The organism is Rhizobium tropici CIAT 899, assembly GCF_000330885.1.
Taxonomy (GTDB): Bacteria; Pseudomonadota; Alphaproteobacteria; order Rhizobiales; family Rhizobiaceae; genus Rhizobium; species Rhizobium tropici.
Map to the genome: position 1 here is coordinate 397628 of NC_020059.1, position 53459 is coordinate 451086.

Annotated in this window: 60 protein-coding genes and 2 pseudogenes (1 of these 62 cut by a window edge); 26 read left to right on the forward strand and 36 right to left on the reverse strand. The window is 61.5% G+C overall.

Annotation, left to right across the window (positions count from 1 at the left end):
- The 3 genes in view from RTCIAT899_RS01905 to RTCIAT899_RS01915 are tightly spaced (at most 12 nt apart) and all read right to left on the reverse strand, a layout consistent with a single transcriptional unit that may run on beyond the window.
- Positions 1–204: the 5' portion of an SDR family oxidoreductase gene (locus tag RTCIAT899_RS01905; protein WP_015338532.1), read on the reverse strand. The gene continues 669 nt to the left of window position 1, outside the view; 204 of the gene's 873 nt are visible here — the first part of the coding sequence; its start codon is at positions 202–204; its stop codon lies off the left edge, out of view.
- Positions 204–1361: a tRNA epoxyqueuosine(34) reductase QueG gene (gene queG / locus RTCIAT899_RS01910; RefSeq protein WP_015338533.1), complete on the reverse strand. Its 1158-nt coding sequence runs from the start codon at positions 1359–1361 to the stop codon at positions 204–206. Before queG ends, RTCIAT899_RS01905 begins: the two co-directional genes overlap by 1 nt.
- Before the next feature lie 12 nt (positions 1362–1373).
- Positions 1374–2066: a glutathione S-transferase family protein gene (locus RTCIAT899_RS01915; RefSeq protein ID WP_015338534.1), complete on the reverse strand. Its 693-nt coding sequence runs from the start codon at positions 2064–2066 to the stop codon at positions 1374–1376.
- A 151-nt stretch (positions 2067–2217) separates the two neighbouring features.
- On the opposite strand from RTCIAT899_RS01915, the gene RTCIAT899_RS01920 reads away from it, so the two are divergent.
- A complete protein-coding gene (locus RTCIAT899_RS01920) occupies positions 2218–3015 on the forward strand; it encodes an undecaprenyl-diphosphate phosphatase (RefSeq protein ID WP_015338535.1) in 798 nt (265 codons plus the stop codon).
- 68 nt (positions 3016–3083) lie between these two features.
- Here RTCIAT899_RS01920 and RTCIAT899_RS33730 read toward each other — a convergent pair whose 3' ends face one another.
- From RTCIAT899_RS33730 to dnaN, 7 genes are all read right to left on the reverse strand, one after another.
- A complete protein-coding gene (locus RTCIAT899_RS33730) occupies positions 3084–3248 on the reverse strand; it encodes a hypothetical protein (protein WP_015338536.1) in 165 nt (54 codons plus the stop codon).
- Positions 3249–3539: 291 nt separating this feature from the next.
- Positions 3540–4520 (reverse strand): complex I NDUFA9 subunit family protein, encoded by a 981-nt coding sequence (locus tag RTCIAT899_RS01930; protein ID WP_015338537.1) that lies wholly within the window; start codon positions 4518–4520, stop codon positions 3540–3542.
- Positions 4521–4632: 112 nt separating this feature from the next.
- Entirely contained in the window at positions 4633–4920 is a 288-nt protein-coding gene (locus RTCIAT899_RS01935; protein WP_015338538.1) for a DUF1330 domain-containing protein, read from the reverse strand.
- 27 nt (positions 4921–4947) lie between these two features.
- On the reverse strand, positions 4948–5640 hold the full coding sequence (pyrF, locus tag RTCIAT899_RS01940) for an orotidine-5'-phosphate decarboxylase (protein WP_015338539.1): 693 nt from the start codon (positions 5638–5640) through the stop codon (positions 4948–4950).
- A gap of 1 nt (position 5641) precedes the next feature.
- Complete coding sequence (locus RTCIAT899_RS01945; RefSeq protein ID WP_015338540.1) at positions 5642–6229, reverse strand: histidine phosphatase family protein; 588 nt, start codon at positions 6227–6229, stop codon at positions 5642–5644.
- Between the two features lie 19 nt (positions 6230–6248).
- The gene (gene pmtA, locus RTCIAT899_RS01950; protein ID WP_015338541.1) at positions 6249–6842 is read right to left on the reverse strand and encodes a phospholipid N-methyltransferase PmtA; all 594 of its coding nucleotides are present in this window, start codon (positions 6840–6842) and stop codon (positions 6249–6251) included.
- A 160-nt stretch (positions 6843–7002) separates the two neighbouring features.
- A complete protein-coding gene (gene dnaN, locus RTCIAT899_RS01955; RefSeq protein WP_041677784.1) occupies positions 7003–8121 on the reverse strand; it encodes a DNA polymerase III subunit beta in 1119 nt (372 codons plus the stop codon).
- A gap of 252 nt (positions 8122–8373) precedes the next feature.
- On the opposite strand from dnaN, the gene rsmI reads away from it, so the two are divergent.
- The 6 genes from rsmI to RTCIAT899_RS01985 all read left to right on the forward strand — a co-directional run bounded on the left by rsmI (position 8374) and on the right by RTCIAT899_RS01985 (position 14134).
- The gene (gene rsmI / locus RTCIAT899_RS01960; protein WP_015338543.1) at positions 8374–9282 is read left to right on the forward strand and encodes a 16S rRNA (cytidine(1402)-2'-O)-methyltransferase; all 909 of its coding nucleotides are present in this window, start codon (positions 8374–8376) and stop codon (positions 9280–9282) included.
- Positions 9275–9655 carry a YraN family protein gene (locus RTCIAT899_RS01965; RefSeq protein WP_015338544.1) on the forward strand — a complete coding sequence of 127 codons (381 nt, stop codon included), beginning with the start codon at positions 9275–9277 and terminating at the stop codon, positions 9653–9655. Before rsmI ends, RTCIAT899_RS01965 begins: the two co-directional genes overlap by 8 nt.
- A gap of 102 nt (positions 9656–9757) precedes the next feature.
- Positions 9758–10753 carry an exonuclease/endonuclease/phosphatase family protein gene (locus RTCIAT899_RS01970; RefSeq protein WP_041677786.1) on the forward strand — a complete coding sequence of 332 codons (996 nt, stop codon included), beginning with the start codon at positions 9758–9760 and terminating at the stop codon, positions 10751–10753.
- A gap of 96 nt (positions 10754–10849) precedes the next feature.
- On the forward strand, positions 10850–11353 hold the full coding sequence (locus tag RTCIAT899_RS01975) for a cupin domain-containing protein (protein WP_184461866.1): 504 nt from the start codon (positions 10850–10852) through the stop codon (positions 11351–11353).
- Between the two features lie 108 nt (positions 11354–11461).
- On the forward strand, positions 11462–12409 hold the full coding sequence (gene gshB, locus RTCIAT899_RS01980; RefSeq protein ID WP_015338547.1) for a glutathione synthase: 948 nt from the start codon (positions 11462–11464) through the stop codon (positions 12407–12409).
- Positions 12410–12601: 192 nt separating this feature from the next.
- The gene (locus RTCIAT899_RS01985) at positions 12602–14134 is read left to right on the forward strand and encodes a YifB family Mg chelatase-like AAA ATPase (protein WP_015338548.1); all 1533 of its coding nucleotides are present in this window, start codon (positions 12602–12604) and stop codon (positions 14132–14134) included.
- Between the two features lie 97 nt (positions 14135–14231).
- Here the strand turns inward: RTCIAT899_RS01985 and cysK are convergent, their stop codons facing one another.
- Together cysK and RTCIAT899_RS32950 are read right to left on the reverse strand one after the other, a co-directional pair.
- Positions 14232–15200, reverse strand: a complete 969-nt coding sequence (gene cysK, locus RTCIAT899_RS01990) for a cysteine synthase A (RefSeq protein ID WP_015338549.1) — start codon at positions 15198–15200, stop codon at positions 14232–14234.
- Positions 15201–15360: 160 nt separating this feature from the next.
- A pseudogene (locus tag RTCIAT899_RS32950) lies at positions 15361–15447 on the reverse strand (LysE family translocator); the annotation flags it as partial.
- Between the two features lie 129 nt (positions 15448–15576).
- Here RTCIAT899_RS32950 and RTCIAT899_RS01995 point away from each other — a divergent pair.
- Genes RTCIAT899_RS01995 through RTCIAT899_RS02005 form a run of 3 tightly spaced genes read left to right on the forward strand, consistent with a single transcriptional unit; the run spans position 15577 to position 17417 of the window.
- Entirely contained in the window at positions 15577–16134 is a 558-nt protein-coding gene (locus tag RTCIAT899_RS01995; protein WP_015338550.1) for a cysteine hydrolase family protein, read from the forward strand.
- Positions 16135–16158: 24 nt separating this feature from the next.
- Positions 16159–16791 carry a LysE family translocator gene (locus tag RTCIAT899_RS02000; protein ID WP_015338551.1) on the forward strand — a complete coding sequence of 211 codons (633 nt, stop codon included), beginning with the start codon at positions 16159–16161 and terminating at the stop codon, positions 16789–16791.
- Positions 16791–17417 (forward strand): hypothetical protein, encoded by a 627-nt coding sequence (locus RTCIAT899_RS02005; protein ID WP_015338552.1) that lies wholly within the window; start codon positions 16791–16793, stop codon positions 17415–17417. Before RTCIAT899_RS02000 ends, RTCIAT899_RS02005 begins: the two co-directional genes overlap by 1 nt.
- Before the next feature lie 2 nt (positions 17418–17419).
- Here RTCIAT899_RS02005 and RTCIAT899_RS02010 read toward each other — a convergent pair whose 3' ends face one another.
- Positions 17420–17722 carry an NIPSNAP family protein gene (locus tag RTCIAT899_RS02010; protein WP_015338553.1) on the reverse strand — a complete coding sequence of 101 codons (303 nt, stop codon included), beginning with the start codon at positions 17720–17722 and terminating at the stop codon, positions 17420–17422.
- Positions 17719–18633, reverse strand: coding sequence for a DMT family transporter (locus tag RTCIAT899_RS02015; RefSeq protein ID WP_015338554.1), 915 nt, complete (start codon positions 18631–18633; stop codon positions 17719–17721). Before RTCIAT899_RS02015 ends, RTCIAT899_RS02010 begins: the two co-directional genes overlap by 4 nt.
- Before the next feature lie 108 nt (positions 18634–18741).
- Here RTCIAT899_RS02015 and RTCIAT899_RS02020 point away from each other — a divergent pair, with 108 nt between their 5' ends.
- Positions 18742–19233: an Lrp/AsnC family transcriptional regulator gene (locus RTCIAT899_RS02020; RefSeq protein WP_015338555.1), complete on the forward strand. Its 492-nt coding sequence runs from the start codon at positions 18742–18744 to the stop codon at positions 19231–19233.
- On the opposite strand, the gene RTCIAT899_RS02025 is transcribed toward RTCIAT899_RS02020, so the two are convergent.
- Positions 19205–20071 carry a GNAT family N-acetyltransferase gene (locus RTCIAT899_RS02025; RefSeq protein ID WP_015338556.1) on the reverse strand — a complete coding sequence of 289 codons (867 nt, stop codon included), beginning with the start codon at positions 20069–20071 and terminating at the stop codon, positions 19205–19207. The two genes, RTCIAT899_RS02020 and RTCIAT899_RS02025, sit on opposite strands and share 29 nt — an antisense overlap.
- 26 nt (positions 20072–20097) lie before the next feature.
- Positions 20098–20568, reverse strand: coding sequence for a dUTP diphosphatase (gene dut / locus RTCIAT899_RS02030; RefSeq protein WP_015338557.1), 471 nt, complete (start codon positions 20566–20568; stop codon positions 20098–20100).
- Between the two features lie 91 nt (positions 20569–20659).
- Between dut and RTCIAT899_RS02035 the strand changes: the two genes are divergently transcribed.
- A complete protein-coding gene (locus RTCIAT899_RS02035) occupies positions 20660–22243 on the forward strand; it encodes a peptide chain release factor 3 (protein ID WP_015338558.1) in 1584 nt (527 codons plus the stop codon).
- A 47-nt stretch (positions 22244–22290) separates the two neighbouring features.
- On the opposite strand, the gene RTCIAT899_RS02040 is transcribed toward RTCIAT899_RS02035, so the two are convergent.
- Together RTCIAT899_RS02040 and RTCIAT899_RS02045 are read right to left on the reverse strand one after the other, a co-directional pair.
- On the reverse strand, positions 22291–23121 hold the full coding sequence (locus tag RTCIAT899_RS02040; protein ID WP_015338559.1) for a helix-turn-helix domain-containing protein: 831 nt from the start codon (positions 23119–23121) through the stop codon (positions 22291–22293).
- Between the two features lie 68 nt (positions 23122–23189).
- Positions 23190–23582, reverse strand: coding sequence for a nuclear transport factor 2 family protein (locus RTCIAT899_RS02045; RefSeq protein ID WP_015338560.1), 393 nt, complete (start codon positions 23580–23582; stop codon positions 23190–23192).
- Between the two features lie 301 nt (positions 23583–23883).
- Between RTCIAT899_RS02045 and RTCIAT899_RS02050 the strand changes: the two genes are divergently transcribed.
- Both RTCIAT899_RS02050 and tsaA read left to right on the forward strand, forming a co-directional pair.
- Complete coding sequence (locus RTCIAT899_RS02050; protein ID WP_015338561.1) at positions 23884–24909, forward strand: iron ABC transporter substrate-binding protein; 1026 nt, start codon at positions 23884–23886, stop codon at positions 24907–24909.
- A 22-nt stretch (positions 24910–24931) separates the two neighbouring features.
- Complete coding sequence (tsaA, locus tag RTCIAT899_RS02055; protein WP_015338562.1) at positions 24932–25462, forward strand: tRNA (N6-threonylcarbamoyladenosine(37)-N6)-methyltransferase TrmO; 531 nt, start codon at positions 24932–24934, stop codon at positions 25460–25462.
- 52 nt (positions 25463–25514) lie between these two features.
- Here the strand turns inward: tsaA and betC are convergent, their stop codons facing one another.
- Together betC and RTCIAT899_RS34380 are read right to left on the reverse strand one after the other, a co-directional pair.
- Positions 25515–27029: a choline-sulfatase gene (betC, locus tag RTCIAT899_RS02060; RefSeq protein WP_015338563.1), complete on the reverse strand. Its 1515-nt coding sequence runs from the start codon at positions 27027–27029 to the stop codon at positions 25515–25517.
- 20 nt (positions 27030–27049) lie between these two features.
- Positions 27050–27181 (reverse strand): hypothetical protein, encoded by a 132-nt coding sequence (locus RTCIAT899_RS34380; protein ID WP_280117187.1) that lies wholly within the window; start codon positions 27179–27181, stop codon positions 27050–27052.
- Positions 27182–27280: 99 nt separating this feature from the next.
- Between RTCIAT899_RS34380 and RTCIAT899_RS02065 the strand changes: the two genes are divergently transcribed.
- On the forward strand, positions 27281–28183 hold the full coding sequence (locus RTCIAT899_RS02065) for a choline sulfate utilization transcriptional regulator (RefSeq protein ID WP_015338564.1): 903 nt from the start codon (positions 27281–27283) through the stop codon (positions 28181–28183).
- Positions 28184–28193: 10 nt separating this feature from the next.
- Here the strand turns inward: RTCIAT899_RS02065 and otsA are convergent, their stop codons facing one another.
- Both otsA and otsB read right to left on the reverse strand, forming a co-directional pair.
- Positions 28194–29570, reverse strand: a complete 1377-nt coding sequence (gene otsA, locus RTCIAT899_RS02070) for an alpha,alpha-trehalose-phosphate synthase (UDP-forming) (RefSeq protein WP_015338565.1) — start codon at positions 29568–29570, stop codon at positions 28194–28196.
- Positions 29571–29617: 47 nt separating this feature from the next.
- Positions 29618–30412 carry a trehalose-phosphatase gene (gene otsB / locus RTCIAT899_RS02075; RefSeq protein ID WP_015338566.1) on the reverse strand — a complete coding sequence of 265 codons (795 nt, stop codon included), beginning with the start codon at positions 30410–30412 and terminating at the stop codon, positions 29618–29620.
- Between the two features lie 550 nt (positions 30413–30962).
- Between otsB and RTCIAT899_RS02080 the strand changes: the two genes are divergently transcribed.
- Positions 30963–31778 carry a class II glutamine amidotransferase gene (locus RTCIAT899_RS02080; protein ID WP_015338567.1) on the forward strand — a complete coding sequence of 272 codons (816 nt, stop codon included), beginning with the start codon at positions 30963–30965 and terminating at the stop codon, positions 31776–31778.
- Here RTCIAT899_RS02080 and coaBC read toward each other — a convergent pair.
- Positions 31765–32976 (reverse strand): bifunctional phosphopantothenoylcysteine decarboxylase/phosphopantothenate--cysteine ligase CoaBC, encoded by a 1212-nt coding sequence (gene coaBC, locus RTCIAT899_RS02085; protein ID WP_015338568.1) that lies wholly within the window; start codon positions 32974–32976, stop codon positions 31765–31767. The genes RTCIAT899_RS02080 and coaBC overlap by 14 nt on opposite strands.
- Positions 32977–33212: 236 nt before the next feature.
- Here coaBC and RTCIAT899_RS02090 point away from each other — a divergent pair, with 236 nt between their 5' ends.
- Positions 33213–33659, forward strand: coding sequence for a nuclear transport factor 2 family protein (locus tag RTCIAT899_RS02090; RefSeq protein ID WP_184461879.1), 447 nt, complete (start codon positions 33213–33215; stop codon positions 33657–33659).
- A gap of 91 nt (positions 33660–33750) precedes the next feature.
- Here the strand turns inward: RTCIAT899_RS02090 and RTCIAT899_RS02095 are convergent, their stop codons facing one another.
- Entirely contained in the window at positions 33751–34515 is a 765-nt protein-coding gene (locus RTCIAT899_RS02095) for an SDR family oxidoreductase (RefSeq protein WP_015338570.1), read from the reverse strand.
- Between the two features lie 119 nt (positions 34516–34634).
- On the opposite strand from RTCIAT899_RS02095, the gene RTCIAT899_RS02100 reads away from it, so the two are divergent.
- A complete protein-coding gene (locus tag RTCIAT899_RS02100; protein WP_015338571.1) occupies positions 34635–35591 on the forward strand; it encodes a LysR family transcriptional regulator in 957 nt (318 codons plus the stop codon).
- On the opposite strand, the gene RTCIAT899_RS02105 is transcribed toward RTCIAT899_RS02100, so the two are convergent.
- Positions 35592–36467 (reverse strand): LysR family transcriptional regulator, encoded by an 876-nt coding sequence (locus tag RTCIAT899_RS02105; RefSeq protein WP_015338572.1) that lies wholly within the window; start codon positions 36465–36467, stop codon positions 35592–35594.
- 98 nt (positions 36468–36565) lie between these two features.
- Here RTCIAT899_RS02105 and RTCIAT899_RS02110 point away from each other — a divergent pair, with 98 nt between their 5' ends.
- The 5 genes from RTCIAT899_RS02110 (at position 36566) to RTCIAT899_RS02130 (ending at position 39559) form a co-directional block, all read left to right on the forward strand.
- Positions 36566–37849 (forward strand): MFS transporter, encoded by a 1284-nt coding sequence (locus tag RTCIAT899_RS02110; RefSeq protein WP_041677179.1) that lies wholly within the window; start codon positions 36566–36568, stop codon positions 37847–37849.
- A gap of 15 nt (positions 37850–37864) precedes the next feature.
- A complete protein-coding gene (locus tag RTCIAT899_RS02115) occupies positions 37865–38251 on the forward strand; it encodes a VOC family protein (protein ID WP_015338574.1) in 387 nt (128 codons plus the stop codon).
- Positions 38252–38341: 90 nt separating this feature from the next.
- Positions 38342–38683: an ArsR/SmtB family transcription factor gene (locus tag RTCIAT899_RS02120; RefSeq protein ID WP_015338575.1), complete on the forward strand. Its 342-nt coding sequence runs from the start codon at positions 38342–38344 to the stop codon at positions 38681–38683.
- The gene (locus tag RTCIAT899_RS02125) at positions 38667–39155 is read left to right on the forward strand and encodes an SRPBCC family protein (protein ID WP_015338576.1); all 489 of its coding nucleotides are present in this window, start codon (positions 38667–38669) and stop codon (positions 39153–39155) included. The genes RTCIAT899_RS02120 and RTCIAT899_RS02125 overlap by 17 nt, the downstream gene beginning before the upstream one ends.
- Positions 39155–39559: a GFA family protein gene (locus RTCIAT899_RS02130; protein ID WP_041677181.1), complete on the forward strand. Its 405-nt coding sequence runs from the start codon at positions 39155–39157 to the stop codon at positions 39557–39559. Before RTCIAT899_RS02125 ends, RTCIAT899_RS02130 begins: the two co-directional genes overlap by 1 nt.
- Here the strand turns inward: RTCIAT899_RS02130 and RTCIAT899_RS02135 are convergent.
- From RTCIAT899_RS02135 to ubiE, 11 genes and pseudogenes are all read right to left on the reverse strand, one after another.
- Entirely contained in the window at positions 39556–39960 is a 405-nt protein-coding gene (locus RTCIAT899_RS02135) for a type II toxin-antitoxin system VapC family toxin (RefSeq protein WP_015338578.1), read from the reverse strand. The two genes, RTCIAT899_RS02130 and RTCIAT899_RS02135, sit on opposite strands and share 4 nt — an antisense overlap.
- Complete coding sequence (locus RTCIAT899_RS02140; protein ID WP_015338579.1) at positions 39957–40199, reverse strand: AbrB/MazE/SpoVT family DNA-binding domain-containing protein; 243 nt, start codon at positions 40197–40199, stop codon at positions 39957–39959. Before RTCIAT899_RS02140 ends, RTCIAT899_RS02135 begins: the two co-directional genes overlap by 4 nt.
- A 65-nt stretch (positions 40200–40264) precedes the next feature.
- Positions 40265–40939 (reverse strand): spermidine synthase, encoded by a 675-nt coding sequence (locus RTCIAT899_RS02145; protein ID WP_015338580.1) that lies wholly within the window; start codon positions 40937–40939, stop codon positions 40265–40267.
- Between the two features lie 71 nt (positions 40940–41010).
- On the reverse strand, positions 41011–42672 hold the full coding sequence (locus tag RTCIAT899_RS02150; RefSeq protein WP_015338581.1) for a urocanate hydratase: 1662 nt from the start codon (positions 42670–42672) through the stop codon (positions 41011–41013).
- A 42-nt stretch (positions 42673–42714) separates the two neighbouring features.
- Positions 42715–43043, reverse strand: a pseudogene (locus tag RTCIAT899_RS33995) (TfoX/Sxy family protein).
- 18 nt (positions 43044–43061) lie between these two features.
- Positions 43062–44162, reverse strand: a complete 1101-nt coding sequence (locus RTCIAT899_RS02155) for a DUF917 domain-containing protein (RefSeq protein WP_015338582.1) — start codon at positions 44160–44162, stop codon at positions 43062–43064.
- 3 nt (positions 44163–44165) lie between these two features.
- Positions 44166–45440 carry a Zn-dependent hydrolase gene (locus RTCIAT899_RS02160; RefSeq protein WP_015338583.1) on the reverse strand — a complete coding sequence of 425 codons (1275 nt, stop codon included), beginning with the start codon at positions 45438–45440 and terminating at the stop codon, positions 44166–44168.
- On the reverse strand, positions 45440–46822 hold the full coding sequence (locus RTCIAT899_RS02165; protein WP_015338584.1) for a dihydroorotase: 1383 nt from the start codon (positions 46820–46822) through the stop codon (positions 45440–45442). The genes RTCIAT899_RS02160 and RTCIAT899_RS02165 overlap by 1 nt, the downstream gene beginning before the upstream one ends.
- An 18-nt stretch (positions 46823–46840) precedes the next feature.
- Positions 46841–48424 (reverse strand): aromatic amino acid lyase, encoded by a 1584-nt coding sequence (locus RTCIAT899_RS02170; protein ID WP_015338585.1) that lies wholly within the window; start codon positions 48422–48424, stop codon positions 46841–46843.
- A 209-nt stretch (positions 48425–48633) separates the two neighbouring features.
- Positions 48634–50208 carry a 2-polyprenylphenol 6-hydroxylase gene (ubiB, locus tag RTCIAT899_RS02175; protein ID WP_015338586.1) on the reverse strand — a complete coding sequence of 525 codons (1575 nt, stop codon included), beginning with the start codon at positions 50206–50208 and terminating at the stop codon, positions 48634–48636.
- 62 nt (positions 50209–50270) lie between these two features.
- Positions 50271–51047, reverse strand: a complete 777-nt coding sequence (gene ubiE, locus RTCIAT899_RS02180) for a bifunctional demethylmenaquinone methyltransferase/2-methoxy-6-polyprenyl-1,4-benzoquinol methylase UbiE (protein WP_015338587.1) — start codon at positions 51045–51047, stop codon at positions 50271–50273.
- Positions 51048–51189: 142 nt separating this feature from the next.
- On the opposite strand from ubiE, the gene mutM reads away from it, so the two are divergent.
- The 3 genes from mutM (at position 51190) to rpsT (ending at position 53357) form a co-directional block, all read left to right on the forward strand.
- A complete protein-coding gene (gene mutM / locus RTCIAT899_RS02185) occupies positions 51190–52080 on the forward strand; it encodes a bifunctional DNA-formamidopyrimidine glycosylase/DNA-(apurinic or apyrimidinic site) lyase (protein WP_015338588.1) in 891 nt (296 codons plus the stop codon).
- A 34-nt stretch (positions 52081–52114) separates the two neighbouring features.
- Complete coding sequence (locus tag RTCIAT899_RS02190; RefSeq protein ID WP_015338589.1) at positions 52115–52888, forward strand: enoyl-CoA hydratase; 774 nt, start codon at positions 52115–52117, stop codon at positions 52886–52888.
- A gap of 193 nt (positions 52889–53081) precedes the next feature.
- Positions 53082–53357, forward strand: coding sequence for a 30S ribosomal protein S20 (rpsT, locus tag RTCIAT899_RS02195; RefSeq protein WP_015338590.1), 276 nt, complete (start codon positions 53082–53084; stop codon positions 53355–53357).
- The last annotated feature ends 102 nt before the right edge of the window (positions 53358–53459 follow it).

The following is a 53459-nucleotide window of genomic DNA, read 5'->3' on the forward strand; positions in this document are numbered from 1 at the left end:
CAGATGCGTTGCCGTTTGCATCGCATCGGCCAGAGCCGGGTCGAGTGTCTCGCCGTCGAAGACGAAGGCCTCGATGCCTTCCTTCGTCAGCTGTTCGGCCTTGTCGGCGGAGCGGGTCGTGCCGGTGATGCGAACGCCGGAGCCGGCGAAGGCCTTGGCGATGGCCGTTCCGGAATAGCCGCAGCCGAAAATCATCACATGCATCACGATACCCCTGCCAGTTTCCATTCGGCGCGGACTTCTTCGTCCGCCTCGTCATGTCTTTGTGCCGCAAACGCATGGAATTCGCCAGCCGTCATCAGTCGCGATAGCGCCCAGACCGCCATGCCGCGCACGACTGGCGAGGGGTCTCCGGCCAATTCGCAGCATCTCTCTATCAGAGAGCGTTCGCTGGAATTACCGGCCGCGATGAGTACATTGCGGATGAACCGGTCGCGGCCGATGCGCTTGACCGGCGAGCCGCTGAAGAATGTGCGGAAGGTCGCATCGTCCAGATCAAGCAGAAAGGCGATCGACGGTTCCTTGAGATCCTCCCGCGCCACCAGCTTCATCTCCGAAGCGCTGCTGGCGAATTTGTTCCAGGGGCAGGCGGCAAGACAGTCATCGCAGCCATAGATGCGATTGCCGATCAACGGCCGCAGCTGCGGGGCGATCGGCCCCTTGTGTTCTATGGTCAGATAGGAAATGCAGCGGCGCGCATCGAGCTGGTAGGGGGCAGGGAAGGCCGATGTCGGGCAGACGTCGAGACAGGCCCGGCAGGAGCCGCAATGGTCGACCTCGGGCTCGTCCGGCTCGAGATCGGCCGTGGTGAACATCGAGCCGAGAAAGAGCCAAGAGCCAAAGGCGCGGCTGACGAGATTGGTGTGCTTGCCTTGCCAGCCGAGACCGGCCGCACCCGCCAGCGGCTTCTCCATGACTGGTGCTGTATCGACGAAGACCTTGACGTCCTCCTTCGAGTGCGCGGCGAAGCGCGTGGCGATCTCTTTCAGCCGCCCCTTGATGACATCGTGATAATCGCGGTTTCTGGCATAAACCGAGATCGCCGCCTTGTCCTGCTTTTCGAGAATGCCGCGCGGATCTTCCTCGGGCCCGTAATTCAGGCCGAAGACTACGATGGAGCGGGTCTCGCTCCAGAGCACGCGCGGATCGCCCCGGCGGTCGCGGGTCTCTTCCATCCAGCCCATGGTGCCGTGATAACCCTTGTCGAGAAACTGGCCGAGCCGCACGGCCGCTTCGGGAATGGCGTCCGGCCTGGTAATGCGACAGAGATCGAAACCATGGGCACGCGCTTCCTCTCGCAAGAAAGCCGTCAGTGTGTTTCTGCGCTTGTCAGCTTTTTCCGCTTCGCGATCACCGGGCATATCGAGCCCTCGTCAGAAATCCAGATCGGCATAGTGCGAAACTGGTGTGACTCCACGCACGCGCTCCGCCAGGATCGGCCGGAAGGATGGGCGCGACTTCAGCCGCTGATACCATTCTTTGGCAACAGGCGATTCCGTCCAGTCGATCTCGCCCAGATAGTCTAGCACGGAAACCGAGGCTGCGGCGGCGAGATCGGCGTAGCTCAGGCGCTCACCGGCCAGCCACTGCCGCGAACCTGCAAGCCAGGACAGATACTTCATATGCTGGCGGATATTGCCGCGCGCCATGCGCATGACCTTGGAATCGGGCGCGCCGCCACCCTGTTCGGCGGTCATCTGCAGCTTGAAGACGCGCTCGCGCGTCAGCGGCCGCGTCACATCCTGCTCCATCTTCTGCATGAACCATTCCGTCAGCCGGCGGATTTCGGCGCGCTGGAACGGATCTTCGGCCAGAAGCCGGCGGTCGCGCTTCAGAACGCCATGCGTCTCGTCGAGATATTCGGAAATGACCGAGGCGCCGCAGAGCGCCCGCATGCTGTCATCGACATAGACAGGCAGGGTGCCGGCGGGGTTCAGTGCCAGGAAATCGCGTCGCTTTTCCCAGGTCTGTTCCTCGATCAGCTCCGTCTGATAGCCATATTCCGTCAGGATCAGACGAACGAACCGGGAGGAAGATGACATTGGGTGATGATACAGCGTCGGCATTGGTACTCGGGTGTTTCTGATTGATGCTACGGAAGTCTTTTGGGTCGCGATTCTGCGGCCCTAGTCATTTGTCATCGGTTGAAGCTATAGGATCTTGGCCTAGTTTGCACAAGCGAATCGGGCCGCCCTGCCGTTAGACAAAGGACACGATATGGCTGAACAAATTATTATCGCGTTGGTTTTAGGCCTTGTGGAGGGGCTTACGGAGTTCATTCCGGTCTCCTCCACGGGCCATCTGATATTGCTTGGACATTTTCTCGGCTTCAAGTCGGCCGGTACTTTTGAAGTTTTGATCCAGCTCGGCGCGATTCTCGCCATTCTGCTTGTCTATTTCAATCGTCTCGTCCAGATCGCCAAGGCGCTGCCTGTCAGCGTCAAGGCTCGTCACTTCGTTCTGGCCGTCCTCTTCGGCTTTCTGCCCGCTGCCGTCATCGGCGCACTGGCGCATGATTTCATCAAGACGGTGCTGTTCGATTCGCCGAAGGTCATCTGTATCTCGCTGATCCTCGGCGGCATCGTCTTGCTCGTCATCGACAGGATCGAGTTCAAGCCGAAATACACCAGCGCCTATGAATTTTCCTGGCCGATGGCGGTCAAGATCGGCTTCTTCCAGTGCCTGGCGATGATTCCGGGAACGTCGCGCTCCGGTTCCACCATCGTCGGCGCTCTGCTGCTCGGCGCCGACAAGCGTTCTGCCGCTGAATTTTCCTTCTTCCTCGCCATGCCGACGATGGTCGGCGCTTTCACGCTGGATTTGTGGAAGAGCCGCCATGATCTCAGCTTCGCCGATGGTCAACTGATCGTCATCGGCTTCTTCATGGCCTTCATCTCGGCGTTGCTCGTCGTGCGCGCGCTGCTCGACTTCGTATCCCGCCGGGGTTACGCCCCCTTCGCATGGTGGCGTATTGCCGTCGGCACGATCGGTCTCATCGGTCTCTATTTCGGCTGAGACCGCTTGTTCGTGCTGATATCCTGGAAAAATGAAGGCCGGTCAAAACCGGCCTTTTTCATGCCCGATCAGTTTCGGGAGGACGTGTCGATGGAACCCGTCGTGCAAGGGTCGACGCCGTAGGTCGGCGCACATTCGCCCTTGATCGAGGCGATGCTGCCGCGGGCCACGAAGGAGCCTGCGAGAATCACCAGTGCCGCGCACGCAAACAAAAGCGCGATAGACTTACCCATCGAAGAATGCCTTTCCGCAGAAGTGTGAAGCGCGCCACGGACCGGTTCATTGTCCAAGCCTGGGACGCGCGGCTGTGTTAGTCAGTGAGATGAGCAATAGCAATAAATGTTCATATTAAATTTGACGTTAATGCTACTATTTCCGCACTGCGTCTTTTGAGCAACGCTGAGCTGTGAATGACGCTGCTCTGCCAGGCGTCCTAAAGTACGATTCTGTCTTCGCGGGGCAATAAAAAACGCCGCTCGGCAAAGCCGGGCGGCGCGTGAATTTCGTGGGAATGCGCCGAATCGTCAGGCGGCTTTGCCCGAGCCGGTAAACTGGCCCTGCGGGCGGTAACGCACCAGATAGGACGGCAGCACGGAGACAAGCAATGTCGGGAGCAGGCCGATGCCCTTCAGGGTGCGTCCTTCCGCTTCCGCCTGCTTCGAAACGACGTTGTCGCTCTTCAGCAGCGTTACCTGGTCGGCGGTGATCGGCGGCTTGATGAGCGGCACCAGCGACGCGACCGAGCCGATCAGCGAAGCCAGGCCGAAGGGGATGGAGACGAAGGACTTTTTGCGATTGATGACGGCAAGCGTCGTCTCGAGACATTCGCGGAAGGACAGAACTTCCGGACCGCCGAGCTCATAGGTCGTGCCGGCCTTCAGCTTGCCGTCGACGCTGCGAGCGACGGTTTCCGCAATGTCCTGAACATAGACCGGCTGGAACTTGGTCTTGCCGCCGCCGATCAGCGGCAGGAACGGCGCCGTGCGCGACATGTCGGCAAACTTGTTGAAGAACTCGTCTTCCGGTCCGAACACGATCGAAGGGCGTAGGATGATTGCATCCGGCTTGATCGACAGAATAGCCGCTTCGGCGCGAGCCTTGGTGCGGGCATAGGCCGAAGGCGAATTGGCATCGGCACTGAGGGAGGAAATATGCGTCAGCGAGGCGCCCGCGCCGCGGGCGGCTTCCGCAATCGCCTTGGCGCCGAATTCCTGCACGGCGTCGAACGTGTTACGGCCGCTTTCGGCAAGGATGCCGACGCAGTTGACGACATGCTGCGCGCCTTCGACTGCACGGTCGATCGAGTTGCGGTAGCGCACATTGGCCTGAACGATCGAAATCTGGCCGAGATTGCCAAGCGGCTGCAGGAAACCGGCAAGATCGGGACGGCGAACGGCGACACGGATGCGATAGCCGCGCTTGGCAAGCGCACGCACGACGTGCCGCCCGATGAAACCTGATCCTCCGAACACGGTGACGAGCGGCGGGAGGTTGGACAGGGTCATGGCAGGCTCCTCGAAAGGCTTTGATTGGGCTTATCTGGTTTCGTCTTAGCCGATCCGCGCGCCGAGGTGAAGTGCTATCGCGCTGCATTGCAGCGTCGGCATTTCAAGGGGTTTAAACCCCTTCGACGACGACCATTTCGGCATCTGCCACCTGCTGCCGGATTTTGGCAGCGATCTGGTATTCCGGCGAATTGTAGCAATCGACGGCATGCTGCAGCGACGGAAACTCGATGACGACGTTGCGGCCGCGTGCCTGTCCCTCAAGCGGCGTAAACGCACCGCCGCGGGCAAGGAAATTCGCGCCGTATTTCTCGAAGGCGGGCTTCGCGGCGGCGACATAATCCTTGTAGCGCTCGGGGTCGCGGACATCCACGCGCGCGATCCAATATCCCTTTGCCATATCTACCTCCCTGATGGTTCTGTAATCTTAGCGCGCGGCGTCCATCTCGGCGAGGATGGCGCGGGCGGCCTCCTTCGGATCGGCCGCCTTGACGATCGGCCGTGCGACGACGAGATGGCTGGAGCCGGCCTTGATGGCAGCGGCAGGCGTCATCACTCGCTTCTGGTCGCCCTTGTCGCTGCCGGCCGGGCGGATGCCGGGGGTCACCAGCGCCATGTCAGGGCCGATGATCTTGCGGACGGCGGCGGATTCCTCCGCCGAGCAGACGATGCCGCCCATGCCCGCGAGATGCGCCTGTTCGGCCCGGCGCAGCACCAGCGTATGCGGATCATATTCATAGCCGGCGGCGATGAGATCGCCTTCGTCCATCGAGGTCAGCACGGTGACGCCCAGCAGGCAGAGGTCCGACCCTTTGGCCGCCGCGACGGCCGCCTTCATCGCTTTCGGATAGGCGTGCAGCGTCAGCATCGACATGCCCATCTTGACGATATTCTCCACGCCGGAGGCCACCGTATTGTCGATGTCGAGCAGCTTCATGTCGAGGAAGATCTTCTTGCCGCTGGCGGCGAGATCGCGGGCGAATTCCAGGCCGCCGGCAAAGGCGAGCTGATAGCCGATCTTGTAATAGAGGATGTCATCGCCGAGGGCGCCGACCACTTTTTCGGCCTCCTGAAGGTTTGGAACATCCAGTCCAACGATCAAGCGGTCGCGTGCGGTCATATCAAGCCCATCCCATCCAGTCTTCCATGGGTGTCCAGTCGCATGAGACGGCGCGCTTCGCAAGATCGAAACAGAAAAGATTGCCGCCACCCGGTGGCTGATCGCCTTGCCGCGCGATCGGCTTCCCCTCCAGATGGCATTTCAGCAGCGTGCCGACGCCGCCGTGGCCGACGAAGGCGATCGGCACTTTCGGATCGTGGCGCGCAAGAACGGTCTCGACATTGGAGACGATTCTCGCCTGCGCATCAATGGCGCGCTCCCAGCCCTTGAAGCTCTCATGTGGGTTCGCAAAGAACCAGTCCGCCGCCTTCTCGAACTCCGGCGGCGCCAGAAAGCCGGTGGCGCTGCGGTCGTTTTCGTGCATGGCCTCGATGATGTCGATCGGTGCGCCGCTTGCGGCTGCCAAAGCCTCGGCCGTTTCGATCGCCTTTCGCTCGCCGCTGGAGATGATGAGGCCAAGCTTGCCAGCCCAGGACCGGCTCGCCGCCAGTCGCGCCCGCTCGGCCCCAATGTCGGACAAGCCCCATTGCGGCACCGGCACAGTCGGGTCGATCCGCACCTGTGGGTGCGTAACATAAAGAGCGTACATGGATTTCTCAGCGATTGTCTCAGCCGCGGCTATAGACCCAGAGCTGGGCCGGCGGAATGTTGCGAACGATGAAGTCGTAATGGCGGATATGGTATCGATCCGGCTTGGCGATGATCGGCGAGACCGGGCCGTAGGAGATCTGAACCACCGGCCGGCCGGGCGGGATGCGATCCAGCAGGCTCTCGAGAAGCGCGACGCGCGCCTTCATCGGGAAGTTGAGAAGGGGAATGCCCGAGACGACGGAATCGAAGGTCTGGCCGCGCAGCACGCCTAGCGTCTTATCGAGATCGAAGGCGTCCCCATTGATGAAGTTGACCCCGGGGTAACGGCGGACGAGATGATTGTAGAAATCGGTGGAATATTCGATGGCAACGAGATTTTGTGGCTCGACGCCGCGTCCGAGGATCGCCTTGGTGATCGCTCCGGTTCCCGGCCCAAGCTCCAGCACGGGCAGACCTGATTGCGTGTTGATGACACCAGCCATCTTGCGGGCCGTGATCGATGAGGTGGGCACGATCGACCCCACGGTCTTAGGCCCCTGCATCATGCCCTTGAAGAAACGAATCTCCTCGTCGAATTTCTTGCCCAGCCGTTCCTTGAGACGCAGCGCCATGCTCTCCCCCCATCAGATGTTACCGTCGCGACTTACATATTGCTTCTCTAGGATCTTGCAACCGAATGACGCAATAACAAGAGAAAATGTCGCAATCGACAAAAGACCAAATAAAAGCGCCCTTGCGTAACTTAAACGCATGAAGGGCGCTTTGGTTTCGCTACACGCGCATCGGCATCAGCACATAAAGCGCGTCGTCGCCGGCCGTGTCGCGAATGAGCGTCGGCGAGCCGGCATCGGCCAGCAGGAATATGGCCGCATCGCCGGAAAGCTGTGCGGTGATGTCGAGCAGGTACTTGGCGTTGAAGCCGATTTCCATCGGGTCCATCTCATAGCCGACGGCAACTTCTTCCGTCGCACTTCCAGAATCCGGATTGTTGACGGTCAGCAGCAGTTGGCCGTCGGACAGTGCCAGCTTCACGGCGCGGCCACGCTCCGAAGAAATCGTTGACACGCGGTCGACGGCCTGGGCAAAGGTCTCGCAATCGACCCGCATTTCCTTGTCGTTGTTGGCGGGAATGACGCGCTGATAGTCCGGAAAAGTACCGTCGATCAGCTTCGAGGTCATGACGATCGAGCCGATCGTCAGGCGGATCTTGGCGTCGGAGACTTCGACGGTGACCATCGCGTCCGGTGTATCCACGAGCTTCTGCAGTTCTCCCACAGTCTTGCGTGGGATGATGATCCCAGGCATCCCTTCGGAGCCGGAAGGCGCACTGACATCGGCGCGCGCCAGGCGATGGCCGTCGGTGGCGACAGCGCGGAGCTTCAGGTCGCCGCCGCTTTCGATCGTGTGAAAGAAGATGCCATTGAGGTAGTAACGCGTCTCCTCGGTGGAGATCGCAAACTGCGTGCGGTCGATCAGCATCTTCAGATCGGACGCCTTCAGCTTGAAGGAATGGCTGAAGCTGCCGGCAGTGAGATCGGGGAAATCGGATTCCGGCAGGCACTGCAGCGAGAATTTCGAGCGACCGGAGGTGACCGTCATCGAGCTGCCGTCGGGGTTGGTGGCAAGAAGCACTTCCGATCCGTCGGACAGCTTACGCACGATGTCGTAGAGCAGGTGCGCGGGAACCGTGGTGGCGCCGGCCTGTTCGACATTGGCGGGCGTCGCCTCGGTGATTTCGAGATCGAGGTCGGTCGCCTTCATGTCAAGGTTCGTGCCGTCGGCTTTGAGCAGCACGTTGGACAGGATCGGGATCGTGTTGCGACGCTCGACCACGCGATGCACGTGGTTCAGCGACTTCAGGAGGTTCGACCGCTCTATTGTAATACGCATGGATGCTACCGCTTTCGACCGTGACTTGCCGGGCGGCCCGAGGCGCCCGAGCGACATGTTTTCGGACAAGGCCCGAAAGATTGGACAGGCAACTTGGCAGACTTCTCCATCCGAATGCAAGAGGCATAGGCGATTTGTCGGGCGCCAATTCGCCATTTCGTCGGCAATGCTCCACAGGAATTGCACCGCTCTTGCCGTCCGTGCGTGCCTCGCCCATAAAGGCTGCTTATTCCAAGTGAATTCAGGACCGGCATGAACGAAGAGCAATCAGGCGGCGGGACACGCAGTTTCCGCCTGCATAACAATCAGATCCCGGCCCGCCCCCTTGAACCGGCGCTCTATCTCGTCGCGACGCCGATCGGCAATCTCGGCGATATCACTTTGCGGGCGCTGGAGACGCTGGCCGGTGCCGATGTGCTGGCCTGCGAGGATACGCGTGTCACCCGTGTCCTGCTCGACCGCTATGGCATTCAGAACAAGCCGTATGCCTATCACGAATACAATGCCGATGAGGCAGGCCCCCGGCTGCTGCAGGCTCTGGAAGCTGGCCGATCGGTGGCGCTGGTATCGGATGCCGGCACGCCGCTCGTTTCCGACCCCGGCTACCGTCTTGCGGTGCAGGCGATCGAGGCGGGATACAAGGTCGTTCCCATTCCCGGCGCATCGGCGCCGCTTGCCGCGCTCGTTGGCTCTGGTCTTCCCAACGACGCCTTCTTCTTTGCCGGTTTCCTACCTGCAAAGGACAAGGGCCGGCGCGATCGTCTGGCCGAGCTTGCGAGCGTCCCCGCGACCCTGATCTTCTTTGAATCGCCGCATCGCATCGCCGCCACGCTTGCCGCCGCCGCCGATGTGCTTGGCGGCGAGCGCGCCGGCGCCGTTTGCCGCGAGCTGACGAAGACCTTCGAGGAATTTCGCCGCGGCACACTATCCGAACTCGCAGCATTCTATGATGCCGTTGACAATGTAAAAGGCGAGATCGTCTGGCTCGTCGGCCCGCCGGCGGAAAACGTCGCGGCGGAGGCCGATGTCGATGCCATCCTCGCCGATCTCTCCGGGACCATGCCGACCGCCAAGGCGGCAACGGAGGCTGCGCGCTTGACCGGCTTGCCGCGCAAGGAGCTTTACCAGCGCCTGCTCGACATGAAGGAGCGCCATGGCTGATACGAAGCCCGGGTCCGGCGAGAAGCTGAAGCGGCAAAAGGCATGGCGGCGCGGCCATGTGGCCGAATATCTCGCCGCCGCCTTCCTGATGCTGAAGGGCTATCGCATCCTGGCGATCCGCCATCGCACCAAGCTCGGCGAAATCGATATCGTCGCCCGCAAAGGTGATCTCGCTATCTTCGTGGAGGTCAAATCCAGACGCGGCGCGCAGGAGGCGATCGACGCCGTTTCCTTCTCGTCGCAAAACCGCATCCGTGCTGCGAGCGATCTCTGGCTCGCGCGGCAACCGGATTTTGCCCGTCTCTCGCAACGCTACGACATCGTCGCCATGCTCCCCGGCCGCTGGCCGCAGCATTTTCCGGATGCGTTTTGAGCGCGGCGTTACAGGACCGTCACAAAATCAGCCTATTGCCGGGCGACCAGCGCTCGCGGCTTTTTCGCCGGCGCACATGAACTCATTTCGACAGGCTTGATCATGATCCGCTACACCGTCTCCGCATTCACCGTTCCTTCGCAGGAGGAGCGAAAGAGCTTTGTCTCTCTAGAAAAAACTCCGGCCGTTCATGCCGAGAAGCTCGCATCGCTCGTCTGCCTGAATACGGTGCGCATCGGCGGGACGGGTACCACGACCGAGGCTCTGTTCTTCCCCTTTACCGTCGCGGCCTGGAATCTCGAACGCTGCCTCTTTCCCGAGGAAAGTGCGGCCAAGCTGCGGGAAACCGGCGCGCCGCTGGTGCTGCTGTCGGAAATGGATCTGGGCATGGCCCGCACCGAGCAGCGCGACCCGACCGCGATCATCGCCGGCGAACTCGGCATGAAACATGCCTATGGTGTCGAGTTTCTCGAACTCAGTCTTGGCTCGGAAATCGAGCGCTCCTACTGCCGCGACGATTTCAACGAGAAGGGCTTTCACGGCAATGCCCTGATGGCCTCCGTTGCCCTGAAGGATGCTTTCATGATCCGTCTGCCCGGCGAGGCCGTCTGGTTCAACGATAGCAACGAGCAGCCGCGCATCGGCGATCGCTGCGCCGTCGGCGCCATCGTCGAGACAGAGGCGGGTCCCATGGTCGCGGTTTCCGTTCACCTCGAAAGTGTTGCGACCGCGGCCTATCGGGAGCGGCAGTTGGCGGCATTGATCGATGAGGTCGAAGCTTTAGCGCCGGGCCTGCCGATCCTGATCGGCGGCGATCTCAATACCGGCAATCATACTGGCGGCGATTACGCGACCGATACGCTGTTCGCCATGGCCGAGGGCCGCGGCTTTGAATGCCATGGCGGCCCGCTCGATCAAACGAGCACGCGCCCGAGCCTGATCACCCGTTTCCCCGATCGTGCCATGAAGCTCGACTGGTTCATCACCCGCGGCTTGAAGATCGGTGAAAGCCATCTTGTTTCTTCCCTCAATGAAGAGGGCAAGCCGCTCTCCGACCACGATATGGTCGTTTGCACAATCGAAGGTTTTTCCGCCTGATCGCTGCAATCGTTAAAATGCACTGGGTTTCATGAACCGCGCCGTTACCGCTTCCATGCGATGAGATCGCAGACGCGCATGGAATTGGGGGATTGCATGGTCTTGAAACTGATGTTGGCGAGCATGGCGGCCTTTGCCGCGCGTGCCGTCCCGGCCGTGGTCGCGCTGCCGCGGTCGAAAAGCTTCGTGGCTGGCGCCAGCAATGAAATGGAAATGAAGCCGGCGCCGATCGAGCCGTCCTGGATCCTGGCGGGCGATCCCGTCGCCCGCATCGCCGAGCATTCGCGCGGGCAGGACGATGCAGCCATGACCGCGCTGTGGGATTGTACGGCCGGCGAGTTCCGCTGGTATTTCGGCTGGGACGAAACCGTGATGATCCTCGAAGGCGAGGTGCATATTACCACGGAAGACGGCGTTGAGCGGACGCTCAGCGCCGGCGATGTCGCCTATTTTGCCGGCGGCACCTGGGCGACATGGCGCATCGATCGCTACCTGCGCAAGGTTGCCTTTCTGCGCAAGCCGTTCCCGAAGCCTTTGACCATGGCTTACCGCCTGCGCAACTTCGTTCGGCAGGGCGGCACACAGGGTCTTGCCGCCTGAGTGCGGCAAGCCTGTCGAGCAAACCTCCGGCGGAAGCCATTGAATAGCCGTTGCGTTTGCATGCGGGCCGACCTACATCTGTCCGCAAATCCGAGCGAGGGCTGACTTATGGCTGGTATCAAGAATGTTGCGGTCCAGATGGACCATGTGAAGAGCATCAACATTGCGGGTGATTCCACCTTTGCCATGAGCCTCGAGGCGCAGAACCGCGGCTACAAGCTCTTCCACTATACGCCGGAGCGGCTGAGCATGCGCGATGGCAAGGTCTATGCCTCCGTCGAGCCGATGATCCTGCGCGACGTCAAGGGCGATCACTTCGAGCTCGGCGAGCCGGAGCGCGTCGATCTCTCGACAATGGACGTGGTGCTGCTGCGCCAGGACCCGCCTTTCGACATGGCCTATATCACTTCGACGCATCTGCTCGAGCGCATCCACCCGAAGACGCTCGTCGTCAATGACCCGGCCTGGGTCCGCAATTCGCCGGAAAAGATCTTCGTCACCGAATTTGCCGATCTCATGCCGAAGACGCTGATCACCCGCGATCCGGCTGAAATCCGCCGCTTCCGCGATGAGATGGGCGACATCATTCTGAAGCCGCTCTACGGCAATGGCGGCGCCGGCGTCTTTCATTCGACCCGCGACGACCGCAATCTCTCGTCTCTTCTCGAAATGTTCGGCCAGCTCTTCCGCGAGCCGTTCATCGCCCAGCAATATCTGCCCGACGTGCGCAAGGGCGACAAGCGCATCATCCTTGTCGATGGCGAGGCCGTCGGCGCGATCAACCGCGTGCCGGCCGAACATGACGCCCGCTCCAACATGCATGTCGGCGGCCGCGCCGAAGCCACGGAGCTGACGGCGCGCGAACAGGAAATCTGCAAGCGCATCGGACCGGCCCTGAAGGAGCGCGGCTTCCTGCTCGTCGGCATCGATGTCATCGGCGACTATATGACCGAGATCAACGTGACGTCGCCGACCGGCATCCGCGAAGTCAAGCGTTTCGGCGGCGCTGATATCGCCAGCCTGCTCTGGGATGCGATCGAAGCCAAGCGGGCCTGATCGGCAGTTGCTCCCACGCTTTCAGCTGAACGATCATAGTCACCCAGGCATATCGATGATTTCGACGTGCTTGGTGAAGTTTTTGTTCGTTTATTGTTCTTGTTTCATTCTTTTTCTTATGCCAGATTGCAACCCGAAGTTTGCTGATCGGGGCACGTAACGGCAAACGGGTTCGGCGACAGGGGATAGGGCATGGTAGCGCGCGTCAGTACGGTGGCGTTTCAGGGCATCGAGGGTGTACCCGTCGAAGTGCAGGTGATGATCGCACCCGGCAAGGTGCTGATGCACATCGTCGGCCTGCCCGATAAGGCCGTGGCCGAGAGCCGGGAGCGGGTTCAGGCGGCGTTGCACGCCTCCGGCCTCGCGCTGCCGCCGAAGAAAGTAACCGTCAATCTCGCCCCGGCGGATCTGCCCAAGGAGGGCAGCCACTTCGATCTTGCGATCGCGCTCGGTCTGATGGCAGCGCTCGGCGCGATCCCAGCCGATGCCCTGTCCTCCTACACTGTCATCGGCGAACTCAATCTCGACGGCACGATCGCACCCGTTGCCGGTGCTCTTCCCGCAGCAATTGCCGCCAATGCCATGGGCAAGGGGCTGATCTGCCCTGCAGAAAGCGGGCCGGAAGCCGCCTGGGCCGGCAAGGAGATCGATATTCTGGCGCCACGCAGCCTGATCGCGCTCGCCAATCATTTTCGCGGCACGCAGGTCCTCTCGCGGCCAGAGCCCTCCATTCGCGCCAGCGCTGCCAATCTGCCCGATCTTGCCGATATCAAGGGGCAGGAAAGCGCCAAGCGGGCCCTGGAAGTGGCCGCCGCCGGCGGGCACAATCTACTTTTCGTCGGGCCTCCCGGCTCCGGCAAATCCATGCTCGCCTCCCGCCTGCCGTCGATCCTGCCACCCCTGTCGACGAACGAGCTGCTGGAGGTGTCGATGATCCATTCGATCGCCGGCCAGCTTTCCGGCGGCAAACTCTCCGACCGGCGGCCCTATCGCGCGCCGCATCACTCCGCCACCATGGCCGCCCTTGTTGGTGGTGGCTTTCGCGCCCGGCCGGGTGAAGTCTCGCTCGCCCATCACGGCATTCTTTTCCTCGATGAGCTGCCGGAGTTTTCGCCGCAGGCGCTCGATGCGTTGCGCCAGCCGCTGGAAACCGGCGAATGCGTCATTGCGAGAGCAAATCACCGGGTTTCCTATCCGGCCGGCATCCAGCTCGTGGCGGCGATGAACCCGTGCCGCTGCGGCATGGCTGGGGAACCGGGCCACACCTGCGCCCGTGGGCCGCGCTGCGCTTCAGATTATCAGGGCCGCATTTCCGGTCCATTGCTCGATCGCATCGATATCCGCATCGATGTGCCGGCAGTCTCCGCCGCCGACCTCATCCGGCCGACATCAGCGGAAAGCAGCGCCGATGTCGCGCTCCGTGTCGCCCGCGCCCGCGAACGGCAGGGGGAACGCTTCGAACGAGCCGGCATGAAGGATGTCAGCACCAACGCCCGCTGCTCGACCGCGATGATCGAAACCATTGCCGAGCCGGATGCCGCTGGCCTGCAATTGCTGCGCGACGCGGCCGAGAAGATGAAATTCTCCGCCCGCGGCTATCATCGCATTCTCAAGGTCGCGCGCACGCTTGCCGATCTCGACGATAAACCGACCGTCGGGCGCATCCACCTCGCCGAAGCCATCTCCTATCGCATCGCTGGAGAGCGGCTGGCCGCGCATGCCTGAAAATTCGATGCTCAGCTGTCGCCCGGTCACATCCGCCCGCTCAAAATGAAAAAGGGGTGCCGCAGCACCCCTTTCCCAATCAGTTGCTGCCGTTAGTTCAGCCCCCCAGACCCTCGAACAGCGCCGTCGACAGATAGCGTTCGGCGAAGGAGGGGATGATGACGACGATGGTCTTGCCTTCGTTTTCCGGGCGCTGGCCGACCTTGATAGCCGCCGTCAGAGCCGCGCCTGAGGAAATGCCGACCGGCACGCCTTCAAGCTTGGCGACGAGCCGCGCCTGCTGGAATGCCTCGTCGTTGCTGACGGTCACCACCTCGTCATAGACATGCGTATCGAGAACCTTCGGTGCGAAGCCGGCGCCGATGCCTTGGATCTTGTGCGGGCCGGGATTGCCGCCGGAAAGAACGGGCGAATCCGCCGGCTCGACGGCAATGACCTTGATGTCGGGCTTGCGGGCCTTCAGCACCTGGCCGACGCCGGTGATCGTGCCGCCGGTGCCGATACCGGAAACGAAGATATCGACCTTGCCTTCGGTGTCGTTCCAGATTTCCTCGGCCGTCGTCTTGCGATGGATTTCCGGGTTGGCGGGATTTTCGAACTGCTGCGGAATGATCGCATCCGGCAGCGATGCGGCCAGCTCTTCGGCCTTGGCGATCGCGCCCTTCATGCCCTTCGGTCCCTCGGTCAGCACCAGCTCGGCGCCGAGCAGCGCCAGCATCTTGCGGCGCTCGATCGACATGGTCTCCGGCATGGTGAGGATAAGGCGATAACCCTTGGCGGCGGCGGCAAAGGCGAGCGCAATACCCGTATTGCCCGAAGTCGGCTCGATCAGCACGGACCGGCCAGGAGCGATCTTGCCCTGGGCTTCCAGGCTCTCGATCATGGCGACGCCGATGCGGTCCTTCACCGAAGCGATGGGATTGAAGAACTCGAGCTTTGCCAAGATGTTGGCCTTGACGCCCTTCTCCTTCGCCAGCTTGTCGAGGCGCACGATCGGCGTATCGCCGATGGTCTCGGTGATCGAGGCGTAGACGCGGCCGCGGCCGGGTTTGCGGGTGTCGGACATGGGTAGCTCTCCCTACATTGGATTTATGAAATGACAATAGGATCAAACGCGCGCGGAAACCAGAGTGCGCACCCGTTCCTTGCGTGAAGCACGTGAGAAAAGAATCTCCCAATGGCCTTCTCCGAGGATGTTTTTTTCAGGCGGCGCGCGCTGCGATGAAGGCGGCGGTGGCGGTGAGGCCCGGGCCGGGAATGGCCGCGGCGATAAAGAGCGCGCCGCAATAGGCAAGCAGGGCCGCGAGCGTCATGAAGCTTTCCTCCTGGGATGGTATCGGCTCTATTGCACTACCTTTGCGTTTTCAAGCGATTGCGCCGATGCAGCGAACATATTACCTAGGTGTTAACGGCCCATCGTAACTGCTTTGCCCAAGGATATCATGTCTTCCGCATTGCTCTTGATCGATCTCCAGAATTCCATCCTGACTGGCCTCGGCACGCCGGAGCGTCAGCCTGAAATCGATGCCGCGCTGGAGACAGTCGTTGCGAAGCTCGCAGCGTTGAAACACAGCGCCCGCGCCGCCGGTATCCCGGCCTTCATCGTCCAGCATGACGGCGGTCCGACCCATCGCCTGGCCAAGCGCAGCGAAGGCTGGCAGCTGCGCCGGGAGATCGCGCCGGAAGCCGGCGATGTCGTCGTGCACAAGACGAGCTGCGATTCCTTCTTCGAGACGGATCTGGAGGCACGGCTCAAGGGCCGTGGCGTTAGTCGCCTCATCGTTGGCGGCTGCATGACGCAGTTCTGCGTGGATACGACTGTGCGGCGCGCCGTTTCGCTGGGCTTCGACGTCTCACTGATATCAGACGGACACACCACGGCGGATATGGGCAAACTGAGTTTCGAAGAGATTGTCACCCATCACAATATGCTGCTTGACGGTTTCGATGCCGGGCCGCATGAAATCAAGCTGGTCGCATCCACCGAAATCTCTTTCTGAAGCCCTTTCTCCGCCGGAGCCTCCATGCCGCATCTGACCAGCATGATCACCTTTGCCCTGATCGCTCTCGGCATGGTGCTGACACCCGGGCCGAACATGATCTATCTGGTGTCGCGCTCGATCTCGCAGGGGCCAGCGGCAGGATTGATCTCCCTTGGCGGTGTCGCCTGCGGCTTTCTCTTCTACATGTTCTCGGCTGCGCTCGGCATTACCGCCTTTGTCTTTGCCGTTCCTTTCGCCTACGATGCGCTGCGGCTGGCGGGTGCGGCCTATCTTGGATGGCTCGCCTGGAATGCGCTGAAGCCCGGCGGCCGCTCGGCCTTCCAGGTGCGCGAGTTGCCGAAGGACAGCACCCGCCGGCTTTTTACGATGGGGCTGGTGACGAGCCTGCTGAACCCGAAGGTCGCGATCCTCTATTTGTCGCTGCTGCCGCAGTTCATCGATCCCGCCGCCGGCAGCGTCTTTACTCAATCCATTGTTCTCGGCTTCGCGCAGATCGTTATCAGCGTAACATTCAATGCCATCTTCGCGCTGAGTGCCGGCTGGATCGCGATGTTTCTTACTCAGCGCCCATCCTTCGCCCTGGTGCAGCGCTGGCTGATGGGCACGGTGCTCGCCGGGCTCGCGGTGCGCATGGCTTTCGAGGCACAGCGTTGATGCGGAGCGTTTCGCTGCCGCTCGCCGCCGGCCTTCTGGTGCTCGCATCGCACTGGAGCGCTGCTTCGGCGGCGGAGAGGGGAACGCAGACGATCGTCTTCATGCGCCATGGTGAAAAGCCCGAAGCGGGTCTTGGCCAATTGAGCTGCCAGGGCCTCAATCGGGCGCTGGCTTTACCGCCGGTGCTGACAAAACTCTTCGGCAAGCCAGCGGCGATCTTTGCGCCTGATCCATCGAAGCGAAAGGAAGATTCCGGGACTTCCTACGATTATATCCGGCCGCTCGCGACCATCGAGCCGACGGCAATCGCCCTTGGAATGCCTGTCGATACGAGCTTCGGCTATGAGGATATCGACGATTTGAAAGCCGAACTGAAGAAGCCTGCCTATGCCGGCAAGCTGATCTTCGTCGCCTGGGAGCACAAGCAGATTGTCGATCTCGCGCGCCAGCTGATGAGCGAGAATGGCGGCGATGAAAAAGCGGTGCCGAAATGGCATGGCAAGGATTTCGACAGCCTCTATGTGCTTCGCATCGGCGGGGCCAAGGCCGGATCAGGCGCGACCTTCGAGAAGGTGTCCGAGGGCCTTGATGGTCGCCCGGATGTCTGTCCGAATCCGGCTAAATAGTCTTAGAATACCGGCCGCATGAAGCTGCGCTCGTAGCTGATGATACAGCGCGTTTCCTCGCCATACGCAAGGGCGGCCTGGCATTCCGCATCTTCAGGTATTTTCAGCCGATATTCCTCATAGGCGGCAAGGCTCGGGAAGCTGAAAAGCGCCAAGGCGATGTTATTGGCACCTTCATGCGGCATGAAATAGCCGTGATGCGTACCGCCCAGCCGGTTGACAAGCGGGATCCAGAGCTTGGCGTAATGCTCGAACTGGGCAAGCTTATAGGGATCGATGACATAATGCAGGTAGCAGGTGATCATTCGGCGGCCCCCTTCGAAAGATGCTGATTTCTATTCCAGGGCAGGGGGAGCGTCCAGCCGAGATTCATGCCCGCAGCAGCCGCGAGAATGATGACTGCGCCGAGGATCTGCGCCGGGCCAAGCACATGGCCGAAGGCGAAGCGATCGACGATGATGGCGGCGATTGGATAGACGAAGGAGAGTGCCCCGGTCAGGTGAGTCGGCAGCTTCTGGATGGCGCCATAGAGGAGCACATACATCAACCCGGTATGCACAATGCCCATGGTGACGAGGATCGACCATCCCCCGATATCCTGGGGTGCGGCGGAAAAATTGGTAAAGGGTGCCAGCATCAGGATGCCGGTGGAGACCTGGATCAGCGCGATCAGATGCGGCGGCGTGCCTTTCAGCCATTTGGCGGCGATTGCTGCCAGCGCATAGAAGAAGGCTGCGCCCAGCGAAAGCAGGATGCCGATCGCATAGCTTCCCGAACCGGCGGCTTCGACCGGCTTGCCTTCGACGATCACGACCATGCCGGCGAAGGCGAGGCCTAACCAGAAGAGTTTGGTGAACGTGATCCGTTCGCCGAGGAACAATGCGCCGAGACCCAGCAGCATGAAAGGCTGCGTATTATAAACGGTGGTGGCGATGGAAATGGAGGCGTGGGAATAGGCCGCAAAGAGCAGCAGCCAGTTAAGCACGATGGCGATCCCGCCACCGACGGCGATGGAAAATGTCTTGAGATTGAGGATGCCTGGGCGCAGCAGGCCCATGGCGCCGCAGATAACGAGCAGCGTCAGCGCGCCGAAGAAGCAGCGCCAGAAGACGACACCGGTCACGGCCTGCCCGGACATCAAGACGAACCAGCCGATCGTGCCTGAAATCAGCATGGCCGCCGTCATTTCCACCGTGCCGCGTTTAATCTCGTTCATTGCCTTGGCTCCCGTCTATTTATGCCAATCATATTGCGGCACAAGAGCGAGTGATATAGGTTTAGTAAGGTAAATTAGCCAAGATACCTAAATAAATGAGGTTGAGTGATGAGCGTTCCTAATGCGAGCCTTGGTCTCGATGAGATCGATCAGCGGATGCTGGAGGCGCTGGCGCGCAATGCCCGCATATCGCTGAAGGAACTGGCGGAAGCGGCCAGCCTGTCCTCGCCGAGTGCGGCGGAACGTCTGCGCCGGCTGGAGGAACGCGGTGTCATCTCGGCCTTCACCGTGGATATTGCGCCGGAGGCGATCGGCTATCCCCTGCAGGCGATCGTCCGCATCCGGCCTCTGCCCGGCCAGTTGCACGTCGTCGAGCGGATCATTCAGCAGACGCCGGAATTCATCGAGTGCGACAAGGTCACCGGCGACGATTGCTTTATCGGTCGGCTGGTGGTGCGCTCGATGGGTGAACTCGATGGTATATTGGATAAGATCACCGAGCGGGCCGAGACGAACACGTCGATGATCAAGGCGACGCCGGTCAAGCGCCGCCTGCCACCGCTTACCGGCTCTAGAATTCCGCCATCGGCGAAAGCATGAGCGGCCCGACAATATCGGCCGCCGCTTTGCCGCGCACCATCAACATGGTGTAGCCCTCATAAGGCTCAAGCGATATCTCGCAATCCAGGCGGTCCGGAGAAAAGCAGATCTCGATGCGCTCGGGTTCGATATCGAGCGCTGAGACGATGGTCGCCAGCGAGGGGATGGCAGTTCCCACAATGTCGAGAAGCCAGAAAGTCGCGCCGTCGAACGTCCATGCAACGACCGTGTCATCCCCAAGCGCCGTCAGGCGGATCGCGGAGTTGCAGCAGGCGTTCAGCAGAAACATCTCCATCTGCCTGACAACGGCAAAGCGGGCGGAGACAGGTTGGCGGTTTTGCAACAGCGTCTTGATGAGGCGCAGATCGTCAGGCGCATCCAGGGAGAGCTGCCGGGCTGTCAAACCAGATTTCTGAAGCTTCGGCGTCTGCGCAACGAAGATATGCTGCGGCAGGATGCGAAAGCCATACCGCTCATAGAGAGCCGGCTTGTCGGTGAGCAGAAGATCGAGCTCGTAGCCTTCGGCGGCGGTTCGGTCAAAGGCGCGCTGCATGAGGTCGCGATAGAGGCCGCGTTTGCGCCATTCCGGCCGGACCGCGCCGGATTGATAGCCCGCCGCCTTGACGACCCTGCCATTGATGATCATCGGCATGGAGAAGGCGCTGAAATTGGCGACGCAGCGGCCATCGGCATCGAAATAGCCGAACGGCATGCTTGTCCGGTCCGGGCCGCCAAATTGGCCCAGGAGGCTGACATCGATCGAAAACGTGTCCTGCAGCAGATCGACAAGCGCATTCCAGGCGGCGGGATCGTCGAAATAGCCCTGCCGAAGCGTCAATCCGTGGTCTCGTGCTAGTTCGGACATCACACGCCGGTCGAGCCGAAGCCGCCGGCGCCGCGTGCGGTTTCGCTGATCTCGGAAATCTCGGCGACGCGCACTTGCGTCACCGGCGCGATCACCATCTGGGCGATGCGCATGCCGCGCGTGATCTCGAAGGGCTCATCACCGAGGTTGGCCAAAATCACCTTCACTTCGCCACGATAGTCGCTGTCGACTGTGCCGGGGGAGTTCAGGCAGGTGATGCCGTTCTTGAAGGCAAGGCCGGAGCGCGGGCGGATCTGCGCCTCGAAGCCATCCGGAACTTCGAAGATGAAGCCGGTGGGAACCAGCGCCCGCTTGCCGGGCGCAATCGTCAGCGTCGCGCCTTCTTCGACGGCGGCGCGCAGGTCCATGCCGGCTGCACCCTTGGTCTCATAGGCGGGCAACTCCAGGCCTTCGCCATGCGGCAGGCGGATGAGCTTCAAGGTCGGGCTGATATCGGTGTGAATGGTCATGCGGCATTAGTTTGCGCGCGAAGGCCGGAGGTCAATTGCATTTAGGCCTTTGAGTCGCTAGATACGGCGCCAATTCACAGGATTCACACGCATGGCCGAAAGTCTCGCCGAGGCGGTCTCCCGCCGCCGCACATTCGCTATTATCGCTCACCCGGACGCGGGCAAGACGACGCTCACCGAAAAGCTGCTGCTGTTCGGCGGCGCCATTCAGCTTGCCGGCGAAGTCAAGGCCAAGAAGGATCGCATGCAGACGCGCTCCGACTGGATGAAGATCGAGCGCGAACGCGGCATCTCGGTCGTGACTTCGGTCATGACCTTCGAATATGAAGGCAACGTCTTCAACATTCTCGATACGCCCGGCCACGAAGACTTCGCCGACGACACCTATCGCACGCTGACGGCGGTCGATGCCGCGGTCATGGTCATCGACGCCGCCAAGGGTATCGAGCCGCGGACGCTGAAGCTGTTCGAAGTCTGCCGCATGCGCGACATCCCGATCATCACCTTCATCAACAAGATGGACCGCGAAAGCCGCGATCCTTTCGAAATTCTCGATGAAGTCGAAGAGAAGCTGGCGCTCGATACGGCTCCGATCACCTGGCCGATCGGCCGCTCCAAGACCTTCTGCGGCTCCTATCATATTGCCGACAACACCGTGCGCGGTTCCGATACCGAGGTCGAGGCGACGAAGGTGAACGGCCCGCAGGCAGTCGCCGACCGGCTGCCGGAAAACGAGCGCCAGGCCTTTATCGATGAGACGGAACTGGCGATCGAGGCTTGCCGCCCCTTCGACCGGGAATCCTTCCTCGAAGGCCATATGACGCCGGTCTTCTTCGGCTCGGCGCTGCGCAACTTCGGCGTGCGCGACCTCATCAACGCGCTCGGCGAATTCGCGCCGCCGCCGCGCGATCAGGTCGCCGATATCAGGACGGTTCACGCCACCGACGACAAGATGACGGCCTTCGTCTTCAAGATCCAGGCCAACATGGACCCGAACCATCGTGACCGCATTGCCTTTGCGCGTATCTGCTCCGGCAAGCTGGAGCGCGGCATGAAGGCGCGGCTGTCGCGCACCGGCAAGCAGCTTGGCCTGACCGCGCCGCAATTCTTCTTCGCCTCGCAGCGCCAGCTCGCCGACACCGCCTATGCCGGCGACGTCGTCGGCATTCCGAACCACGGGACGCTGCGCATCGGCGATACGCTGACCGAAGGCGAATCCCTCGTCTTCCAGGGTGTGCCCAACTTCTCGCCGGAAATCCTGCGCCGTGTTCGTCTGGAAGACGCGATGAAGGCGAAGAAGCTCAAGGAAGCGCTGCAGCAGATGGCCGAAGAAGGCGTCGTGCAGCTCTTCTCGCCGGAAGATGGCTCTCCCGCCATCGTCGGCGTCGTCGGCGCCCTGCAGCTCGACGTCTTGAAGGAGCGGCTGATGGCCGAATACGGCCTGCCGGTTTCCTTCGAAATGTCGCGCTTCTCGGTGTGCCGCTGGATCTCGGCGGACCAACCCGCCGATCTCGAAAAATTCGTCACCCAGCGCCGCGGCGATATCGCCCGCGATCTCGATGGCGATCCGGTCTTCCTCGCCCAGGACGGCTTCTCGCTGCGCTACGAGGCGGAACGTTATCCGGCTATCAAGATGGTCGCGATCAAGGAATATCACGCCGTCAAGGCGGCGTGATCCGGGAGACCTTGCGGCCACGGGCGCTCCGCCTGTGGCTCATAGGGTTACTTCCCCGCGGTGGTATTCATCAGTTCCGCGTAGCGCGCCTCCGTGGCGTCATCCAGCGGAAACATGCATTCGACCCGCAGCTCCTGGGTCGTGATCATCTGCGGCGTTCCGACCGTCGTCACCAGCGAGAAAAATCGCAGGACATGTCCGTCTTTCGCGAAGGAGAGGGGGATGATCGGTGCGTTCTGTATTGCCGGTGATCGCTGCCATTCGGCATTCACGTCGGGATAGGCGAGCAGGCCGTCAATAAGCTCCTTCGTTTGTGCATCGATGACGCGGCCAACCGATTCGCGGAAGACTCGTCCTAAAAGGCTTTCGGCCGTCTTCTGCCAATCCGGAATGAAGGGCCGCATGCCCAAGGGATCGAACATGAGATGCAGGAGATTGCGCGGTTTCGGACGTGCGGCCATATCGGTGAACTTGCCGAAGAAGTGAAGCGTTGCATCATTGGCCATCAGCACATTCCAGTAGCGATCCATCACGACGGCCGGGAATGGCTCATGCTGACGCAGCATGCGTTTCAGCGCATTGGTGACGCCCTGCATTTCCTGATCGTCAAAACTTCCTTCCGAATAGATCGGTGCATAGCCGGCGGCGAGCAGCAGTGTGTTGCGTTCGCGGAACGGAACGTCCAGGGCGTCTGCGAGACGCAGGACATTCTGGCGACCGGGCGTGCTTCTGCCGCTTTCGATAAAGCTGATCTGGCGCTGCGAAATGCCGGTGTCGAGCGAAAGCTCAAGCTGGCTCTTCCCGCGCGTGTCGCGCCATGCGCGCAGCTGCGGTCCCAGCTCGTTCGGCAATCTCAGTTCGGCGCGAAGGGAACTCATCCCGTAAAGCCTCGCTTCGTTGGTTTGGTATGGCGGGGCTGCGTTTGGCAACCCCGCCACCTCAGTTCTTATGAGAAGGCAACAGGTCCGACCGAACCGTACCAGTGGCGCACTTTCGTCGGGTCTGCCTCGTCCATGTAGAAAAAGTGCGTCATGACCGGTTTGACCACCGCCTGCGTGCGGTCGTTGGGCGTCATGGTCACCGTTCCGCGGAACACCTTGAGCGGCCCGGCGTCCCAATATTCGGTGACATCATGCAATGCCGTGAAACCGGTGTCGATGAAGGCGCGCAAGTTCCGGCGAATGGTGTCGCGCCCCTTCCAGTCGGCAATGCCGAGATTGCATGTGGCGTCCTCCGCGAGGCAATCAAAGCCTTCGCCGAAGGTCTTGTCGTCGATTTCGCGCCAGAAGGCGAGCAGCCATTGCGGGGCTTCTGTCTTGGTGAATGACATGGTCGTCATGGAATTCTCCTGGGCCTGCCGTTGGAGTGACGCCGTGGCCATCGACGTCGTCCCGGAAGGCTCTCTTTCGTTGAAGGGCTGAAAAGCTCTTCCTGCAAGAAGATGGTCGTTAGATACCCCGAGACGGATGCCGCTCTCAATTACATCAGATGTAATGAAGACCGGCCGATTGCGTCTCATGCTGATCCGATCGGTTCGGATGCGTTTCATTTTGGAATACTGCCATCGCGATGTTCCATCCGATATAGCGCTATGCCATAGTGCCGCCCCGAGGTCCCCTCGATCAGAATGAGCAGCTTTCATGATGAGATTTCTTGCGGTTCTTGCTCTGGCCTTCGTCGGCCTGATGCCAGTCGCAGCTGAGGCGCGAATCATTACCGATGCGGCCGGACGCACGGTGTCCGTGCCTGATAAGATTAACCGCATTCTGGTGGCCGGGCCGCCAGCCGCCGTCCTGGTCTATGTGCTGGCGCCGGAGAAGCTGGTGGGCTGGGTGCATGCGCCTGATGATGCCGCCAAGGCCTACTTGATGCCGTCGGTGCGGTCGCTGCCGACAGTTGGCCGTTTGACCGGCAAGGATGGCGCGATCAGTTCGCAGGCGGTCATCGACGCCAAGCCTGATATCATCCTCGATGCCGGCACGGTCGATCCCACCTACAAGGCGCTGGCCGACAAGGTGCAGTCCGACACGCATATTCCCTATGTCCTTATCGACGGCAGCTTCGCCCGCACCGCCGATACGCTGCGCGATGTCGGCGCCCTGATCGACGTCGAGGACCGTGCCAACAAGCTGGCCGATTATGCCGATACGGCGATCAAGGACCTGAACGAAAAGCTCGCGACATTGCCGAACGACCCGCGCCCGCGCGTCTATTATGGCCGAGGTGCCGATGGCCTGGAAACCGGGCTTTCCGGCTCGATCAATCTCGAAATCCTCGATGCCGTCGGCACGATGAATGTCGCTGCGGCTGCCGGCAAGGGTGGCTTGACCAAGGTGACGCCGCCGCAGGTCGCCGGATGGAACCCGGATATCATCATCGCCGAGAACCCTGACTTTGCAGCCTCGGTGAAAAGCGATCCGCAATGGGCCGGGATCAAGGCGGTCAAGGACGGCAAGGTCTTCGTGCCGCCCTCATTGCCTTTCGGCTGGTTCGATTCCCCGCCAGGCATCAACCGGCTGCTCGGCGTGCGCTGGATGGAGAAGCTCATTTATCCGAAGCTCTTCCGCAGCGATTTTTCCGACGATGTGAAGCAATTCTACAAGCTGTTCTATCAGGTCGATCTGACCAGCGATCAGTTGGCGGCGCTGTTGAGAGGCGTGAAGTAGGCTCTGAGGTCTAGGAGGCATCATGGTTCGGGAAAACGAAATTCGTGAAAACGAAGTGGCCGTCGAGCCGCCCGCAGCCGCGGATGCCGGCCTTACCTTCATCGGCCGCATTTCAACGCCCTGGACATCGCGCATGGAAACGCCGCGTCAGGGCCGGCATGATGGCCCCATTTGCCGGATCGAGATCTTCGAGCCCTGGGTGGCGGCGCTGCGAGGCGTGGAAGCCTTCGAGCGGCTGGAGGTTCTCTATTGGCTGGATCGTTCGCGCCGGGACCTCGTGCTGCAAAGCCCGGCCAACAGCGGCAAGATACACGGCACCTTTTCGCTGCGCTCGCCGGTGCGGCCCAACCCAATCGGCACATCCATTGTCAAGCTGGAAGCGGTCGAGGGGGCCGTGCTGCTGGTGCGCGGCCTCGATTGCCTTGACGGCACGCCCTTGCTCGATCTGAAGCCGGATCGCACGCTGTTCAAACCGATCGCGCCGCCGCAACCCGGAGACTTCCAGACCGGCGACGGCGAGACGGCGCGTTACTGCCAGAAGCGAGATGCTTAGCGCGCTTCATGAAACCGCTCCAAGCTATTGCCATCAGTCCACCATCGAAATCCTATTCGCCTCGCGGATAGCGCTGATTTTCCTCCAGCACGTTGAGGTCCATATGGTTGCGCATGTAGCGCTCCGACGCTTTCTGCAAGGGCTGATAGTCCCAGGGATAATAGGCGCCGTTGCGAAGGGCCGTGTAGACCACCCATCGCCGCGCCTGGCTCTCGCGCACGGCAGCGTCGAAGCTTGAAAGATCCCAGCGCGCCATGGCCTGCGCCGTCAGTCTCTCCAGCGTTTCCGCATAGGCCGGGTTGCCTGCCAGATTGGTCAGCTCCTTCGGATCCTCCCTGAGGTCGAAGAGCATCGGCGGGTCCTTTTCGCAAAGGGTCAGCTTGTAATTGCCGTCGCGTAAGCCTACGAGCGGTGCCTCGGAACCTTCCGCCGCATATTCCATGGGCACGGGGCTGCGGCTTCCGGTTCCACGAGCCAGCGGCGTCAGGTCCTCGCCATCGGTCCAGCGGCGGAGCGATGCGATGTCGATCCCGGCAAGGGCTGCCAGCGTCGGAGTAACGTCCAGCGTCGAGACCGGCTGATCGATCCGCTTCGGCTGCCAGCCGGGGGCTGCGATCATAAGCGGCACGCGGGCGGAACCTTCGAAGAAGTTCATCTTGAACCAGAGGCCTCGTTCGCCAAGCATGTCGCCATGATCCGAGACGAAGAGGATGATTGTGTTATCAGCCATGCGGCCGCGCTCGAGCGTCTCCAATATCTCGCCGATCTTCTCGTCGACATAGGAGATATTGGCGAAATAGCCGCGGCGTGCACGGCGAATCTGCTCCGGGGTGATGTCGAAGGCGGTGTGATCGCAGGCCTTCATCAGCCGCTGCGAATGCGGGTCCTGCCGCGCGAAGGGGATTTCGCCGACTTCCGGATGAAGCGCCGGGCAATCCTCATACAGATCCCAGAAGCGGCGACGCGCGACATAAGGGTCGTGCGGATGGGTGAAGCTGACGGTCAGGCACCAGGGTCTTTCGTCTTGGCGGCGCGAGAGATCGTAGAGTTTGCGGGCGGCGTGATAGGCGACCTCGTCGTCATATTCCATCTGGTTGGTGATCTCGGCAGTGCCCGCGCCGGTCACCGAACCGAGATTGTGATACCACCAGTCGATGCGCTCCCCCGGCTTCGTATAATCAGGCGTCCAGCCGAAATCGGCAGGGTAGATGTCGGTCGTCAGCCGCTCCTCGAAGCCATGCATTTGATCCGGGCCGACGAAATGCATCTTGCCCGACAGCGCCGTCTGGTAGCCGGCGGCGCGCAGGTGGTGCGCAAAGGTCGGTATATCCGAGCAGAATTCGGCAGCATTGTCATAGACGCGCGTGCGGCTCGGCAGCTGCCCCGACATGAAGGAAGCGCGCGCCGGCGCACAGAGCGGGCTTGCCGTATAGCTGTTGGCAAAGCGCACGGAGCGCTTCGCCAGAGCCTTCAGGACCGGAGCATGCAGAAACTCGGCCGGGCCGTCCGGGAAGAACGTGCCGTTGAACTGATCGACCATGAGGATGAGGATATTCGGGCGGGACATGCTTGTGTCTTTCTCGGAAATCAAAGGCCGATGGCGGCTTTGACGGCCTCAAGGCCGGGCTTGCCGTCGATAGTGGTGACGCCGGCAAACCAGGGCGTCAAGGCGTATTGAAGCGCGCCGACGGTCGGTCGACCCATTGCTGACATGCGCATGACGATGGTTCCCTCTTGTCATTGGATTATTTTATTGAACATCACTAGAGTTCGCGCTGTGAAGCAGGCATTTTTCGATAGATGCCAAAAGGAAATTTTATGGCTGAACGTTTGGTGGATCTCGGCTGGCTGAGAATCTTTCTGGAAGTCGGGCGCTCCGGCAGCCTGTCTGCCGCAGCCTCCGCTCTTGGTCTGACACAGCCCGCCGTCAGCTATCAGATCCGCCGTATCGAAGAGCAGATGGGCGTGTCTCTGTTTCACCGCCAGCATCGCGGTGTCGTGCTCTCGCCCGAGGGGCAGCGCCTCTTCGAAATCGTCGAAAAGTCGGTTGGCGGCGTCGATAATCTGGTGCGCAGCTTCCGCGTCGAGGCGGAGCGCCCGTCCGTTCGTTTGCGCACCGACTATGCCTTTTCCGCTCTCTGGCTCATTCCCCGCATGCACGCGTTCCGGCTCCTCTATCCGGAAGTCGATATCCAGATCGTCGCCACGCAGCGGCCGGATCGCGGCACCCCGGAAAGTGGCGATATCGCGGTCTTCTTCGGGACACGCAACGAGTTCGGTGCGCGCGCAACGCTGCTTCTGCCAGAGAAGGTCGTGCCGATCTGCACTAGAGGTTTTGCAGAGCGGCACGGTCCATTCACCGATCCCTCGCAGCTTGCCGGCACCACGCTTGTTCACCTCGATTCGGAAATGCCGTCGCCATGGTTCGACTGGCAGAGCTATCTTGCCGCCTTCGGCATTGCCCGGGATGCCTATGCTGGCCGCGGCGACCTGCGCTTCAACACCTACTCGCTCGTCGTGCAGGCAGCCCTCAGCGAACAGGGCGTCGCCATCGGCTGGATGGGCCTCGTCGATTCCCTGCTTGCCGCCCGGACGCTGGTGACGGTGGGTCCCATGCTGGAGGCGCCGGAGCGAGGTTACTGGCTGCTGCCGCCGGCCAACGCAAACCCGGAGGCGGAGCAGCTGGCGCAATGGCTGCTTGCCGAAGCCGCCACCGGATGATGATCATGCTTTATTCCGCCGTAAGATCGGCAAGAAAGGTCTCGCACCAGCGCGATACGTCATTTTCGAGGAGATAATCCATCATGCCGCGCCAGCGCTCCTGCCGCTCCTGCAGCGGCATGTTGATGGCCCGGGCCAGCGCATTGGCGGTGCCGTCGACATCGTAGGGATTGACCAGCAGAGCGCCTTTCAGCTTGCGCGCCGCGCCGGCAAAGCGCGAGAGCACCAGCACGCCCGGGTTTTCAGAGTCTTGCGCCGCGACATATTCCTTGGCGACCAGGTTCATGCCGTCGCGTAGCGGCGTCACCAGCCCGACCTTGGCGAGCCGATAGAGGCCCGCCAGGATCGGGCGGCTGATCGAGCGATTGATATAGCGGATCGGCACCCAGTCGACCGTGCCGATCGCGCCGTTGACCCGGCCGGCCTGTTCGGCAACCGCATTCTGCATCGCCTCGTATTCCGGCACTTCCGAGCGGGATTTCGGCGTGATCTGCAGATAGGTGATGCTGCGTTGGTGGGCGGGATTGTTGGTGATGAAGCGTTCGAAGGCATCGATGCGCTGCGTGATGCCCTTGGAATAATCGAGCCGGTCGACGCCGAGGATCAGGTCGCGGCCTTCGATGCTTTGGCGCACTTTCTGCACCATGCTGTGCGACGCTGCCTTGCGGGCGAATTCGGCAAAGCCCGCCGTCTCGATACCGATCGAATAGGCGCCGCCGCGAAAATCATGGCCGTGAGCGCTGAAATGGCCCGGACTTTTCTCGATGCCCATCCCCTCGCGCTTCAGGCAGCCCGCGAAGTTTTCCAGATCGTAATCGGTTTGGAAGCCAAGGAGATCGTAGGAGGAGAGGCCGCGCATGATCTCCTCATGCACCGGCATGGCGAGCACGACATCCGCCGGCGGCCAGGGAATATGCAGGAAGAAGCCGATGCGGTTCTTCAGGCCCATCTGCCGCAGCTCTGCTGCAAGCGGGATGAGATGATAGTCATGTACCCAAATGATGTCGTCGGGTTCGATCAGGGGTGCCAGCCGATGGGCAAAGAAGCGATTGACGCGGAAATAGCCGGTCATTTCCTTGCGGGCATATTCGGCGAGATCGAGCCGGTAATGGCAGATCGGCCACAGCACGCGGTTGGCAAAGCCCTGATAATATTCCTCGACATCGGTCTGGGTCAGATCGGTGAGCGCATAGGTGATATTGCCGTCCTGCGTCATCTGCAGCGGTTCAGGCTCTGCGTCGCCGCTCGATTTGCCGGACCAGCCCATCCAGATGCCGCCGCGCTCGGCGAGCGCCGCCTGCAGCGCCACCGCAAGGCCGCCGGCCGCCGCGGCGCCTTTGTGGTCGGGTACGGAAACACGATTAGAAACAATGATCAGTCGACTCACGAATTCTTCCTTTCGAGAAGGCTGGGAGACATCGCCATGATCGAAAATTACTTGACGAGCGTTCCCAGCACGTCCCTTAAACGCGCAGGTGAGCCAATGGATGCACGTGCCAGTGTTTTTCCGTTGGCATCGCCGATGCGCACGGATTGGCCGCCGAGACGGTTGGCGGCGGCAAACATCGTCTCGTCGGTCACGTCGTCGCCGATCGCGACCGGACGGCGTCCTTCGAACGGCGCTTCTGACAGGAACGTCTCGACGGCATGTCCCTTGCTGGCGTGAGCAGGGCAGATTTCGATCACCATCTTGCCGCGCTGCAGGTTCCAGTCGGGACCGGCTTCCTCCAGATGGCGCTGCATGATTTCGCCGATCTCAGCCTCGTATGCGGGGGCATGGCGGAAATGGACCGCGACGGCCGCCCCCTTGTCCTCGACGATGGCGCCGGGCCAGGCTTGGGCCTCATATGCAATGGTCTGCTTCATCGCCTGAAAGGCGGGCGGAATATGCGCCCGCCGCAGCCGTCCGGCCGCATCACGCCGTTCTGCGCCATGGAGGCCTGCGACGGGAAAGCGGAAGGGTGCAAAAAGGGGATCGACGAATTCGATGGCGCGGCCGGTGACCAAGGCCAGCGCGCCGCCAAGCTGGCGGGAAAGCGCATGCAGCGTGCCGGGGAGATAGTCGGGCACGACAATCGCTTCCGGCCTTTCGGCGAGATCGAGCAGGGTTCCGTCGATATCGAGGAATAAGGCCCAGTCCTGCGGATACAATGAGAGTGCGGTAAGGGCCGGCTCGTTGAGCGGCCTCGGCTTGGCTTCGCCCTGTTCGGGCTGTTCCTGAGAAGACATGCTGGGTTAGCTAAGGCGCTCTTCCCGTTTGGCAAGGAAAAAAACGAACTGCTGAAAATCAAAAGGGGCCGCCTTAAGCGACCCCCCATGAGCTTTGGCCCGTAACTGGCCTGAAGCGGCGAACGCTTCGGGAAGGTGTTGGTCAGAGCGAGGGCTGCCTCGCAACGTTCACAACCATTTCCATGCCGTATACAAAGACCGAAATCTCACTAGACATTGGATCACCTTCCTTTCGTTACGTTTCAGACAAGCTAAACGTAGCTCAAATTTGGCTTGATGCAAGAGGCACGGTCTCTGAGAGCTTCACACTTATTGTCGCATGGAAATGCGTGCGCTCGACTAACCCCGCAGAAAAGCCTTATGACATCGGGCTTCACGAAGAAAATGTTGCGACGCCAAACGTGATCGGACGACGCGTCGAATATCTATCATCCTGCGCTGCAGACGATGGAAAATTAAGACTTTATTACCCATTCCGCGTAAACAATCGTCCTAGATTTGCCATTCTCCCGCGGGACAGGAAGACAGCGGGAATCGGAGAGAAAGACGCATGTGTCGCTGGGCAGCCTATCGTGGAGACCCCCTCTATCTGGAGGAGCTGGTATCTTCGCCTGCCCACTCCCTGATCGAACAATCCCATTGCGCCACGCGTGCCAAGACGGCGACCAACGGTGATGGTTTCGGCATCGCCTGGTATGGCAATCGGCCGGAACCGGGCCGTTACCGCGATATCCTGCCGGCCTGGTCCGACTGCAATCTGAAGAGCCTGGCGCGGCAGATCCGCTCGCCGCTCTTTCTTGCCCATGTCCGCGCGGCTACCGGCGGCGGCACACGCCGCGACAATTGCCATCCCTTCGTCTTCGAAAACTGGTCGTTCCAGCACAATGGCCAGATTTCCAATTTCGACCGCCTGCGCCGGCCGATGGAAGCCATGCTCGACGACCGGCTGTTTCATGCCCGCAGCGGCACGACCGATTCCGAGCTCCTGTTCCTGCTGGCGATGCAGTTCGGCCTGGCGACCAATCCGATTGCGGCGATCGCTCAGACCATCGGCTTCGTCGAAGGCCTTTCAATCCATCTAACAGGCTCGGTGCTGGTGCGCTTCACAGCAGCCTTTTCCGACGGCAAGTCGCTCTTCGCCATCCGCTATGCGACCGACCGCAAGGCGCCGACGCTTTATGCCTCGCCGGTCGGCGCGGGATACTGCCTCGTGTCGGAACCGCTGAACGACGACATCGATGCCTGGCGCGAAATTCCCGATGGCAGCGCCGTTCTGATCGACGATACCGGCGTCCATGTCACGCCCTTCCAGCCGGAAGAGCACGCATCCGCAGAGCGCCAGCCGATAGCCGTTATCCCTGCGTAAACTGAGCTGATATCAGCGCCGCGAGCCGCACGGCCACTTCATCCTTGTCGAGATCGGGCCACTGTTCAACCCCGGCGTGGCTGATGATCTTCACCCTGTTTCTTGTGCCGCCCATGATGCCGGTTGCGGGCGAGACGTCGTTGGCGACGATGAAGTCGGCGCCCTTGCGCTCCAGCTTCGCGCGGGCATTGCTCTCCACATCCTGCGTTTCGGCGGCAAAGCCGATCACGAGTTTCGGCCGCTGCGTGTGATGTCCCACAGTCTTCAAGATGTCGGGGTTTTCCGTGAGCGCCAGCGTCGGAATCGATTCGCCGGGATGCTTCTTGATCTTCTGGTCCGATGCGGAAGCGACGCGCCAGTCGGCAACTGCGGCCACCATCACGGCGATATCGGCGGGAAGGGCCGCAAGCACCGCGTCGCGCATCTCATCCGCCCGCTCGACATGGATGACGTTGAGACCGACCGGATCGGATATGGTGACCGGGCCGGAGACGAGCGTGACGTCGGCGCCGAGTGCCGCAAGGGCCGCGGCAATCGCATGACCCTGCCGTCCCGACGAGCGGTTGGCGATATAGCGCACGGGGTCGATCGGTTCATGTGTCGGCCCGGAGGTCACGACCGCCTTCTTGCCGGCCAGCGGCTTGGCGCCGTCATCCAGCCGTCGCTCGACAGCCGCAACGATATCGAGCGGCTCCGCCATCCGTCCTGCGCCGGCCTCGCCGCTTTCGGCCATTTCGCCGGTCACCGGACCCACAAAGGCGATGCTGTCACCGCGCAGGGTTTCGATATTCCGCCTGGTCGCCGGATGCGCCCACATCTTCGGGTTCATGGCGGGGGCGACAAGAACGGGCCGGTCGGTGGCGAGCAATATGGTCGAAGCGAGATCGTCGGCCAGCCCGTTTGCCATCTTGGCGAGGAGATCGGCGGTGGCTGGCGCGATCAGCACGAGATCGCAGTCGCGCGCCAGCCTGATATGGCCGACATCCTGCTCGTCCTGCCGTGAAAACAGATCGGTGAAAACATGATCGGCGGCAAGCGCGCCGACGGCAAGCGGCGTGATGAACTGCTGTGCGCCCGATGTCATGACGGGCCGCACGCTTGCGCCGCGCTCGCGCAGCCGGCGAATGAGATCGAGGCTCTTATAGGCCGCGATGCCGCCGGAGATGATGAGAAGGATGCGCTTATCCGCGAGAACCATGCCTGAACCCGTCGCCTGTTCTTTTATTGATTAGCCTAAGCCTTTGGTGTGTCATAGGCAATCGTCGCGTGCTTCCATCGAGTTCGGCGTGTCGGTGATTGCGACGCGGGTGAGCGGATTTTCCGCTATTTGCAGCCAATGGTCACGTCGGCATCACTAACTTGTCATTTGCGGGCATCTTCGCCCTCGACAAAAGTGAATGTGTTAACGACCAAAGGAGCAACGCCTTGAAACTGATGAAAGTCGCTGTCATCGCCCTACCGATCCTGGCTGCCGCCGTGCCGGCCTTTGCCGAACGTGCCTACTCGCCGCAGGAGCTGAAGAACAAGGAGATCGTTCTGGATTTCTACCAGAAGGCGCTGAACGACAAGGATTTCGACGCGGCTTCCAAGTATCTCGGCAAATACATCCAGCACAATCCTCTTGCCGCCGATGGGCCCGAAGGCCTGCGCGGTTTCCTCGAATACCTGAAAAAGAACTACCCGCAGTCGAAGAGCGAGATCAAGCGCGTGATGGTCGACGGCGATTATGTAATCCTTCGCGTCCACGCCGTTCGCCAGCCGGGCGACCGCGGCAGCGCCATCGTCGATATCTTTCGGGTGGAGGACAACAAGATCCAGGAACACTGGGATTCGGTGCAGCCGATCCCCGAGACGTCGAAGAATGATAATACGATGTTCTGAGTGGAGGGGCCGCCAGGGAAGTAGGATCCGCGGCCCGTCCTTATTCATTCAAAGCATTCCGACGCGATAAATGCTTCGGCTAAGCACTCGGTCAGGTACGCGTAATCGATAGGCCGCCATCAACCAGAGAGGCCGTGCCGCTGACGAAGCTTGCATCATCGGAGGCTAGATAGAGGACCGAGCGCGCAATTTCTTCCGGGCCGGCGACGCGCTTCAGCGCATGCAGATTGGTAATGAAGGCCTGCTTTTCGGCAGTGTCGTTCATGTCGCGATACATATCGGTATCGACCGCACCCGGCAGTACGGCATTGACGCGCACATTCTGCGGGCCGAATTCGGCGGCGAGCGTTTGCGTCAGACCGATCAGGCCTGATTTGCTGGCGGCATAGGCGGCAACGCCGGGGAAGCTGACGGTATGGCCGACGAAGGTCGACGTGAAAATCACGGAGCCGCCGCCGTGCTTTACCATTTCACCAATCTGGTGCTTGGCGGCCAGGAACGACGCGGTGAGATTGATCGCCAGCGCGTCGGAAAAGCCCGCTTCCGAAACCTCGGTGCTGGGACCGGCTTCGCCGAGCGTGCCGGCATTGTTGAAGGCGATATCGAGCTTGCCGTAGCGTTCGATAGCAAGGGCGACCAGCGCCTTGTGGTAGTCTTCCGAGCGTACATCGCCGGCCAGTACGGCTGCTTCTCCGCCAGCCGCTTTGATCTCCGCGGCAAGGCTTTCCAGCTCTGCGGCGCGGCGAGCGCCGACGACAACCTTGGCGCCTTCGGCGGCGAAGAGTTTTGCCGTGGCGCGGCCAATGCCGGAACTGGCACCGGTGACGATTGCGACTTTTCCATTCAAGCGGTTCATTGTTCCATCTCCTGTGTGAGAACGTGTCTTTCGGTTTGTCCGATACGCGGAAGATGGCCTTTTCCGATCGTTCGGATTAGTCTTCAAAAAGAGGAATTCGAATTCGGAGTTTCCGAACGATGCTGAAGATCGACGGGATCGTAACGTTCGTGACTGTAGCCGAGGCCGGCTCGATCAGCGAGGCGGCGCGGCGCCTGCGCCTGTCGAAATCCGTCGTCAGCGAGCGTCTGTCGGAAATGGAGAAGGCGTTGGGGGCAACCCTGCTTCACCGCACGACCCGCAGGCTGACCCTGACCGAGGATGGCGCTGCCTTTCTGCAGCGCGCCACCCGCATCGCGCAGGAGGTTCGCGAGGCGGCGGCCGATCTTGCCGAGCGGCGCGGTACGCTGATGGGGCCGCTGCGCATCGCGGCACCCGTCACCTTCGGCCGCCTGCATCTGGGGCCGGCTCTCTATCCGTTTCTCGCAGAGCATCCGGAAATCGAACTGACGCTCGATCTCGACGACCGCCGGGTCGATGCCGCTTCAGATGGCTATGATGCGATCATACGCCATGGCCTGATCGCCGACTCACGCCTCGTCGCCTGGAAGCTTGCCCGCAGCCGCCGCCTTCTTGTGGCTTCGCCGGATTATCTGAGCCGGTGCGGCAAGCCCGCTTCGCTCTCCGATCTCGAGGATCATCGCGGTATTTTTTACACCAATCGCGGTGTCGCCGACTGGCGTTTCGAGGGACCAGAGGGTGCGGTGGTCATCCGTGGAAAGCTGGCGCTGGGCGTCAACAATGGCGATGTCCTCCACGATGCCGCGATTGCCGGCCTCGGTGTCGCCTTGCTGCCGGCTTTCATTGCCGGACCTTCGGTGAGGGAGGGGCGGCTTGTCGAGATCGACGTCGGCTACCGGCCGGAGCCGGAATTCATCTTCATGGCCCATCCGGAAGGGCGCAACCCCTCGGCCAAACTGCGCGCCATGGCCGATCATCTAAAGAAGGCATTCGGCGATCCGCCTTATTGGGAGCGGGAGCAATTCCAGCAAAAGTGCGAAGCGGTTTTGCGCCCGGAATTGCGTGAAAACAAATAGCTACGCAATCAGGCTCATGAGATTGGCGATAACGGGCGATCGCTGCGCCTTGAGGCTGGCAAGGCCGAGCCGCGCCACGACCGGTGGCCCATCGATTTGCCGATAGGCAACGCCGTCGAGCTTGATCTGTGCGATCGAAGCCGGAACGATGGAAACGCCCAAGTTTGCGGCGACGAGATTGACGACGGATGGGATCTGCGGCGCTTCCTGCGTCACCACGAGGTCGAAGCCGGCTTCGCGACAGGCGGCAACGATATCGTCATAGAGGCTCAGCCCCACCATGCGCGGGAAGAGGATGAAGGGTTCGCCCGCGAGCGCCGCAACCGGCACGCGTTCCTTACTTGCCAAAGGATGATGAGCCGGCAGCGCGATCAGCATCGGCTCATCGGCAAAACGCTTCAGCCGCACGTCTCTCGGATCTTCAAGGCCCGGGCGGATAAAGGCCGCGTCGATCTCGCCGCGCATCAGCCGCTCCATCAGCGCATTGGTGTTCATCTCGGTCAGCGATATCAGCACTTCCGGCCAATGCCGCCGAAACTCGCGAATGATTGATGTGACGATGGTGTTGAAGGCGGAAGAAGCGGTGAAGCCGAGCGACAGGCGGCCGATCTCGCCGCGATTGGCGCGCTGGGCGGCGAGCTTTGCCTTTTCCGCCGCATCGACCGCCATTTTCGCTTCCGCGAGAAACGCCTCGCCGGCAGCCGTCAGTTCCGCGCCATGCGGCACGCGGTGGAACAGCTGCGCACCCACTTCGTTTTCCAGGTCCCGGATCTGCTGGCTGAGCGGCGGCTGGCCGATACCGAGTTTGGCTGCCGCACGGGTGAAGTTTCCCACTTCCGCCAGCGCCAGAAAATAGCGGATATGACGCAGCTCCATCGCTATCTCCAAAAGCTATTGAGATCGCCTGTTCCATATATTGGACTAATGGAGCTCGTCTGGCTAGATTCCAAGGCAAGAAAGGTCAGGTGCCACCAATGTTTCGCGCCGCAAGCAAGCAGCAAACCACTGTGTCCGAAGTTTCCTCCCGCCCCGAATTGACGCTCGTCAGGAACGAGCCGCCGACCGAGACCCGCCAATTCCTGACGCGCGGCACGCCCGCCTTCCGCCGCGCGACCATTGGGCTGTTTCTCTCGGGCTTTGCCACCTTCTCGCTGCTTTATTGCGTGCAGCCGCTGATGCCGATCTTCTCCGAGGACTTCGGGGTCACGCCGGCTGCAAGCTCGCTGTCGCTCTCGCTTTCCACAGGCTTCCTGGCCTTCGCGATCTTCGGCGCCGCTGCCGTTTCCGAAAGCCTCGGCCGCCGCAGCCTGATGTTCATCTCGCTGCTCGGCGCGGCCATCTGTACGGTCGTCTGCGCGGTATCGCCGAGCTGGCATATGCTGCTTGCCGTCCGCGCTCTTGAGGGCTTCCTGTTGGGCGGCGTCCCTGCCGTCGCCATGACCTATCTGGCTGAGGAAATCGAACCGCGCGGCCTCGGCGGTGCCATGGGCCTCTATATAGCCGGCAACGCCTTCGGCGGCATGGCCGGGCGCGTGGTGACCGGTACGATCGCCGAATATCTGAGCTGGCGGCCGGCTTTGGCGACGGTTGGCATTCTCGGCTTGATCGCCGCCATCGGCTTCCTCCATCTGCTGCCGCCGTCGCGCAATTTTATGCCGCGAAAGGGCTTCGATGCCGGCTTCCATGTGAAGGCCTGGAGCGGTCATTTTGGCAATGCGGCGTTGCCGCTGCTCTTTGCCATCGGTTTCCTGATCATGGGCTCCTTCGTAACAGTCTATAACTATGCCGGCTTCCGTCTCGTCGCCGATCCCTATGATCTCAATCAGACTGAGCTTGGACTGATCTTCACCGCCTATCTCTTCGGCATCGTCGCATCCTGGGCTGCAGGTCTCCTCGGCGATCGCATCGGCCATTTCATAGTGCTGCCTATTGGCGTGCTGATTACCGCGCTCGGTGCGGCGGTGACGCTTTCCAGCTCCTTGCAGCTGATCATTCTCGGCATCGTTCTGGTGACGATAGGCTTCTTCATGGCCCATTCCGTCGCCAGCGCGCTTGTGGGCCGGCTGGCCCACGGCTTCAAGGGTCACGCCTCCTCGCTCTACCTGCTCGCCTATTATCTCGGCTCCAGCATAGCGGGCTCAGTCGGCGGCTATTTCTGGCTTGCCGACGGCTGGAATGCCGTGGTTGCCTTCATCCTGGTCATGCTGGCACTCTGTCTCGCCAGCGCTCTTGCCGTTGCCAGGCTGGCGCGTCGCTGAGCCCAGGAGGCTGCCATGATCCGTATCGACCATCTCGATCATCTGGTGCTCACGGTTGCGAGCATCGAGGAGAGTTGCGATTTCTATACCCGTGTCCTCAGTATGGGTGTCGAAACTTTCGGGGAGGGCCGTAGGGCTCTCACCTTCGGCAACCAGAAGATCAATCTGCATCAAGCCGGCCATGAGTTCGAGCCGAAGGCCGAGTGGCCGACACCGGGTTCGGCCGATCTTTGCTTCATCAGCACAACGCTGCTCGATGACATCATTGCTCACCTGAAAGCTGAGGGCGTCGAGATCACGGAAGGCCCCGTCCGCCGAACCGGCGCGACCGGTCCCATTCTCTCGGTCTATTTCCGTGATCCGGACCATAACCTGATCGAAGTTTCCAACATCGTTTCCTGAGATCGCACGGCGTAGGCGCTTCTTGACAGAGCTTTGTTGCGGTCTATATTAAACCAATAAGTTAATTAACTGGATGGTTTATGAAGTCGCATGGACACATTGAGCATCACCCTTTCGGCCCTGGCAGATCCAACCCGTCGGGCGATCCTGGCGCGGCTGGCGACCGGCGAGGCATCCGTCTCCGAGCTGGCCGAACCCTTCGACATGTCGCTGGTTGCCGTCTCCAAACATCTGAAGGTGCTGGAGAAAGCCGGCCTGATCTCGAAGGGGAGGGAGGCGCAATGGCGGCCCTGCCGGCTGGAAGCGAAGCCGCTGCGCCAAGTCGATGACTGGCTGGAGAGCTATCGCCAGTTCTGGAACGACAATCTCGATCGCCTAGAGGACTACACGGCATTATTGCAAAAGGGAGGAAAGAATGACCCCAGCAACTGAGGGCGGCAGCTTGCGCCCGCCGCGCGAGATCGTGCTGACCCGCGACATCGCCGCGCCGCGTGCCCTGCTGTTTTGCCTCTGGACGGAACCGCAACATCTCATGCGCTGGTGGGGACCACAAAACATGACGGCCCCATCCGTTTCCGTAGACCTGCGGGAAGGGGGCGCCTGGCGGCACTGCATTCTGACACCGGAGGGCAAGGAATATTGGAGCCATGGCCGCTATCTGGAGATCGTCCCGCCCGAGCGCTTGGTCTTTACCTTCGCCTGGGAAAACCAGGAGGGCAAGCCCGAGCATCCGATGCAGGCAACCGTGGAATTCCATGAGCTTGGCGAGAAGACGCGTCTCGTCTTCCGCAAGGTCGAACTGCCTGATGATACCGAGCTGAGATTGCAGACCGGCGGCTGGGAGCAGGCCCTCGACAAATACGTCGCTTACGCAGAAGCCACCTCAAGGGAAGGATTGGAGTGATGAAGAAGACCTATCATGGCAGCTGCCATTGCGGCGCCGTCAGCTACGAGGCCGATCTCGATCTGCAGGGTGGCACCTTCAAATGCAATTGCTCGATCTGCAAGAAGAAGCGCAATTGGCTGGCTGTCGCCACGCCCGCCGATTTCCGTCTGACCGCGGGCGAGGACAGCATCGGCGAATATCAGTTCGGCCCGCGCATCCTGCATCACCTCTTCTGCAAAAATTGCGGCATCAGCTCCTTCAACTGGGGTGAAAATCCCGCACTCGGCGGCAAGTTCTATGCGATCAGCATCAACTGCCTGGATGATGCCACCGACGAGGAACTCGCCTCGCTTCCTGTCGGCTATTTCGATGGCCGCGACGACCGCTTTGATCGCGCGCCGGAGGAAACGCGCTATCTTTAGCCGCTCGGCAAGGACTCCCAGTCTTCGAAACGTAGCTTGGCAACGCGTTCAAACTCTCTGACATTGTGCGTTATCAGGATCAGATCGCGGGCGACCGCTTGGCCCGCGATCAGAACGTCATAGGTACCGATCGGTGTGCCAAGGGAAGCAAGGCTTGCGCGAATTTCACCGGCTACACGGGCATCTTCCTTATCGAAATCCAGCGTCTCGAACTGCAAGGCATCCACACGTGCCAGATTGTCGACAACGCGCTGGCCCTTGTAAGCGCCATAAAACAACTCGTGTACGACGATGGCCGGAATGGCAAAATCGTGGGGCTTATGTCTGCGAAGCTCGCTGACGAAGCCGGGGTGTCCTTTCATCAGGGCGATAACGGCATTGCTGTCGAGCAGATACTTCACTTGAAGATATCCAACTCGGGGCGTTGCTGCTCGGCAGGCTGTTCCGTCGCCGCCTCTTCAAAATCGGGGTCGACCGGCCCCGTAACAGTCTCCAGCCAATCCCAATCTTCGGCGATCGGCTCCAGAATGATTGCTTTTCCCTGCCGGCGGATGCGTACTTCCTCGCCATCGAGGCGGAATTCCTTCGGCAAGCGTACGGCCTGCGAGCGGCCGGACCAGAAGATCTTTGCGGTGTCCATGCCATAACTCCTTTGAGATATGACATTGATATATAGCATCTTGGGCGCTATTTCAATTCGAGGCGTTATGATCCCGATTTCGTCGCGAGCCAGATGACATGACGTGCGCCTGTTTTGCCATTGGCGCGCGTATTGACCACTTCGGCGGTAAAGCCGCTGTCGCGCAGCCGCCTTGTGAAGCACTCGTCAGGCCCTGAAGACCAGACCGCGAGCACGCCTCGCGGGCGCAAGGCGTCACGCGCCGCCTTCAGGCCCTGATAATCGTAGAGACCGTCATTGGCCTCCGACGTAATGCCGTCCGGGCCGTTGTCGACATCGAGCAGGATGGCGTCGTAGGTTGCCTTGCGGGCGCGGATGAGTGGACGCACGTCGCCTTCGTGGATCGCGACGCGGGGATCGTCGAGGCACCCGTCGAAGACTGTTGCCATCGGCCCGCGTGCCCAGGTCACAACAGCCGGAACAAGCTCCGCGACCGTGACCTTGGCATCCGCATCGAGTTCGCCGAGGGCCGCGCGCAAGGTAAAGCCCATGCCAAGGCCGCCGATCAATATGTGTGGCGTCTTCCGGCCCTTGATCTTTTCGCAGGAAAGCGTGGCAAGCGCCCGCTCGGAGCCGCTCAGGCGGCTGTTCATCAACTCGTTGGTGCCGAGCATGATGGAAAATTCCTGGCCGCGCTGCTTCAGGCGCAACTCGCCGCCACCAGGGATTTTCGCAGTGTCGAGCAAGGTCCAGGGGATCACGGGCAACTCTCAAAACTTGTTACGAATTGCCCGGGACCATAATCTGTCGATGCTGCTAAGAACAGACGTGCTTACCCCAGTCGGATATAGGGCACATCCTTTTTCGCAACTTCGTCCAGCGCTTCCTCATAGCCGGCGTCGGCATAGCGCATGACGCCGAGTGCCGTGTCGTTGGTGAGCGCATGGTCGAGCCGTTCGTCGGCCGCCGCCGTGCCGTCGGCGACCACGGTGACGCCGCAGCTCGTCATGTAGCCGGCATAGCCGCCGCCGCCGGAATGAACGACGACGAGGTCGGCCATCGACGAGCAGAGCATCATGGCGTCGATCAGCGGCCAGTCGGCGATGGCGTCGGAGCCGTCCTTCATACCCTCGGTCATGATGTTCGGATGCGCCATGGCGCCGGCGTCGAGATGGTCGCGCGAAAATGCGATCGGACCCTTCAGCTCGCCGCTGGCCACAAGCTCGTTGACGCGGCGGGCAAGTGCGGTGCGTTCGCCATGGCCGAGCCAGGCGATGCGCGCCGGAAGACCTTCGAACGGCACATGCTCGCGAGCAAGCTTGATCCAGTTGGTGATAATCTTGTTGTCCGGGAACATGTCCAGCAGCAGATCGTCGATGCGGGCGATATCGCTTTCCTCGCCGGAGAGCGCCATCCAGCGGAACGGGCCGATGGCACGGCAGAAGAGCGGCCGCAGATAGGCCTCGGTGAAGATCGGGATATCGAAGGCGTTGGCGACGCCGCCTTCCTTCGCCTGCGTGCGGATCAGGTTGCCGTTGTCGAAGACTTCGGAACCCTTCTTCTGGAAGTCCAGCATGGCCTTCACATGCTCGACGATCGAGGCGCGGCTTGCGGCCATCAGCTGGCCCTGACCGTCGTCGCGGAGATCTTTGACTTGGCTGATGCTCATGCCCTTCGGCACGTAACCATAGACGAGATCGTGGGCCGAGGTCTGGTCGGTGACGATATCGGGCACGATGCCGCGGCGTGCAATCTCGGGATAGATTTCGGCCGCATTGCCGACGAGGCCGACGGAGAGCGCCCGCTTTTCCTTGACCGCAGCGTCGATCATCGCCAGCGCGGAATCGAGGTCCGGGGCGATTTCCTGCAGATAGCCGATTTCCTGGCGCTTCCTGGCGCGCTCCGCGTCGATGTCGACGCACAGGATGGCGGCACCCGCCATGCGGCCGGCGAGCGGCTGCGCGCCGCCCATGCCGCCGAGACCGGCGGTCAGCACGAAACGGCCGAAGAGATCGCCGCCGAAGCGGCGCTCTGCGATGCGCATGAAGATTTCGTAGGTGCCCTGGATGACGCCCTGGCTGCCGATATACTGCCAGGCGCCGGCCGTCAGGCCGCCCCAGCAGATCAGGCCCTTGCGCTGCAGCTCGTAGAAGACTTCGGCCTTTGCCCATTGCCCGACGATGTTGCAGTTCGCCATGATGACGAGCGGCGCCTTGTCATGCGTGCGGATGAGGCCGATCGGCTTGCCGGACTGGATGAGCAGGGTCTGGTTCTCATCCATTTCGGTCAGCGCCTTGACGATCCCCTTGTGCGCCGCCCAGTTGCGGGCAGCCTTGCCAAGCGCTGCGTAGACGACGAGATTGTCGGGATCTTCGCCGACCGAGAGCACGTTCTCCAGCAGGCGCAGCAGGGCCTCCTGCCGCCAGCCCTTGGCACGCAGCTCCGGGCCGCCCGGAATGGGGAATTTCGGGTGACGTGGATTGGCTTTCGGCATGGATTTCCCTTCCCTGTTTTCCTTGTTGTTTCGGTCGCCCGGCTATTTCGGCGGCAGGCCTTCGACGAAGTCCAGCGCGGCCAGAAGCAGCCGCTTACGCAACATGTCGTGCCATAGGCTTCTGGCCCGGCGCGCAGCCACCCCTTCATCTCGCGGCCGCCCATCAACATGGTTTTGACGTCATGCTGCTCCAGCGCCCAGGCATCGTTACCTTTGCCAAGGCGGATCAGCATCCCGTCGACACGGGCGCCGCAGAACAGGTGGCCGTTGAGCAGAAAGGCCCAGCCGCCGAACATCGCTTTTTCGCTAAGCCCGGGCCGCTGCCCGAGCTCTTCTCTCAGCAATTCTTCGAGACCGGCGTCGCGGGCCATTCAAGCCTCCTGCGCTTCTCAGCCTTTCTTGCCGGCCAGTGCGTATTTGGCGATCTCGATCCCCATCGCCTTTTCGACGGAGGGATAGACCGTGGGGTCAAGCACGCTGGCAGACAGCGGAATGATGTCCATCGGCACATGCAGGATGAAGACGTTCATGCCCTCGTGCAGCTGGCCGACGCTCAAGGGCTCGCCTTCCGGCGACAGCGTAGTGATGACGGAGGGGAAGGTCGCGAGCCGCTTGCCGCCGGTGTCCTCGACGGCCATGTACTCGTTCATCACATGCATGACGACGGCCTTGTCGCCTGAGCCGACCGTGATAGTGCCGATGTCGAAGGCTTCCTTCGTGTAGACGACGTCCTTCCTGGTGATGGTGCCTTCAGCGAGGATATGGCCGCCTGTGGTCTTGCAGATGGCGTCGATGACGGCGCTGCCGCCTTTCTTTTCCGCCTCGATGATCGCTTCGCCGAGCGAAAGCGCCATGGAGATGCCGCCGAGGGCAGCATGTGTACGGACGTAAGAAGCGCGCAGCGGGTTGCGGCAGGAGGCGATGAAGCCGCCGGACTGGTCCGATGCCGCGCGCAGGATCGGCGAAATCTTCGCCGTCGCGCCCTTCACGACCAGCTCGATATAGCGGTTTTCGGCGCGGTTGCCGCCGACGGCGGTCTGGATCATCTGCTCGGGCGAGCCGGCCATGCCGATCGAACCCATGTCTCCAGTCGGATGCGCGCGGATGTCACCGACCGCGTCCACCACCTTGGTTCCGAGGATGGCCGACGGCAGCCAGCCGTTCAACGTCGAGGACTTGCCGTTCTGGCCGATGATCAGGCCGGAAAGCTTCTCGCCAAGCTCGTCCTGCAGCAGCTGTGCGGCCTTCACGTAGTCGATGCCCTGCATCTCCCAGGGGGTGGTGGAGGCCGGCGCGCCGATGGCGGCGGCCGTGGCGATCCAGTCGTTGTCGTTGAGTTCCTCGATCGACACCAGCTCCGGCTTGCCGACATTGACAGCCGCATAGCCGAGCATGCGGCCGTGATCGGCCCAGCCGCCACCGCCTGCGGCGTAAACGGAGCCGCCCTTGACAGCCGCTTCCACATCCTTGGCAACGAGTACGCGTCCCATTGGCTACTCCCGGTTCTGTTTGAGGTTCTTGTCCATGTCGCGCACCGCTTCAAAAAGAACGGCGGCACCCATGGCGATGTCGTCATTCTCGGCCCATTCCTCGGCGCAATGGCTGCGGCCTTCCTTGCAGGGCACGAAGATCATCGCGGCAGGCGCCACCTTGGCGATCCAGGCGGTGTCGTGGCCGGCGCCGGAGGCCATGCGGCGATGCTTGGCACCGACCGTGTCGCAGGCGCGCTCGAGCGTTTCGAGCAGCGCCGGAGCGCCCGGCGTCGGCAAGTTGTCGGAGACGCGCACCGGCGTATTGATCGTCACGCCATAATCGGCGGCAATGGTCTTCACCTCGCCGTCGATCCAGGCCAGGAAATCTTCCATGTCGCTGCGGATTTCGGCGCGTCCGTCGATCAGGAGCACCACCTTGGACGGCACGACATTGGCAGCATTCGGCTCGATACGGAATTCGCCCACGGTCGCAGCGAAATGACCCGGCGTCTTTGCCTGCTCCAACGCCCGCTGCCTGATGTCGAGCACGAGCTGTGAGGCTGCCACCAGCGCATCCGCGCGGCGATCCATCGGCGTCGTGCCAGCATGGTCGGCGCGGCCTTCGACGGTGATTTCGATGCGGGTGATGCCGGCGATCGCGGTGACGATGCCGATATCCTTGTTCTCGGCTTCCAGCACCGGACCCTGCTCGATATGCAGCTCCAGGAAGCCGGCGAGATCAGGACGCTTCTGGGAGAGCAGCACGGAAGGATCGCCGCCGACTTCGGCAATGCCCTGCGACAACGTGCGGTCGCCGCTCACGCGGGAGAGCCACGCCTCGGGGATCTGCCCGGTCATGCCGCGGCTGCCGATGCAGGAAACGCCGAAGATGCTGACTTCTTCAGCCAGGAAATCGACGATCTCCAGATCATGGTCGAGCTCGATGCCGCGATCCTTCAAGGAGCGTGCGACTTCGAGTGCCGCAATCGTGCCGGCGATGCCGTCGAAGCGACCGCCATCGGGAACGGTGTCGGAATGAGAGCCGACGAGGATCGTGCCGAGGCCCGGCTTTGCGCCCGCGCGACGGCCGATCAGATTGCCGGCAGCGTCGATGCGCGTCTCAAGCCCTGCCGCCTTCATCCGCGCATCGATATAGGCTCGCCCTTCGAGGAAGAGCGGCGAGAAGGCTCGGCGCGTCCAAGGATGGCCCGGCTCGGTAATGCCGGCCAGCGCGTCGATATCCTCGGCGATGCGATCGGCGTTTACGGGTAGGTTATGGCGCTTGGTTTCGGTCATCAGGCTGCATCTCCGGCAAGGATTTGGCGAGGCAAGGGACGGACGAAGCTGCCGGAGCCGGGTTCGGCCAGCACTTTCTGTCCCTCGGTAATCTGCTTGCCTCTAAGATAGGCGGCGGACACAGTCCAGGGCAGGCGAATGCCGTTATAGGGGCTCCAGCCAACGACGTTGTTGCCGCTCGCGGCTGCGTCATAAACCATTTCGCGCGGTTCCAGCACGACGATATCGGCGTCCTTGCCCGGCGTCAGCGCGCCCTTGATATGGTCGAGGCGGAAATGCTTAGCCGGGTTTTCTGCCATCAGCTTCGCCGCCCAGGTGAGCGGTACGCCGCGTTCGAGAGCACCCTTGACGAAGAGTGGCACCATGACCTCCAGTCCCGGCACGCCGGAAGCATTCGCCAGCATGTCCGGATTGGTCTTGCGGTTTTCCGACCAGCTGACGTGGTCGGTCGAGACGAGCCAGACATTGCCTTCCGCCACCTTGCGCCACAAGGTTTCCACTTCGGCGCGCGGGCGGATTGGCGGATTAATTTTTGCCTTGCCGCCAAGACGCCGAACATCGTTTTCCTCGTCGAGCGTCAGATAGTGGATACAGCATTCGACCGTCGCTTCGAAGCCGTCGCGGCGATAGGCGCGGGCGATGTCATAGCCGCGGCCGAGCGAGCAATGCACGACATGCGCCGGGCAGCCGGTATCCGCACCCGTCTCGAAGATCGTGTGCATGGCAAGCAGCTCGGTGATTGGCGGACGCGAAAGGCCGTGGGCGCGATATTCGGTAACACCGCTTGCCTTGACCTGCTCCATATAGGTGCGCACCGCTTCGTCGTCCTCGTTGTGGACGCCGGCGGTCAGGCCCGTCGGAGCGATGGCGGCAAAGCAGGCGTCGAGGAGGGCGGGCGGAATGCGCGGAAAGCGTTTCGGATCGGTGCCGAAGGTGGAGAATTTGAACGCGGCCACACCGGCCTCGACCATCTCGGCGATGCGCGCCGGGCCTTCTTCGGGATCGATCGTACCGTAAAGCGCGAAGTCGACGCGCGATTGCGGCGCGGCATGGTCGATCTTCTTCTTCACCGCCGCTGCCGAGCAGACGAGATTGCCTTCGTCATACGGCATGTCGACGATGGTGGTGACGCCGCCGGCGGCCGCCGAGCGAGTCGACCAGATGAAATCCTCCTGGTCCTTCTGCGAGAGGGAATGGACCTGCGCATCGATCGCGCCAGGCAGGATCAGCGCCCTGCCGAGCAGGTGCCGCTCGCGCGCTGCGGGCGGCACGCCAATGCCGACCTCGGCGATTTTGCCGTCGCGCACGGCGACATAGCCGGCTTCCACGATGCGTTCGGGCAAAACCACGGTGCCTTGCAGAACAAGATCGAAATCCGCCATATGCATTCTCTCCGCTCGTCAGATAGCAATGGTGTCGCGATAAAGCCGCTCTTCGACCCGCTCCAGCGAGCCGAGTGCGAAGAAATCATCATAGGCGAGGATCGGCTTGTGAGCGATCAACTCTGAAACGAAAGCCTCCGAGCCCAGCTCCTCTTCAATCGCCTCGACTTCCGCCGAAAGGGGACGATCGACGACATAGAAGTCGGCATGTTTGCGCACGACGTCATAGAGCATGCGCGCCACGCCCTCCGGCTTGTCGCCGAGAATGTCCATCGCCTGGGCCGACAGCAGGGCTTCAAGGGCGGCCAGACGCTTCAGTGCCCGCATTTGCCGCTCGAAACGCTCAATGACCAGTGGCAGGAAGGCGGCCTCGTCTTCCATCCCAGCTGCCACGACGAGGGACTGCGCCGAGACCGGATTGGACATGGACAGAACGCGCGAGAAAATCTCGCCGGCGAGCTTGATGATCGGGCCGAAGCCGGTCGCGATCCTGCCTTCCGGCACGAGATTGACGGGCAGGCCGCGCCGCTGGCCGTTGCCGAGCAAAACGCAGCGATTGAAGGCATTGCGGGCGGCATGGGCCATGCAGATGACGGCGCCTTCGAGCAGAATGGTGACATCGAGCGGGAGGGAACCGCCCGAAGTCATCACGCGCCCGTCGACGATGACCGGATTGTCGTCCGAACGGCCGGTGGCGGCGAGAATCTTATGGCCCGCGGTCAGCAGGTTTTCGATGACGGCGCCGAAGACCTGGGCGATCATCCGCAGGCTCAGCGGGTCCTGCACATGGGTTGCGACCGGCCAAGGCCACTCGTCCGAGGCGTTGCAGAGCCAGGCGCCGATCAAGGCTTCGCGGGCGGTGCCGACATGGCGCACGGAAATCCATGGATCGCGCGAGGCGCCGAGCGCGCCGGCCGCCATCATGCCGGTCGCAAGCAGCACGCGGATCGAGGCAGCAGCATTGCGGGTTGTCTCCGCGGCGGCGGCGAAGCTGACCGCATTGACGCTGAGCGAGGCCAGGCTGTCGCGCGGCATCATCCTGACGGGAGCGATACCGGCGGCATCGAAGGCATCGGCAGCCTGCATGCGGCGACCGCGATAGACGGCCTCGCCAACGCCGGTCAGAACCGCGCCGATCTGGCCCATCAGGCCGATATCCGCGCAGCCGATCGAACCCGTACGCCTGACGACGGGAATGACATCCGAGCTCAACAGCTGCAGATAGGATTCGATCAGTTCCTGCGAACAACCTACCTGGCCGGTGAGCGCGGTGTTGACCCGGATCGCCATGGCATTGCGCACGACCGACATGGAGAACGGAGCGCCGGTACCGAAATGATGAGCGCGCACGAGGCCGAGATTGAAGGCATCGAGATCTTCAGGAGACCATTCGACATCTTTCATCGCACCGACACCGGTTGTCGAGCCATAGACCGGCATGCCGGATTGGATCGTGCTTTCGAGAACGCTGCGCGCCAGCCGCACCCTGGCCATGCCGCTTTCCGATGCCGACGGCAGGACGGCTCCCGCGCCGATCCGCACCAGATCGCTGAACCCAAGGGGTTGCCCGCTGAGCTCGATACCGGCTCTCTGACGCTCCATCTCTGCTGTTCTCCTTTTTTGCAAGGCTATGCGAGCCTTATCGTCAATGGGATATCCCAAATGGCGAACACCTTGATCCGTGCCAGACAGACTGATTTTGAGGCGAGTGCGTACGTTGCGCAACTCTATGTTTGCGCGCGCATATGGCTTCCCGCCTCGGCCGGGCTATTTGGGCCAAGGCGAGGAAGAAGCATCAGAAAGCTTGGCGATCAGCTCAGATGCCAGGCGATATAGAGAAGCGTCAGCGCAATTACCCAAAGCGCAAAGCGGCCGGAGCGGCTGTGCTTGGCCTCGGCCTTGCCGATCGCTTCGGCGGTCTGCGGATCGAAACGCAGGCCGTTTTCGCTCATGTGCAGCAGTTCGTGGTGGAATTTTTCGGTCTTCGCCGCAATCTCAGGCGCGGCCTCCGCAAGCTTCACGGCCGCTTTCAAACCGTCCTTCAAATCTGTCATGATCCGCTTCGGGCCGAGATTGGTACGAATCCAGTCGCCGACCACCGGTTCAGAGGCCTTCCACATGTTGAAGCGCGGATTGAGCATGCGCGATACGCCCTCGACCACGACCATGGTCTTCTGCAGCATCACCAGCTCGGGCCGCGTTTCCATGTCGAAGAGTTCCGTTACTTCGAAGAGCAAGGTCAGAAGCTTGCCCATGGAGATGGTTTCGGCCGGCTGACCATGGATCGGCTCGCCGATCGCGCGGATGGCCTGCGCAAAACTCTCCGTATTGTGATGCGCAGGTACATAGCCGGCTTCGAAATGCACTTCGGCTACGCGGATATAGTCGCGAGTGATGAAACCGTAGAGGATTTCGGCCAGGAAACGGCGTTCCTTCTTCCCTAATCGCCCGACGATCCCCATGTCGACAGCGACGATCATGCCCGCTGCATCGACGAAAAGGTTGCCGGGATGCATGTCGGCGTGGAAGAAGCCGTCGCGCAGCGTATGGCGCAGGAAGGACTGGATCAGCGTATCGGCGAGCGCGTTGAGATCGTGGCCGGCCGCCTTCAGCCCCTCGACGTCGGACATCTTCACGCCGTCGATCCACTCCATGGTGATGACGTCGCGGCCGGTGCGTTCCCAGTCGACTTTCGGAACGCGGAAGCCCGGATCCCTCTCGGTGTTTTCGGCGATCTCGGAGAGCGCGGCCGCTTCCAGCCGCAGATCCATCTCGACCTTGGTGGTCTGCTCGAGCGTCTTGGTCACTTCCACCGGGCGAAGACGCCGGCTGGAGGGCATGAACCGCTCCTGCAGCCGTGAAACCAGATACATCGCCTTGATATCGTTGGAAAAGCGCTGACGTACGCCAGGTCGGACCACCTTGACGGCAACGCGCTTGCGGCCCTCTGCCGTCTCGATTTCGGCCGGATGCACCTGCGCTATTGAAGCGGCGGCGATCGGCGCGTCGAAGCTGGCATAGAGATCGTCGATCCGCCGGCCGAGCGAAGACTCGATGGCCGCGGTCGCGGTTTCATGCGGGAAGAAGGCCATCCGATCCTGAAGCTTGGACAGGTCGTTGGCCATATCCACACCGACGACATCGGGCCGGGTCGCCAGGAACTGACCGATCTTCACATAGGAGGGGCCGAGCCGCTCGACTGCCTGGGCAAGCCGGTCGCTGCGGGCCTGGCTCTTCGCCTTCCGGCGCGCAAAGATGCTGACGAAGGATTTGGCGAGGCTGACGGAGGGCGGCAGCCCTTCCGATGGCAGCGCCATGACCACGCCTTCGCGCACGAGCACCCAGCCGACCCGAACAAGGCCGAAATATGCGCCGAAAGCACTCATATCGTCTCAAGGTCTCGGAACGTGGAGGCCAAAAGCCGGATCGGGTGACTGGACATCATGCTTCAGAGTTTCCAGCCGGAGTGCAGCGCGGCGATGCCGCCGGTGTAATTGGTGAAGCTCACACGCGAGAAGCCGGCCTCGCGGATCATCGTCGCGAAGTCCTGCTGGTTCGGGAATTTGCGGATTGATTCCACCAGATATTGATAGGGCTCGGCATCACCGGTGATCGCCTTGCCGAACTTCGGAATGGCGTTGAAGGACCAGGCGTCGTAGACGCGGTCGAGCAGCGGCAGATCGACTTCGGAGAATTCGAGCACGAGCAGCCGGCCGCCGCGCTTCAGCACGCGATAGGCCTCCTTCAATGCAACATCGATGCGCGGCACGTTGCGGATACCGAAAGCGATCGTATAGGCGTCGAAGGAGTTCGGCTCGAAAGGCAGTTCCTCGGCATTCGCCTCGACGAAGGTGAGGTTGTCGGAAAGCTTCTTTTTCTCGGCGCGCTCGGCGCCGACGGCCAGCATCGAGCCGTTGATATCGAGCACCGTTGCATGCGCCAGGCGGTTCGAGGCTTCCACGATGCGGAAGGCGATATCGCCCGTGCCGCCGGCAACGTCGAGCACCTTGTAGCCAGGCTCCTTGCGCGGGTTGAGCGCTGATATCATCGCGTCTTTCCAGGCACGATGCATGCCCATGGACATGACGTCGTTCATGACGTCATAGCGCTTGGCGACCTTGTGGAACACCTCGTTGACGAGGCCCTGCTTTTCGCCATCGGCTACTTCGCGAAAGCCATAGGATGTTTCCATGCCGCCATCGGCGGAGGTGCGGCTGTCTGCCATCGGCTCAACTCCGTTACACAATTAAGCGGCGGACCATAGCGAAATCGCGTTTGCCACGCTATCTCATCAGCCAGATCACCAGCCGCAATGCCTTGGGCTATAGCTCAGATCATAAGCGGTTGAAACATAAAGATGGATAGCCATGCCGGAATTACCAGAGGTCGAAACCGTCAGACGCGGCCTTGCGCCTTCCATGGAGGGTGCCGTTCTGAAGAAGCTGGAGCTGCGCCGCAACGATCTGCGCTTTCCTTTCCCGGCCGATTTCGCTCGGCATGTTGCGGGCCGCGGCATCACGTCGCTGTCCCGCCGCGCCAAATACCTGCTGATCGATCTCGACGACGGCAAGACGATCGTCGCGCATCTCGGCATGTCAGGCTCGTTCCGGGTGGAGGAAGGTGCTGCGGCCGAGACGCCAGGAACCTTCCATCATCCCCGCTCCAAGGACGAGAAGCATGATCACGTCCTCTTCCATCTGGTGGGTGCAAGCGGCGATGCGCGCGTCATCTACAATGACCCGCGCCGCTTCGGTTTTATGGATCTCGTCCGGCGGACCGAGATGACCAGCCATCCCTTCTTCCGTGATCTCGGGCCGGAACCCACGGGCAATGAACTGAGTGCCGATTATCTGGCTAAGCGCTTTGGCGGCAAGGCGCAGCCGCTGAAGAGCGCGCTGCTCGACCAGAAAAACATCGCGGGCCTCGGCAATATATATGTATGCGAGGCGCTGTGGCGTTCTCACCTGTCGCCGTTGCGCGCCGCCGGGACGCTGGTCACGGATGCCGGACAGCCGACCGAAGCGCTGTTCACGCTCGTCGATGCCATCCGCGAGGTCATTGCTGATGCGATCGCTGCAGGCGGTTCGTCGCTGCGCGACCATATCCAGACGGACGGTTCGCTCGGCTATTTCCAGCACTCCTTTTCCGTCTATGATCGCGAAGCACAGCCTTGCCGTACGCCCGGCTGCGGCGGTACGGTCAGTCGCATCGTCCAGGCGGGGCGCTCTTCTTTCTACTGCGCCTCCTGCCAAGGGTGATTGACGGGCCAAAGCTGATAAAAGGGAGAGAGAAGTGGCTTACGAAACCCTCATTGTCGAAACACATGGGGCCGTCGGCCTCGTCCGGATCAATCGGCCGCAGGCGCTGAACGCGCTGAACTCAACGGTCCTCTCCGAGCTGAAGCAAGCCTATGCCGCTCTTCATCTTGACGATGCCATCGGTGCGATCGTGCTCACCGGTTCGGAAAAGGCCTTCGCTGCCGGCGCCGACATCAAGGAAATGCAATCGCTCGATTTCGTTGACGCCTATAAGAATGACTTTTTCAGCGGCTGGGCCGAGATTGCCAATGCCCGCAAGCCTGTCATCGCGGCGGTCAGCGGCTTTGCGCTCGGCGGCGGCTGCGAAGTGGCGATGATGTGCGATTTCATCATCGCCTCGGAAACCGCCAAATTCGGCCAGCCGGAAATCACGCTCGGCGTCATCCCTGGCATGGGCGGCTCGCAGCGTCTCACGCGTGCGGTCGGCAAGGCCAAGGCGATGGACCTCATATTGACGGGCCGGATGATGGATGCGGTAGAGGCGGAGCGTTCCGGCCTTGTGGCGCGCGTCGTACCGGCAGACAAGCTGCTCGACGAGGCGCTGGCCGCCGCCGCCAAGATCGCTTCTTATTCCGGTCCCGCCGTGATGATGGCCAAGGAGGCGGTCAATCGTGCCTTCGAAACCACGCTCGAGGAGGGACTGCGCTTCGAACGCCGCCTGTTCCATAGCCTGTTCGCCACAGAGGATCAGAAGGAGGGCATGGCGGCCTTCGTCGAGAAGCGCAAGCCAGCCTTCAAGAACCGGTAGGGACCAAGATTCCGGAATTACGCGGGTTTGGCGAGAATCCGCGTTGACGCCGCGGCTCATTCCGGTTATATGCCCGCCACAGTTTGGAAAGCCGCTCTGGTTTTCCGCAATTGCTCCCGCATTGCTGGATGAAGTGGCCATGGGGCCTACGCCGCAACGATGGAGTTTTGTTCGAATTCTAAGAGAGGCATACATGGCCAATACTACCTCGGCGAAAAAAGCGACCCGTAAGATCGCCCGCCGCACCGATGTCAACAAGGCTCGTCGCTCGCGCGTTCGCACGTTCGTTCGCCAGGTCGAAGAAGCCATCGCATCGGGTGATGCGGATCGCGCAAAGACAGCTTTCATTGCTGCTCAGCCGGAACTGGCTCGCGCGGCAAAGAAGGGCGTGCTTCACGCCAACACCGCTTCCCGCAAGGTTTCGCGTCTTGCCAAGCGCGTGAAGGCCCTTTCGGCCCCCACCGCATAATCTTTCGTTAACGAGTCTATCGTTAGTATTAAGCCCGGCCCTCGCGCCGGGCTTTTTGGATTCAGCCAAAAAAATGCCGCATTGCCAAAATTGACTGCTCGA

Bases quoted from the DNA above. Each gene is read 5' to 3' on its own strand.
- queG (WP_015338533.1), bottom strand. From the start codon at position 1,361: ATGCCCGGTGATCGCGAAGCGGAAAAAGCTGACAAGCGCAGAAACACA.
- RTCIAT899_RS01915 (WP_015338534.1), bottom strand. From the start codon at position 2,066: ATGCCGACGCTGTATCATCACCCAATGTCATCTTCCTCCCGGTTCGTT.
- RTCIAT899_RS01920 (WP_015338535.1), top strand. From the start codon at position 2,218: ATGGCTGAACAAATTATTATCGCGTTGGTTTTAGGCCTTGTGGAGGGG.
- RTCIAT899_RS33730 (WP_015338536.1), bottom strand. From the start codon at position 3,248: ATGGGTAAGTCTATCGCGCTTTTGTTTGCGTGCGCGGCACTGGTGATT.
- RTCIAT899_RS01930 (WP_015338537.1), bottom strand. From the start codon at position 4,520: ATGACCCTGTCCAACCTCCCGCCGCTCGTCACCGTGTTCGGAGGATCA.
- RTCIAT899_RS01935 (WP_015338538.1), bottom strand. From the start codon at position 4,920: ATGGCAAAGGGATATTGGATCGCGCGCGTGGATGTCCGCGACCCCGAG.
- pyrF (WP_015338539.1), bottom strand. From the start codon at position 5,640: ATGACCGCACGCGACCGCTTGATCGTTGGACTGGATGTTCCAAACCTT.
- RTCIAT899_RS01945 (WP_015338540.1), bottom strand. From the start codon at position 6,229: ATGTACGCTCTTTATGTTACGCACCCACAGGTGCGGATCGACCCGACT.
- pmtA (WP_015338541.1), bottom strand. From the start codon at position 6,842: ATGGCGCTGCGTCTCAAGGAACGGCTGGGCAAGAAATTCGACGAGGAG.
- dnaN (WP_041677784.1), bottom strand. From the start codon at position 8,121: ATGCGTATTACAATAGAGCGGTCGAACCTCCTGAAGTCGCTGAACCAC.
- rsmI (WP_015338543.1), top strand. From the start codon at position 8,374: ATGAACGAAGAGCAATCAGGCGGCGGGACACGCAGTTTCCGCCTGCAT.
- RTCIAT899_RS01965 (WP_015338544.1), top strand. From the start codon at position 9,275: ATGGCTGATACGAAGCCCGGGTCCGGCGAGAAGCTGAAGCGGCAAAAG.
- RTCIAT899_RS01970 (WP_041677786.1), top strand. From the start codon at position 9,758: ATGATCCGCTACACCGTCTCCGCATTCACCGTTCCTTCGCAGGAGGAG.
- RTCIAT899_RS01975 (WP_184461866.1), top strand. From the start codon at position 10,850: ATGGTCTTGAAACTGATGTTGGCGAGCATGGCGGCCTTTGCCGCGCGT.
- gshB (WP_015338547.1), top strand. From the start codon at position 11,462: ATGGCTGGTATCAAGAATGTTGCGGTCCAGATGGACCATGTGAAGAGC.
- RTCIAT899_RS01985 (WP_015338548.1), top strand. From the start codon at position 12,602: ATGGTAGCGCGCGTCAGTACGGTGGCGTTTCAGGGCATCGAGGGTGTA.
- cysK (WP_015338549.1), bottom strand. From the start codon at position 15,200: ATGTCCGACACCCGCAAACCCGGCCGCGGCCGCGTCTACGCCTCGATC.
- RTCIAT899_RS01995 (WP_015338550.1), top strand. From the start codon at position 15,577: ATGTCTTCCGCATTGCTCTTGATCGATCTCCAGAATTCCATCCTGACT.
- RTCIAT899_RS02000 (WP_015338551.1), top strand. From the start codon at position 16,159: ATGCCGCATCTGACCAGCATGATCACCTTTGCCCTGATCGCTCTCGGC.
- RTCIAT899_RS02005 (WP_015338552.1), top strand. From the start codon at position 16,791: ATGCGGAGCGTTTCGCTGCCGCTCGCCGCCGGCCTTCTGGTGCTCGCA.
- RTCIAT899_RS02010 (WP_015338553.1), bottom strand. From the start codon at position 17,722: ATGATCACCTGCTACCTGCATTATGTCATCGATCCCTATAAGCTTGCC.
- RTCIAT899_RS02015 (WP_015338554.1), bottom strand. From the start codon at position 18,633: ATGAACGAGATTAAACGCGGCACGGTGGAAATGACGGCGGCCATGCTG.
- RTCIAT899_RS02020 (WP_015338555.1), top strand. From the start codon at position 18,742: ATGAGCGTTCCTAATGCGAGCCTTGGTCTCGATGAGATCGATCAGCGG.
- dut (WP_015338557.1), bottom strand. From the start codon at position 20,568: ATGACCATTCACACCGATATCAGCCCGACCTTGAAGCTCATCCGCCTG.
- RTCIAT899_RS02035 (WP_015338558.1), top strand. From the start codon at position 20,660: ATGGCCGAAAGTCTCGCCGAGGCGGTCTCCCGCCGCCGCACATTCGCT.
- RTCIAT899_RS02040 (WP_015338559.1), bottom strand. From the start codon at position 23,121: ATGAGTTCCCTTCGCGCCGAACTGAGATTGCCGAACGAGCTGGGACCG.
- RTCIAT899_RS02045 (WP_015338560.1), bottom strand. From the start codon at position 23,582: ATGACGACCATGTCATTCACCAAGACAGAAGCCCCGCAATGGCTGCTC.
- RTCIAT899_RS02050 (WP_015338561.1), top strand. From the start codon at position 23,884: ATGATGAGATTTCTTGCGGTTCTTGCTCTGGCCTTCGTCGGCCTGATG.
- tsaA (WP_015338562.1), top strand. From the start codon at position 24,932: ATGGTTCGGGAAAACGAAATTCGTGAAAACGAAGTGGCCGTCGAGCCG.
- betC (WP_015338563.1), bottom strand. From the start codon at position 27,029: ATGTCCCGCCCGAATATCCTCATCCTCATGGTCGATCAGTTCAACGGC.
- RTCIAT899_RS34380 (WP_280117187.1), bottom strand. From the start codon at position 27,181: ATGCGCATGTCAGCAATGGGTCGACCGACCGTCGGCGCGCTTCAATAC.
- RTCIAT899_RS02065 (WP_015338564.1), top strand. From the start codon at position 27,281: ATGGCTGAACGTTTGGTGGATCTCGGCTGGCTGAGAATCTTTCTGGAA.
- otsB (WP_015338566.1), bottom strand. From the start codon at position 30,412: ATGTCTTCTCAGGAACAGCCCGAACAGGGCGAAGCCAAGCCGAGGCCG.
- RTCIAT899_RS02080 (WP_015338567.1), top strand. From the start codon at position 30,963: ATGTGTCGCTGGGCAGCCTATCGTGGAGACCCCCTCTATCTGGAGGAG.
- coaBC (WP_015338568.1), bottom strand. From the start codon at position 32,976: ATGGTTCTCGCGGATAAGCGCATCCTTCTCATCATCTCCGGCGGCATC.
- RTCIAT899_RS02090 (WP_184461879.1), top strand. From the start codon at position 33,213: ATGAAAGTCGCTGTCATCGCCCTACCGATCCTGGCTGCCGCCGTGCCG.
- RTCIAT899_RS02095 (WP_015338570.1), bottom strand. From the start codon at position 34,515: ATGAACCGCTTGAATGGAAAAGTCGCAATCGTCACCGGTGCCAGTTCC.
- RTCIAT899_RS02100 (WP_015338571.1), top strand. From the start codon at position 34,635: ATGCTGAAGATCGACGGGATCGTAACGTTCGTGACTGTAGCCGAGGCC.
- RTCIAT899_RS02105 (WP_015338572.1), bottom strand. From the start codon at position 36,467: ATGGAGCTGCGTCATATCCGCTATTTTCTGGCGCTGGCGGAAGTGGGA.
- RTCIAT899_RS02110 (WP_041677179.1), top strand. From the start codon at position 36,566: ATGTTTCGCGCCGCAAGCAAGCAGCAAACCACTGTGTCCGAAGTTTCC.
- RTCIAT899_RS02115 (WP_015338574.1), top strand. From the start codon at position 37,865: ATGATCCGTATCGACCATCTCGATCATCTGGTGCTCACGGTTGCGAGC.
- RTCIAT899_RS02120 (WP_015338575.1), top strand. From the start codon at position 38,342: ATGGACACATTGAGCATCACCCTTTCGGCCCTGGCAGATCCAACCCGT.
- RTCIAT899_RS02125 (WP_015338576.1), top strand. From the start codon at position 38,667: ATGACCCCAGCAACTGAGGGCGGCAGCTTGCGCCCGCCGCGCGAGATC.
- RTCIAT899_RS02130 (WP_041677181.1), top strand. From the start codon at position 39,155: ATGAAGAAGACCTATCATGGCAGCTGCCATTGCGGCGCCGTCAGCTAC.
- RTCIAT899_RS02140 (WP_015338579.1), bottom strand. From the start codon at position 40,199: ATGGACACCGCAAAGATCTTCTGGTCCGGCCGCTCGCAGGCCGTACGC.
- RTCIAT899_RS02150 (WP_015338581.1), bottom strand. From the start codon at position 42,672: ATGCCGAAAGCCAATCCACGTCACCCGAAATTCCCCATTCCGGGCGGC.
- RTCIAT899_RS02155 (WP_015338582.1), bottom strand. From the start codon at position 44,162: ATGGGACGCGTACTCGTTGCCAAGGATGTGGAAGCGGCTGTCAAGGGC.
- RTCIAT899_RS02160 (WP_015338583.1), bottom strand. From the start codon at position 45,440: ATGACCGAAACCAAGCGCCATAACCTACCCGTAAACGCCGATCGCATC.
- RTCIAT899_RS02165 (WP_015338584.1), bottom strand. From the start codon at position 46,822: ATGGCGGATTTCGATCTTGTTCTGCAAGGCACCGTGGTTTTGCCCGAA.
- RTCIAT899_RS02170 (WP_015338585.1), bottom strand. From the start codon at position 48,424: ATGGAGCGTCAGAGAGCCGGTATCGAGCTCAGCGGGCAACCCCTTGGG.
- ubiB (WP_015338586.1), bottom strand. From the start codon at position 50,208: ATGAGTGCTTTCGGCGCATATTTCGGCCTTGTTCGGGTCGGCTGGGTG.
- ubiE (WP_015338587.1), bottom strand. From the start codon at position 51,047: ATGGCAGACAGCCGCACCTCCGCCGATGGCGGCATGGAAACATCCTAT.
- mutM (WP_015338588.1), top strand. From the start codon at position 51,190: ATGCCGGAATTACCAGAGGTCGAAACCGTCAGACGCGGCCTTGCGCCT.
- rpsT (WP_015338590.1), top strand. From the start codon at position 53,082: ATGGCCAATACTACCTCGGCGAAAAAAGCGACCCGTAAGATCGCCCGC.